The sequence below is a fragment of the Armatimonadota bacterium genome, assembly GCA_031432545.1.
GTDB lineage: Bacteria > Sysuimicrobiota > Sysuimicrobiia > Sysuimicrobiales > Sysuimicrobiaceae > Caldifonticola > Caldifonticola tengchongensis.
The window spans coordinates 1-57,671 of the sequence record JAVKGX010000004.1; the positions used below are offsets into that span (position 1 = coordinate 1).

53 protein-coding genes and 1 tRNA gene are annotated in these 57,671 nt (G+C 69.6%); 10 read left to right on the forward strand and 44 right to left on the reverse strand.

The annotated features are described in order from the left end of the window. The 3 genes from QN163_05600 to QN163_05610 all read left to right on the forward strand — a co-directional run. Positions 1-347: transposase (locus tag QN163_05600; protein MDR5683484.1), on the forward strand; the 347-nt coding region annotated here is incomplete at its 5' end. A 908-nt stretch (positions 348-1,255) separates the two neighbouring features. After that, positions 1,256-4,339 (forward strand): HD domain-containing phosphohydrolase, encoded by a 3,084-nt coding sequence (locus QN163_05605; protein ID MDR5683485.1) that lies wholly within the window; start codon positions 1,256-1,258, stop codon positions 4,337-4,339. A gap of 157 nt (positions 4,340-4,496) precedes the next feature. Further along, entirely contained in the window at positions 4,497-6,785 is a 2,289-nt protein-coding gene (locus tag QN163_05610; protein MDR5683486.1) for a xanthine dehydrogenase family protein molybdopterin-binding subunit, read from the forward strand. 30 nt (positions 6,786-6,815) lie between these two features. On the opposite strand, the gene QN163_05615 is transcribed toward QN163_05610, so the two are convergent. From QN163_05615 to lysA, 15 genes are all read right to left on the reverse strand, one after another. Beyond that, a complete protein-coding gene (locus tag QN163_05615; GenBank protein MDR5683487.1) occupies positions 6,816-7,343 on the reverse strand; it encodes a DUF402 domain-containing protein in 528 nt (175 codons plus the stop codon). A 126-nt stretch (positions 7,344-7,469) separates the two neighbouring features. Then, positions 7,470-7,546, reverse strand: a tRNA-Pro gene (locus QN163_05620). Positions 7,547-7,623: 77 nt separating this feature from the next. Beyond that, on the reverse strand, positions 7,624-8,655 hold the full coding sequence (locus tag QN163_05625) for a 2-dehydropantoate 2-reductase (GenBank protein MDR5683488.1): 1,032 nt from the start codon (positions 8,653-8,655) through the stop codon (positions 7,624-7,626). Positions 8,656-8,694: 39 nt separating this feature from the next. Continuing rightward, entirely contained in the window at positions 8,695-9,288 is a 594-nt protein-coding gene (plsY, locus tag QN163_05630; GenBank protein MDR5683489.1) for a glycerol-3-phosphate 1-O-acyltransferase PlsY, read from the reverse strand. 16 nt (positions 9,289-9,304) lie between these two features. Next, complete coding sequence (gene der / locus QN163_05635; GenBank protein MDR5683490.1) at positions 9,305-10,645, reverse strand: ribosome biogenesis GTPase Der; 1,341 nt, start codon at positions 10,643-10,645, stop codon at positions 9,305-9,307. A gap of 42 nt (positions 10,646-10,687) precedes the next feature. Then, complete coding sequence (gene ispH, locus QN163_05640; protein MDR5683491.1) at positions 10,688-11,539, reverse strand: 4-hydroxy-3-methylbut-2-enyl diphosphate reductase; 852 nt, start codon at positions 11,537-11,539, stop codon at positions 10,688-10,690. Positions 11,540-11,590: 51 nt separating this feature from the next. Beyond that, on the reverse strand, positions 11,591-12,223 hold the full coding sequence (locus tag QN163_05645; protein MDR5683492.1) for a lysophospholipid acyltransferase family protein: 633 nt from the start codon (positions 12,221-12,223) through the stop codon (positions 11,591-11,593). A 38-nt stretch (positions 12,224-12,261) separates the two neighbouring features. Beyond that, positions 12,262-12,933, reverse strand: a complete 672-nt coding sequence (gene cmk, locus QN163_05650) for a (d)CMP kinase (protein MDR5683493.1) — start codon at positions 12,931-12,933, stop codon at positions 12,262-12,264. Beyond that, positions 12,930-13,754: an ABC transporter ATP-binding protein gene (locus QN163_05655; protein ID MDR5683494.1), complete on the reverse strand. Its 825-nt coding sequence runs from the start codon at positions 13,752-13,754 to the stop codon at positions 12,930-12,932. Before QN163_05655 ends, cmk begins: the two co-directional genes overlap by 4 nt. Positions 13,755-13,762: 8 nt before the next feature. Then, positions 13,763-14,656, reverse strand: a complete 894-nt coding sequence (locus QN163_05660; protein ID MDR5683495.1) for a cobalamin-binding protein — start codon at positions 14,654-14,656, stop codon at positions 13,763-13,765. 11 nt (positions 14,657-14,667) lie between these two features. Continuing rightward, positions 14,668-15,816: a D-alanyl-D-alanine carboxypeptidase family protein gene (locus QN163_05665; GenBank protein MDR5683496.1), complete on the reverse strand. Its 1,149-nt coding sequence runs from the start codon at positions 15,814-15,816 to the stop codon at positions 14,668-14,670. Continuing rightward, a complete protein-coding gene (gene scpB / locus QN163_05670) occupies positions 15,816-16,415 on the reverse strand; it encodes an SMC-Scp complex subunit ScpB (GenBank protein ID MDR5683497.1) in 600 nt (199 codons plus the stop codon). The genes QN163_05665 and scpB overlap by 1 nt, the downstream gene beginning before the upstream one ends. Next, positions 16,412-17,176 (reverse strand): segregation/condensation protein A, encoded by a 765-nt coding sequence (locus tag QN163_05675; protein MDR5683498.1) that lies wholly within the window; start codon positions 17,174-17,176, stop codon positions 16,412-16,414. Before QN163_05675 ends, scpB begins: the two co-directional genes overlap by 4 nt. Before the next feature lie 48 nt (positions 17,177-17,224). Next, the gene (locus tag QN163_05680; protein ID MDR5683499.1) at positions 17,225-17,833 is read right to left on the reverse strand and encodes a site-2 protease family protein; all 609 of its coding nucleotides are present in this window, start codon (positions 17,831-17,833) and stop codon (positions 17,225-17,227) included. Between the two features lie 7 nt (positions 17,834-17,840). After that, entirely contained in the window at positions 17,841-19,148 is a 1,308-nt protein-coding gene (gene lysA, locus QN163_05685; GenBank protein MDR5683500.1) for a diaminopimelate decarboxylase, read from the reverse strand. Between the two features lie 122 nt (positions 19,149-19,270). Between lysA and QN163_05690 the strand changes: the two genes are divergently transcribed. Both QN163_05690 and QN163_05695 read left to right on the forward strand, forming a co-directional pair. Beyond that, the gene (locus tag QN163_05690) at positions 19,271-20,446 is read left to right on the forward strand and encodes a thiolase family protein (GenBank protein ID MDR5683501.1); all 1,176 of its coding nucleotides are present in this window, start codon (positions 19,271-19,273) and stop codon (positions 20,444-20,446) included. A gap of 6 nt (positions 20,447-20,452) precedes the next feature. Continuing rightward, positions 20,453-22,246 (forward strand): SLC13 family permease, encoded by a 1,794-nt coding sequence (locus QN163_05695; GenBank protein ID MDR5683502.1) that lies wholly within the window; start codon positions 20,453-20,455, stop codon positions 22,244-22,246. On the opposite strand, the gene QN163_05700 is transcribed toward QN163_05695, so the two are convergent. From QN163_05700 to QN163_05760, 13 genes are all read right to left on the reverse strand, one after another. After that, the gene (locus tag QN163_05700) at positions 22,247-22,954 is read right to left on the reverse strand and encodes an alanyl-tRNA editing protein (protein MDR5683503.1); all 708 of its coding nucleotides are present in this window, start codon (positions 22,952-22,954) and stop codon (positions 22,247-22,249) included. A 61-nt stretch (positions 22,955-23,015) separates the two neighbouring features. Further along, positions 23,016-24,365, reverse strand: coding sequence for a TldD/PmbA family protein (locus QN163_05705; GenBank protein MDR5683504.1), 1,350 nt, complete (start codon positions 24,363-24,365; stop codon positions 23,016-23,018). A gap of 1 nt (position 24,366) precedes the next feature. Next, on the reverse strand, positions 24,367-25,839 hold the full coding sequence (locus tag QN163_05710; protein MDR5683505.1) for a TldD/PmbA family protein: 1,473 nt from the start codon (positions 25,837-25,839) through the stop codon (positions 24,367-24,369). Positions 25,840-25,886: 47 nt separating this feature from the next. Then, entirely contained in the window at positions 25,887-26,666 is a 780-nt protein-coding gene (locus QN163_05715) for a tRNA (adenine-N1)-methyltransferase (protein ID MDR5683506.1), read from the reverse strand. Then, positions 26,666-27,655 (reverse strand): TIGR00269 family protein, encoded by a 990-nt coding sequence (locus QN163_05720; GenBank protein ID MDR5683507.1) that lies wholly within the window; start codon positions 27,653-27,655, stop codon positions 26,666-26,668. The genes QN163_05715 and QN163_05720 overlap by 1 nt, the downstream gene beginning before the upstream one ends. Further along, positions 27,655-27,927: a MoaD/ThiS family protein gene (locus QN163_05725; GenBank protein ID MDR5683508.1), complete on the reverse strand. Its 273-nt coding sequence runs from the start codon at positions 27,925-27,927 to the stop codon at positions 27,655-27,657. The genes QN163_05720 and QN163_05725 overlap by 1 nt, the downstream gene beginning before the upstream one ends. 72 nt (positions 27,928-27,999) lie before the next feature. Beyond that, complete coding sequence (locus QN163_05730; GenBank protein ID MDR5683509.1) at positions 28,000-29,757, reverse strand: nitrite reductase (NAD(P)H) small subunit; 1,758 nt, start codon at positions 29,755-29,757, stop codon at positions 28,000-28,002. A 302-nt stretch (positions 29,758-30,059) separates the two neighbouring features. Next, positions 30,060-31,394, reverse strand: coding sequence for an aspartate aminotransferase family protein (locus QN163_05735; protein MDR5683510.1), 1,335 nt, complete (start codon positions 31,392-31,394; stop codon positions 30,060-30,062). 204 nt (positions 31,395-31,598) lie between these two features. Beyond that, a complete protein-coding gene (locus QN163_05740) occupies positions 31,599-32,012 on the reverse strand; it encodes a cobalamin B12-binding domain-containing protein (GenBank protein ID MDR5683511.1) in 414 nt (137 codons plus the stop codon). Between the two features lie 98 nt (positions 32,013-32,110). Continuing rightward, complete coding sequence (locus QN163_05745) at positions 32,111-33,793, reverse strand: methylmalonyl-CoA mutase family protein (GenBank protein ID MDR5683512.1); 1,683 nt, start codon at positions 33,791-33,793, stop codon at positions 32,111-32,113. A gap of 14 nt (positions 33,794-33,807) precedes the next feature. Beyond that, complete coding sequence (locus QN163_05750) at positions 33,808-34,797, reverse strand: electron transfer flavoprotein subunit alpha/FixB family protein (GenBank protein ID MDR5683513.1); 990 nt, start codon at positions 34,795-34,797, stop codon at positions 33,808-33,810. A 21-nt stretch (positions 34,798-34,818) separates the two neighbouring features. Next, the gene (locus tag QN163_05755; GenBank protein MDR5683514.1) at positions 34,819-35,607 is read right to left on the reverse strand and encodes an electron transfer flavoprotein subunit beta/FixA family protein; all 789 of its coding nucleotides are present in this window, start codon (positions 35,605-35,607) and stop codon (positions 34,819-34,821) included. 28 nt (positions 35,608-35,635) lie between these two features. After that, positions 35,636-36,781, reverse strand: coding sequence for an acyl-CoA dehydrogenase (locus QN163_05760; GenBank protein MDR5683515.1), 1,146 nt, complete (start codon positions 36,779-36,781; stop codon positions 35,636-35,638). Between the two features lie 140 nt (positions 36,782-36,921). Here QN163_05760 and QN163_05765 point away from each other — a divergent pair, with 140 nt between their 5' ends. The 5 genes from QN163_05765 to QN163_05785 are packed head-to-tail and all read left to right on the forward strand — an operon-like array spanning position 36,922 to position 42,299. Beyond that, on the forward strand, positions 36,922-38,529 hold the full coding sequence (locus tag QN163_05765; GenBank protein MDR5683516.1) for a carboxyl transferase domain-containing protein: 1,608 nt from the start codon (positions 36,922-36,924) through the stop codon (positions 38,527-38,529). Between the two features lie 2 nt (positions 38,530-38,531). Then, positions 38,532-39,317 carry an enoyl-CoA hydratase-related protein gene (locus tag QN163_05770; protein ID MDR5683517.1) on the forward strand — a complete coding sequence of 262 codons (786 nt, stop codon included), beginning with the start codon at positions 38,532-38,534 and terminating at the stop codon, positions 39,315-39,317. Positions 39,318-39,349: 32 nt separating this feature from the next. After that, the gene (locus QN163_05775) at positions 39,350-40,834 is read left to right on the forward strand and encodes an acetyl-CoA carboxylase biotin carboxylase subunit (GenBank protein ID MDR5683518.1); all 1,485 of its coding nucleotides are present in this window, start codon (positions 39,350-39,352) and stop codon (positions 40,832-40,834) included. Next, positions 40,819-41,394, forward strand: coding sequence for a biotin/lipoyl-containing protein (locus QN163_05780; GenBank protein MDR5683519.1), 576 nt, complete (start codon positions 40,819-40,821; stop codon positions 41,392-41,394). Before QN163_05775 ends, QN163_05780 begins: the two co-directional genes overlap by 16 nt. Continuing rightward, positions 41,391-42,299, forward strand: coding sequence for a hydroxymethylglutaryl-CoA lyase (locus QN163_05785; GenBank protein ID MDR5683520.1), 909 nt, complete (start codon positions 41,391-41,393; stop codon positions 42,297-42,299). The genes QN163_05780 and QN163_05785 overlap by 4 nt, the downstream gene beginning before the upstream one ends. Here QN163_05785 and QN163_05790 read toward each other — a convergent pair. From QN163_05790 to QN163_05865, 16 genes are all read right to left on the reverse strand, one after another. Further along, entirely contained in the window at positions 42,263-42,670 is a 408-nt protein-coding gene (locus QN163_05790; GenBank protein MDR5683521.1) for a hypothetical protein, read from the reverse strand. The two genes, QN163_05785 and QN163_05790, sit on opposite strands and share 37 nt — an antisense overlap. Positions 42,671-42,672: 2 nt before the next feature. Further along, positions 42,673-43,803: an exo-alpha-sialidase gene (locus QN163_05795; GenBank protein MDR5683522.1), complete on the reverse strand. Its 1,131-nt coding sequence runs from the start codon at positions 43,801-43,803 to the stop codon at positions 42,673-42,675. A 95-nt stretch (positions 43,804-43,898) separates the two neighbouring features. Then, a complete protein-coding gene (locus QN163_05800; protein MDR5683523.1) occupies positions 43,899-44,756 on the reverse strand; it encodes a 3-hydroxybutyryl-CoA dehydrogenase in 858 nt (285 codons plus the stop codon). A 16-nt stretch (positions 44,757-44,772) separates the two neighbouring features. Then, positions 44,773-45,357 carry an AAA family ATPase gene (locus QN163_05805; GenBank protein ID MDR5683524.1) on the reverse strand — a complete coding sequence of 195 codons (585 nt, stop codon included), beginning with the start codon at positions 45,355-45,357 and terminating at the stop codon, positions 44,773-44,775. Continuing rightward, positions 45,354-46,658 carry a pyrimidine-nucleoside phosphorylase gene (locus QN163_05810; GenBank protein MDR5683525.1) on the reverse strand — a complete coding sequence of 435 codons (1,305 nt, stop codon included), beginning with the start codon at positions 46,656-46,658 and terminating at the stop codon, positions 45,354-45,356. The genes QN163_05805 and QN163_05810 overlap by 4 nt, the downstream gene beginning before the upstream one ends. Before the next feature lie 55 nt (positions 46,659-46,713). Further along, positions 46,714-47,529, reverse strand: a complete 816-nt coding sequence (locus tag QN163_05815) for a purine-nucleoside phosphorylase (GenBank protein ID MDR5683526.1) — start codon at positions 47,527-47,529, stop codon at positions 46,714-46,716. Between the two features lie 20 nt (positions 47,530-47,549). After that, positions 47,550-48,743: a phosphopentomutase gene (locus tag QN163_05820; GenBank protein ID MDR5683527.1), complete on the reverse strand. Its 1,194-nt coding sequence runs from the start codon at positions 48,741-48,743 to the stop codon at positions 47,550-47,552. Positions 48,744-48,753: 10 nt separating this feature from the next. Next, a complete protein-coding gene (gene xerD, locus QN163_05825) occupies positions 48,754-49,746 on the reverse strand; it encodes a site-specific tyrosine recombinase XerD (GenBank protein ID MDR5683528.1) in 993 nt (330 codons plus the stop codon). Then, positions 49,724-50,260, reverse strand: coding sequence for an NUDIX hydrolase (locus QN163_05830; protein MDR5683529.1), 537 nt, complete (start codon positions 50,258-50,260; stop codon positions 49,724-49,726). Before QN163_05830 ends, xerD begins: the two co-directional genes overlap by 23 nt. 10 nt (positions 50,261-50,270) lie before the next feature. Further along, a complete protein-coding gene (gene ilvE, locus QN163_05835; GenBank protein ID MDR5683530.1) occupies positions 50,271-51,182 on the reverse strand; it encodes a branched-chain-amino-acid transaminase in 912 nt (303 codons plus the stop codon). Then, entirely contained in the window at positions 51,179-52,837 is a 1,659-nt protein-coding gene (locus QN163_05840; GenBank protein MDR5683531.1) for a CTP synthase, read from the reverse strand. Before QN163_05840 ends, ilvE begins: the two co-directional genes overlap by 4 nt. A 157-nt stretch (positions 52,838-52,994) precedes the next feature. Then, positions 52,995-54,710 carry a DNA repair protein RecN gene (gene recN / locus QN163_05845; protein ID MDR5683532.1) on the reverse strand — a complete coding sequence of 572 codons (1,716 nt, stop codon included), beginning with the start codon at positions 54,708-54,710 and terminating at the stop codon, positions 52,995-52,997. Between the two features lie 29 nt (positions 54,711-54,739). Continuing rightward, the gene (locus QN163_05850; protein ID MDR5683533.1) at positions 54,740-55,618 is read right to left on the reverse strand and encodes an NAD(+)/NADH kinase; all 879 of its coding nucleotides are present in this window, start codon (positions 55,616-55,618) and stop codon (positions 54,740-54,742) included. Next, positions 55,609-56,418, reverse strand: coding sequence for a TlyA family RNA methyltransferase (locus QN163_05855; GenBank protein MDR5683534.1), 810 nt, complete (start codon positions 56,416-56,418; stop codon positions 55,609-55,611). The genes QN163_05850 and QN163_05855 overlap by 10 nt, the downstream gene beginning before the upstream one ends. 28 nt (positions 56,419-56,446) lie before the next feature. Further along, the gene (locus QN163_05860) at positions 56,447-57,337 is read right to left on the reverse strand and encodes a polyprenyl synthetase family protein (protein ID MDR5683535.1); all 891 of its coding nucleotides are present in this window, start codon (positions 57,335-57,337) and stop codon (positions 56,447-56,449) included. A gap of 34 nt (positions 57,338-57,371) precedes the next feature. Further along, the gene (locus QN163_05865; GenBank protein ID MDR5683536.1) at positions 57,372-57,653 is read right to left on the reverse strand and encodes an acylphosphatase; all 282 of its coding nucleotides are present in this window, start codon (positions 57,651-57,653) and stop codon (positions 57,372-57,374) included. Positions 57,654-57,671: the final 18 nt, after the last annotated feature.

Consider the following 57,671-nt stretch of genomic DNA (forward strand, 5'->3'; position numbering starts at 1 on the left):
AGGAGTTCGAGGGGTGGTGCCAGCAGCATGGGGACGGGAAGGCGGCGGAGACGTTGGGACGGGACTGGGACCGAATGGTGACGTTTTACCGGTACCCCCAGGAGCACTGGCGGCACCTGCGGACAGTCAACGTGGTGGAATCCCCCTTTGCGGCGCTGCGGCTACGGACGGATGCGGCCAAGCGGTTCAAGAAGGTGGAGCGGGCCACGGCGGTGATCTGGAGGATGCTGATGGTGGCCCAGACGAGGTTCCGGCGGCTGAACGCCCCGGAGCTGCTGGCCAAGGTTTACGTGGGGGTCCGGTACGAGGACGGGATCGAGGCCGCCGGGAAGGAGGTCGCCGCCTGAGTGTTTACACACTTTTGACGGAACCTCACGGAAGGGGGTTGAGCGGGCAAGGGACCGATACTCGGCCTTTGGAGGTGAGGCGGCCTCGCGAGAGCTGGCTCCGTTGGGGTGAGCTGGACGAGGGAATGGTGTTCAGCGTTCGGGACTTTCACAGGCTGGTAAGGCTCCTGGAGGAGCGGCCGGAGCGGAGGGTCGAGTCTCGGGCTTTCTGCTCCGCCAGGAGCTGCTGTGCCTCCCGCGGCTGGTACACCACCTGCCTGCGGAGGTCCCGAAGCTCCGGCAGACCACCGAGGAGCTGGTGGAAGCGCAGAGGGCGAGGGAGCAGCGCCTGGAAGAGGCTGCTGCGGGCCTGACCGGGGCGCAGGGCCATCATGGTGGGGAACCCGGTCGTAGCCGCGGGAAGTAAGTTTTGGAAGCAAACACCCGTTCGCGTTTGAAATCCGGTTGAAACTGGAGCCTGCGTCGGCAAATGGCGTAATTTAGCGGCTTCTGGCCTGCGGGTGGCGGTCTCCAAAGCCGCGCGGTGGCCCTGCCTTCCTCCTTCGTAGCCTCGGGCGAGGCCGCCCGTCGCGTTGACCACGCGATACCACGGCAGCCCGACACCGCCTGCGTGAGCAATCCACCCCACTTCCCGTGCGGCGCCCGGACGCCCCGCCAGGGAGGCCACCTGCCCGTACGTCACGACCCTACCAACGGGCACCGCCGCCACGATGGCCCTCACGCGTTCCGTAAAGACTGCGGATCGGGTGCGCTCGATCCTCATGGTAGATGTGGCGTCGAACGGATTCTACCCCGTGTAGGTCCCTCGCCGCACCTACCATTCCCTTGCCCACTCAGCATGGCACCGGTCTTGCTACCGAACCCGCACACGAAGGCTCCACACTGCGGGTCGACCGCGGGGAGCGGTGATGACCACGGACGAGACCAACCGACAGGTGTTCGTACAGGGCCGAATTCCTTCTCACTGGCTTGTCGAGCAGATGCCGGAGGCCATCTGGGCCACGGACGCTGCGTTGCGGTTCGTGGCAGCGGGAGGGCTGGCCGCGCGCGACTTGGATCTCGATCCGACGCGAGTGGTTGGTGCCACGGTATACGAGTATTTCCAGACGACCGACCCCTCCTATCCCCCCCTCGCGGCGCACCTGCGCGCCCTGCACGGTGAGACCGGCGGCTACCAGTTCGCCCGCGGCGGCCACACGTACCTCGTGCGCACGGCCCCGGTACGCCACGGGATCGGCAGGGTCGTCGGCGTCGTGGCCTGCGCGACCGACGTAACCGATCTGGTGCGCCTTGCGGGCCAGACGCCCGAGCGGACCGTGCTGAGCGAGCTGCCGCTACCGGTAGTACGCGTCGACGCCCAACTGCGCGTGAGGTTTGCGAATCCGCAGGCCCGGTCCGCACTGGGCGCCTCAGTCGCCGAAGATGCCCCGTTCGACGAGGGACCGGCTCCTGCGGTTCTCGTCGAAGCGGCCGGCAGCGCCCTGCGCAGCGGCCAGCCATCGACCGTCGATTGCGAGGGGTACCGCTGGTACGCCGCACCCGCTCCCGGCACCTCCGGCGCTCCCGACGGCGCGATCCTCGTGGGCACTGACCTCGCCCTCACGCCCAGCGCCCCCTGGGGCCCTGGCGATCCACGGTGGTGGCACGAGTGGTCGGAAGCCGTCGGCCTGCTGACGACGCGCCAGACTGTGTCGGAAATCGCCCAGACCCTGGTCGACCGTGCCTGCGCGCTCGCGGGTGCAGACTTGGGAGTCGTACGTCTGTGGGCGATGGAGGACCAGCGGTTGCTGGCCGATGTCGCCGTCGGCGGATGGGAAGGCGCTTGTTGGGATCGTCTGCGGCCCGACCTGCCGCTCCCATGGGGTGAAGCCGTATGGCTGGATGTCGACGGGCCGCATGCTCGCGAGTTGGGGCTTGCCCCCGGCGGTGTCGGCCGCGCCCTTGCCGTGACCGCCGCCGGCGCGCTCGTCCGGGGTATCGTTTGCTTGGCGTGGGAGCAAGGGGATCCCCCATCGGGTGATCAGTACGTCGCCCCTGTGATGAGGCTCGTCGGCCTCGCGCAGGCCGTGGCCTCGCTGCACGTCGGGCTGGATCGGGCGCAGGGCGAGCGGGCCGCTCTGGAGGCCGAGCGCCGCCTACTGGAGAGTTGGGTCGACTCGGACGCATCCGAGCAAGCCGCGGCTGGATGCCTGAACACCCTAGTCTCGTTGCTGCGGGCCACAGGCGGCGCCGTGTACGTACGTGAAGGGGACCTGTGGGTGCGGGCGCATCACATCGGTCCCCGCGAGCCGGCCCGTACCTTTCCCGTGCACGACGGGGCGGCCCTGGGGGCCGTGCTCGAAGGCCGCCCGCGCATGGTCCGGCCTACCGGTGCCGACCCTGCGTTCACCGGGGAAGGGCTGGAAGGGGTTCACGTTGCACTGGCCTCTGAGGGTCTGGAGGCCGTCCTCAGTGTCGAGAGCGCCACGGATCGCGCCTTCTGTGCAGCCGACCTGGACGTGGTCCAGACCGCCGCGCGCCACTTTGGCTGGATCCTAAGCCGGCGCCGGGCCGACCCCACGTCGCAGACGGAGCGGTTTCGGGCGATCGTCGACCGGCACCCACTGGGGATGGCCGTCCTGGACGGCGGGCGCATCGTGCGCTACGTGAACGCGCGCGCCACCGACCTCCTCGGCCTTCCTCTCGACGAAGTCTCAGGACGCCCGCTCGCGGAGTTCGTGCACCCCGCAGACCGCGCCACCGTCGATGCCGCGCTCGTCAGGCTGTATGCGCATCCGGACGCCACGACCGATTGGGCAGCCCGGTTGCTGCGCCCGGATGCCGAGTCCAGGTGGGTCGAGTTCGTCGGCCGCAACCAGATGCTCGACCCCGCCGTGGGAGGTGTCGTGCTCAGCCTGCGCGACGTCTCCGCCGAGCGCCAGACCTGGGAGGACCTGTTGCGGCAAGCCGCCGACCTGGAAGCCGGGCGCGAGCTGGCGGCCAGCCTCCGCCAGACCTACAACCTGCGGGAGGTCTGCGTGCGCGCCACGGAACGCGCCGCCGATCTGATGCGAGCCGACCACTCGGCCCTCGCGCTGTTGGACCCCGAAGGCGAGTCCCTCACGCTGTGCCACGTACAGGGGCCCCTGGAGGCGCTTGCGAATGCGAGTTTTCCCTTGTCGGGTGTCCTCGCGGAGGTGATCGGCAGCGGCCGACCGCGACGGATCGACTGGCCACAGGGCGATCCGATTTTCTCCGAACGCGCCGGGTTCGGCTCCACGCTCATCGTGCCCTTGGGTGGGCCGCCTTCGGCGATCGGAGCGCTGTGCGTCGCGCGCCGGTCTGCGGGCGAGGCGTTCGACGACCTCGACCTGCGGCGCCTGCAGACGTTGGCGGACCCGGTCGCAGACGCCATCGGCCGGGCGCAGGCGGCCGGCAATCTGGAACGCGCGTACATCGACGTGGTGCTCGCGCTGGCCCGCGCCATGGACGCGCACGACGCCCTGGGCTCCGGGCACGGGAGTGCCGTGGCCCATTGGGCCGAGGCCGTCGCCCGTCGGCTGGGCTGCTCCGATCAAGAGAGCCGAGATGTCCGCTGGGCGGCCCTGCTGCACAACGTCGGAAAGGTCGGTGTCCCCGAGGAAATCCTGCGCAAGACCTCCCCCCTGTCCAAGGACGAGGCTGCGCTGCTGCGTCAGTACCCCGTCATCGGTGCCGAGATGCTGCGACCCGCCCCGGGCCTGCGGAGGGTCGCCGAGCTGGTGAGACACCAGCAGGAGCGGTGGGACGGCACCGGGTATCCCGATGGCCTGCGTGGCGAGGAGATACCGTTGGGGTCGAGGATCATCGCTGTCGCCGATGCCTACAACGCGATGACCGAACACCGGCGATACAAGGTGGCTCGAGGCCACGCCGAGGCCGCCTCCGAGCTCAGGCGGGGCGCCGGAGCACAGTTCGATCCGAACGTGGTGAAGGTGTTCTTGGACCTTTTGGCAGAGTCACGGGCGGTGTAAAGCCCCGGCGCGAGTCCAGCGCGGCCCTCTCCCCAGGCCGCCCAGGCCTTCAGGCTCGTCCGCCCACGGAACGATCGACTCGAAAGCACCGTCGCTTCCTGACGTCTGCCGCACCCACCGGTACAATAAGCACCGACACCGTGCACGGGAGTCGGAGATGGCGCAGGGTCCGAGTTGGGCCGGGCGGCGGATGCCACGGATCGAGGATCCGAAGCTGATCCGCGGCCAGGGGGCGTTCCTCGACGATCTCGCCCTGCCGGGTGCGCTGCATCTGGTCGTGGTGCGCAGTCCGCACGCCCACGCGCGCGTGCTCGGTGTCGATCCCGCGAAGGCCACCCAGCAGCCGGGTGTGGTTGCGGTGCTCACCGCTGCCGATCTGGACATCGACGCCGTTCCGGCCGAAGTGCCACGGGGAGCGAACCCCGCGTTGCACCCTCCGCTGGCCCGTGACGTGGTTCGCTACGTAGGACAGCCCGTCGCCGCAGTGCTCGCGGCAAGCCGCCCCGCGGCAGAAGACGCCACCAACGCCGTCGAAGTCGCCTACGAGCCCCTCGACGCCCTCGTGGATCCGCTGGAGGCAGTCGAAGACCGCTCGCTTGTGCATCCGGACCTGGCCACGAATGTCGCCTATCGCAGGCGCATCCGCGCTGGAGACCCCGATGCGGCGTTCGCGCGCCCGCACCGGGTGATCCGGCAGCGCATCCGAAGCCAGAGGGTCGCCGGCATCCCCATGGAGACCCGGGGCACCGCCGCGGCGTGGGACGGCAGTCGCGGCACCCTCACGGTGTGGTCTTCCACCCAGGTACCGCACGACCTGCGCGACACGCTCGCGGAGGTGCTCGATCTCCCGACCACCCGGGTGCGGGTCATCGCCCCGGACGTCGGAGGTGGCTTCGGGGTCAAGCTCAACGTCTACCCCGAAGACGTGCTGGTGGCCGCGCTCGCCCAGCGGTTCGGGCGACCCGTGAAGTGGGTGGAGACGAGGCGCGAGAGCCTGGTGGCGACCGCACACGGACGCGACCAGGTCTGCGACCTCGAAGTCGCCTGCGATCGACGCGGCAAGGTGCTGGCGTTGCGTGCCCGCATCGTCGCCGACGTCGGTGCCTACCTGTTGACCACCACCGCCGAGGTCCCCACGCTGACGCTGCGGATGCTCCAGGGTCCATACTCGATCCGCAACATCGACGCTGAGGTCGTCGAGGTCTATACGCACAAGACACCGACGGGTGCCTATCGCGGCGCGGGAAGACCGGAGGCCACGTACTACCTGGAGCGCGCGATGGATTTGGTGGCGGCCGAACTCGGCTTCGATCCTGCGGAGGTCCGCGGGCGCAATCTGCTGCCCAAGAGCGCCTTTCCCTACCGCGCCGCGACCCGCCTGCGCTACGACAGCGGCGACTACCGACGAGCGCTCGACATGCTGCTCGAGCGCGCCGACTACGCTCGGCTACGCGAAGAACAACGACGCGCGCGTCAGGCCGGGCGCTACGTCGGCATCGGGTTGTCGACCTATGTGGAAGTGTGCGCGTTCGGATGGGAACGCGCCACGGTGAGGGTGGGGCCCGACGGCAGCGCCGTCGTCTACACCGGCACCTCCCCCCACGGGCAGGGAGCGGCCAGCGCCTTCGCGCAGATCGTCGCCGACCGCCTCGGCATCCCGCCCGACCGCGTGCAGATCGTGCACGGCGACACGCTGGCGGTCCCGACGGGAATGGGAACGGGGGGCAGCCGCACGCTCGTCGTCGGCGGGTCGGCCATCCTCCGCGCGGCCGACAGGGTCCGCAAGAAGATGCTGCGCATCGCCGCGCACGTGCTGGAAGCCTCCGTGCGGGACCTGGAGGTCCGCGACGGGGCGATCGCGGTGCGGGGGGTGCCCGACCGCGTGCTCTCCGTAGCCGAGGTCGCCGAGTTGGCGCACAGCACCCGCAGGTGGTTCCCAGGGTCGGAACCGGGTCTGGAGGAGAGCGCGACGTTCTCGATCGGCGACTCGACGTTTCCGTTCGGCGCACACCTGTGTGTCGTCGAAGTCGACCCCGGCACGGGCCAGGTGGGCGTACTGCGCTACGTGAGCGTCGACGACTGCGGCGTGGTCATGAATCCGCTGCTCGTAGAAGGACAGATCCACGGTGGTATCGTCCAGGCCATGGGCCAGGCCCTGTTCGAGGAGGTCGCCTACGATGCGGGCGGGCAGCCGCTGCAGCTGACCCTCGCGGAGTATCCGGTTCCGCGGGCCGCCCACGTCCCGCCCATAGAGACGCATCGCACCGTCACACCTTCCCCGACCAATCCCCTGGGCGCCAAGGGTGTGGGCGAAGCGGGGACGATCGGTGGCACCCCGGCGTTCGTCAACGCGGTCGTCGACGCGCTGGCACCTTTTGGCATCCGCCACCTGGACATGCCCCTGCGCCCGGAACGGATATGGCGTGCCCTCCGGCAGACGCAGTGAGGTCGGTGCCCGTGCCGGAGCGTCGGCCGACTATAACCGGTAGGCCTTCACCGCAGCCGGCGGGAACTCCGCCCGGTCGATCGCTGCTGTGAGGTTTCGGAGGGTCGTCCGTGCCTGGATCACCTGTACTCGGCTCAGGTGTCCCTTGCGGATCGCTTCTTCGAACTCGTCCTCGTCCAAGACCGAATAGGTTCCGTCCGGCGCCACCCAGATGTCGAGGAACAGATCGACCAGCGGCTCCAGGGTCTTCGGGTCCGCTCCTCGCCACCGCACCGGCTTGAGGACGTCGACGTAGTACCCCATCCAGCTTCCATCCGGACGGTAGACGCGGCCGACGTCGTAGGGCCGCCCTTTGAACAGGAACCACACCGCCCAGTACCCGGTGTCCAAGACCACCTCCCCGAGGTGTCGCAGCGGCCTGGAGGGCGACAACGCGTGAGCGAGGACGATCTTCTTTTCGCTCGCCTCGAGGAGTTCCGACTCGATGCGCAGGCGGTGCGACGGCGGTCGGACGAACTCGAAGGCGAGCCGGCCGATGACGCGTTCTGGGGGGATCATGGGTGGTGACTGGTTCCCCGCCCCCGAACCGGCAACCACGACTTGCCGGGGACCCCGGACCGGAGGTCGGCGGTTTCCGGGCAAGTCACGCGACCCGCCCTCGATACGATTCCTTGGCCAAGCGACTGGTCGGGCCGGGCGGACTTGAACCGCCGACCTCCTGAACCCCATTCAGGCGCGCTACCAGGCTGCGCTACGGCCCGACCGGACGGCCGCATTATAACACGCGCCCCACGCGCGCCGGCCACACGACGAGCGCGCGCGATCGGAATGCGCCACCTCAGATCGTGTCGGAGATGCCGATCCGCTGGGCGAGGGCCAAGGGGTTCCGCCAAAAGGCCTCGCGCCGCCGACCGCCAGCCAGCAACTCGAGCAAGACCGCTGTCAGGGCCTCGTTGACCGGCGCCGCCATCCCCACCTCGCGGGCGATGCGCGATACGGCGCCGTTGAGATAGACGACCTCCGACTCCCGCGCCGTCTGGTGCACGTCGTACCACAACGACGGCATCTTGCTGCCGCGGCCGGCGCCGGCCCTCGGTGCGAGCAGCGCGCGGGCCAACGGCGACGGCATGGCGATGACGGACGGGAGCAGCCGCGTTGGATAGGCGGGCAGGTTGACGACCCGCGCGCCCACCGTGCGCATCACGGAGAGCGCCTCCCGCAGCATCCGACGCTCGATCGCAAACGCCACCGGGTCCCGGTAGATCTCCGCTGCAGACATGTCGAGGATGGCGGAGGTGGCGTTTGCGACGAGGTTCAGCAAGAGTTTCGACCACTTCAGGTCCACCCCACGCCGGTAGGCGCGCGTCCGCAGACCCGAGGCGGCCAGCATCCGGGCGATGTCGCCCACCTCCGCGCCCTGCCAGGGCGCCACCCCGATGCCCCCCCGATTATGGCGGACGACCCGTCCGGGTGAGACAAGCGATGCGCCGATGGTGGCGGCGCCCGCGACCACCCGGCCAGCGCCCAGACGGCCCGCCAGCGTCTGCTCGTGACCGACGCCGTTCTGCATCGCCACCACCCGCACCGAATCCCCGACGCCATCGGCCAGGTCGGCAGCCGCCGCCTCCGTCTGATACCCCCTGACGGTCAGGAAGACGACATCGGGGGCGTAGGGGACGTCCGACAGCCGTGTGACCGGCAACGGCCGGGATCGGATTCCGCCGTAGGGGCCGACGAGCTCAAGCCCGTCCTGCCGTATCGCGTCCGCGTGCTCCCGACGGCACATGAGGGTCACGCGGTGGCCGGACGCGGCCATGTACCCGCCGATGAGCGACCCGAGTGCGCCCGCACCGTACACGAGGACGTTCATCGTGCGCCGGCTCCCCCACACCCGAGGATGGGGCCTCGCTCACTGCGCGCGGTCACCGATGCGGAGTTCGCTGCCCTCGATCAGCCGCCGGATGTTCGACCGATGGCGGTACAGGGCCAACGCCGCGGCGATTGCGCCGAAGACGACGTAGGGCACCGGTTTCCGCAGCACCAGCATCGCAACCGGCACGGACAGCATCGCGAGTATTGAACCGACCGACGCGAAGCGCGTGACGGCGACCGCCGCCACCCAGACGGCCACGGCCACCGCCCCCACACCGGCCGACAGCGCCAGCACGACGCCGAAACTCGTCGCGATCCCTTTGCCCCCGGCAAAGCGCAGGAAGACCGACCAGTTGTGGCCTACGATCGCGGCGAGCCCGGCGGCCACGGCCCACCCGGCGTCGAGGTCGGCACGCTGCGCGACCCACACAGGAACGGCCCCCTTGAGCCCGTCCGCCACCAGCACCAACGCCCCCAGCAGCGGCCCCGCCACCCGGTACACGTTCACCGTCCCAATGTTGCCGCTGCCGTGCTGGCGGATGTCGACGCCGAGGAAGGCCCGCACCGCCACCAGCCCAGTCGGAAGCGAGCCACAGACGTAACCGAGAGCGACGGCCAGGACGCCGACCATCGGGGCCACCGATTCCTCAGGCTCTGGAACCCGCCCTGCGAGCGCGCACGAACAGGCGCAGCGGCGTTCCCTCGAAGTCGAACGCCTGCCGCAGCCTGCCCTCCAAGTAACGCACGTACGCCGGGTCTGCGATCTCGGGGTGGTTGACGAACAGGACCATCGTCGGCGGGCGCGGCGCCACCTGCGTCGCGTAGTAGATCTTCAACCGCCTCCCGCGGCGGTCGGCCGGCGGCGCCACGGCGGCTTCTGCTTCCTCGATCGCCCGGTTCAACGGCCCGGTGGCGATCCGGCGGGCATGCGCGGCGTCCGCGCGCTCGACGGCGTCGAGGATCCTTGCGACGTTGCGTCCGGTTTTGGCGGACACGAAGACCACCGGAGCGAACCGGACGTGCCTCAGCTCGTGGTGCAGCCGCCTGGCATGTTCGGCCGCGTCGGCCCCGCGCATGAGGTCCCACTTGTTCGCGGCGATGACCATCGCCCGACCGGCTTCCGCCGCGTAGCGCGCGATCTGTTGATCCTGGTCTGTCACCCGCTGCGAAGCGTCGACGACCAGCACCACGACGTTGGCCCCGGCGATGGCCCGGCGGGCGCGGCTCACGCCGTAGACCTCCACCCGCTCGTGCACGCGGGACCTCCGCCGCATCCCGGCCGTGTCCACCAGGACGAACGTCCGTCCCCCCCGGCGGAGCACGGTGTCGACCGCGTCGCGCGTGGTGCCCGGACGGTCGTCGACGATCACCCTCTCCGTGCCCACCAGCGCGTTGACGAGCGACGACTTCCCCACATTGGGACGGCCGACGAACGCAACCCGTACCGCTTCCTCCGTGTCGGCCGCCTCCCCCGGAGCGGCCTGGCCGTCGGGAAGCCGCCGCACCACCTCGTCCAGCAGTTCCGCCACCCCGATCCCGTGGTGGGCGGATACCGCGATCGGCTCGCCCAGCCCCAGCCGATGGAACTCAGCCGCCGCCTCGGCCAGGCGGGGGTTGTCGGCCTTGTTGGCGACCAGCAGCACGGGCACGCGTGCCCGGCGCAGGACTTGCGCCACCTCGGCGTCGTCCGGCACCATGCCGGTCTGGACGTCGGTGACGAGGAGGACGACGTCGGCTTCGCGCACCGCGATCTCAGCCTGGCGCCGCACCTGCTCGACGATCGGGTCCTGCGCGTCGACCACGATGCCGCCGGTGTCCGTCACGACGAACCGACGGCCGTCCCAGTCCGCCTCCGCGTAGAGGCGGTCGCGGGTGATCCCCGGGGTGTCCTCCACGATCGCTAGGCGGCGGCCGACGATGCGGTTGAACAGGGCCGACTTCCCCACGTTCGGCCGGCCTACGATCGCGACCACGGGCAGCGGACGCATGGCATCGCAACCAGGCGGATGCGAGACGGCGAATCGAGAGCGTCACGCGCCCAACGAGAGGCGGATTTCGTCCAGCCGCAGCAGGACCTTCTCGATGATCCAGTCAGGCGTGGACGCGCCGGACATGACGCCCACGGTGCTGTCGGCAGCGAACCAGTCCGGACGGATCTCGTCGGGCGTTTCGATGTGGTACGTGGGCAGTGCACGGGCGCGTCCGATCTCCGCGAGCCTCGTGGTGTTCGCGCTGTGATGCCCGCCGACGACCAGCAGCACGTCCACCTCTTCGACCATCCGCTTGGCCTCCTCCTGCCGCACGGTGATCGCCGGACACAGTGTGTTGATGACCTTGGTTTCCTTCACCCGCAGGACGATCTCTCCGACGATGCGCCGGAAGTTTTCCATGGACTGTGTCGTCTGGGAGATCACGCCCACCCTGCCCCGCAGCCGCAGGGCCGACGCCTCCTCCGGCGTGTGGACGATCGCCACGCGATCCCCCAGTTTCTCCTTGAGCGTCACCATCTCCGGATGCCCATGGTCTCCGATGGCGACCAGGAAGTACCCTTCCTCGACGAGGCGGTCAGCCAGCGCATGCGCCCGTGTCACCACAGGGCACGTGGCGTCGACGACCTCCATTCCCCGTTCGCGCACCGCGTCCAGCACCCGCTGCTCGACACCGTAGGCGGAAACAACGAACGCCTCGCCCGCGAGGTCGTCCACGGCTTCGGCCACACGCACACCCGCCTCCTGCAGGCGGCCGACCACCTGCGGGTTGTGGATCAGCGGCCCCCACGTGAACACCGGCCCGGAGTGAGCCTGTGCAGTCTGACGGGCCATCTCCACGGCACGCTTGACGCCCCCGCAGAATCCCATGTGCTTGGCGACGACGATCTTCATGAGCAACCCAACGACGCCGGCTCCACCCAAGGATAGCACACCGTCGGCCGGCTACCCCTTGGTGCTCGCCGCCTTCTCGTGCACCGGTGGTTCGACGCCCAGCAACTCGGCGATGGCCCGCATGATGCGGTCGCTCACCTCCCGGATCGCATCTTCCTGTGGGATGTCGTCGAGGTGGATCGGTGGTCCGATGCGCACGCGAATCCTGCGCAGTCTCGGCATTCTTGCGCCCTTGGGCAGCACGTCCAGCGTCCCGAGGATGCCGACCGGCAGGATCGGTACGCGCGCCCGCAGCGCCAGGAAGGCTGCCCCGGGTTCGGCCGGCAGGAGGTAGCCGCGCGGATTGCGCGTGCCCTCCGGGAACATCCCGAGCACTCCGCCGCGACGGACGATCTCCAACGCGGCCCGGATCGCCGCCCGGTCGGGCTCGCCGCGGCGCACCGGAAACGTCCCAACGGCCCGCATCCAGCTCCGCAGCACCGGGATGCGGAACAGTTCCTCTTTGGCCATGAAGTGCACCTTGTTGCGCAGCGCACAGCCCAAGACCGGAGGGTCGAAAGCGCTCCAGTGGTTGGACACGACGATGAACGGACCGCGTCGGGGTTCGTGCTCGCGGCCGGTCACCCGCATGCCGAACAGCGCGCGTAGGATGAGCGTAAAGAAGAACTTGCTGATCCAGTACATACCCGTCCGTCGCGACCGACTCTTCGATAGGCAGGGGCCTACCGGCTGTTTCGCGCCAGCCCCAGGATCTCCTCGATGACCTGCTCGGGCGTCTTGCCGGTGGTGTCGATGCGGTGGGCGTCGGGCGCCCGTCGCAGCGGCGCCACCTCGCGGGCCGTGGCGACCTCGTCGTCCCGGCGCAGGATCTCCTTGACCTCGTCGAGCGGGACGTCCTCGCCCCGGTCGCGCAGCTCCTCCCAGCGTCGGCGCGCGCGTTCGTCTAGGGAAGCGTCGAGGTAGATCTTCAGGTCGGCGTGGGGGAGCACGACCGTCCCGATGTCCCGCCCCTCCATGACCAACCCACCGGACAGGGCCAACTGCCGCTGCCGCTCCGTCAGCACCGACCGCACGCCGGGGTTGGAGGCCACGGCAGACACCGCCGCGTTCACCTCCAGCGAACGGATGGCCGCCGTCACGTCCTCCCCGTCGCACATCACCCGCATCCCCCCCTCGGCGGGTTCCAGCCGGATCTGCGTGTGGCGCGCGAGCTCGGCCACCGCGTGCCGATCGTGCAGGTCGACGCCGGTCTGCAGCGCCTTCCATGCGATCGCCCGGTACATCGCCCCGGTGTCGACGTAGCGGTATCCGAGCCTCTGCGCCAGCAGGCGCGCGATCGTTCCCTTGCCGGCGCCCATCGGACCGTCGATCGCGATCGTCATCGGGCGCCTCATGGCTGCCCCTCCAACGACGGCAACACGACCGGCCCGCCGGTCTGGGGATGGGACGCCACCAGGGCCTCCGCGCCGTAGACCTTCCTGACGAGCCCCGGGGTCAAGACCTCGGCGGACGGTCCGTGCGCGACCACCCGCCCATCGCTCAACAGGGCGATCTGGTCACAGAACAGTGCCGCGAGGTTCAGCTCGTGCATCGCCGCGATCGTCGTGATGCCCTCGCCGCACAGCGAGCGCAGGAGGCGCATCGCCTGGACCTGGTGCGCGATGTCCAGGTGTGCGGTCGGCTCGTCGAGGACCAGCACCCGTGCACCCTGGGCCAGGGCGCGGCTCAAGAGCACGCGCTGCCGTTCGCCGCCGCTGGTCTGGTGGAAGGGCCGGCGGGCGAGGTGCGCGGTCCCGGTGCGCTCCATCGCACGAAAGGCCGCCTGACGGTCCGCCGCGGACCAAGCCATCCCTCCGGCGTGGGCATACCGGCCCATGGTCACTACCTCGAGGCAGGTGAACCCCACCGGCGACGCCGGGTCCTGCGGGAGGTAGGCCAGCAGCCGCGCCCGATCCCTCGGTCCCAGATCGCCGATCGCCCAGCCGCCCACGCGCACCCCACCTCCCCACGGCCTGAGCAACCCCGCCACGCAGCGAAGCAGCGTCGTCTTGCCGGCGCCGTTCGGCCCGCACACTGCGGCCAGTACGCCGTGCCCGATGGACACCGAGACGCCCCGCAGCACGTCGACGTCCCCATAGCCGGCGCGAAGGTCGTGGACTTCCACCGCCGACAGATGCCGTCCCCGTGCGGACGGGCCATCTTGGCGCGCACTCACGGGCGCCGTCACCGGAACCGGTCGGCGTGGAGCCGGCTTGCGATCTGCTCCAGGCCCAACACCAGTCGGGGGCCGGGCCGCGACACCCACGCGGGTGTCAATGCGTAGACCCGTCGGTTCCGCACCGCTGCGATCCGCCCCCACCCCTCCCGCCCCAGAATCCGCTGCGCGCTCGTACCCATCGACAGGATCACCTCGGGGTCGCGGGCAACGATCTGCTCCTCGGAGACCTGCGGCCACCCGACGAGGTCACCGAAGACGTTGGCGCCTCTCGCCAGCCGCAACAGGTCGTCCACGAAGGTATCGCGTCCGGCGGTCATGAACGGCTGATCCCACACCTCCACGAACACGCGCGGTCTGGGCAGGCCGGCAACCGCCTGCACGACGCGCGCCTCGCGCCCCCGCATGCCCTCGACGACGGCCATGGCCGCACCGGCACGCCCCGTGACCGCGCCCAGGGTCAGGATCGCCTGGTACGTCTGCCGCAGCGTTCGGGGGTCGATCGCCATCACACGGTGTCCCAGCGCCCGGAGCCGCTCCAGCGCCGGACGCTGCAGGCCGGCCACACCCACGACCAGATCCGGGCGGAGGGAGGCGATCCGTTCGTAATCCAGGTGCACACCGCCCACGCGCGGTTTGTGCCGCACATCTGGAGGATGGTCGTCCGCCGAAGACACCCCCACGACCTGTGAGGACGCACCGATCGCAAACAGGATCTCGGTGACGCTCGGCGCGATCGAGACGATCCGTCTCGGCGGCGCGGAAAACACGAGCCGCTGTCCGAGGGCGTCGGTGACGACCAGGGGAGATGCGCCGACCGCCGGTGCGGCCAGCGCCGCCCCAAGTGCCACCAGACAGCCCACGCAGCGCAGGCGACGCGCGCGCCGTCGCACGGACCGCACGCCGCGTCTCCCTACCGCCCCAACAACCCCAGCAGCCACCGCCACATCATGACGAACACCGAAGGCCTGCCGAGGGTTTCCGCGGCAACGAGGTCGACCGATCCGATCCGCCTGCCGTCGGCCAGGAACTCCACGTACCCCACGGTTTGCCCCGCGTCGATCGGCGCGCGCAGGTCCGCGCGGAAGACGACGTGCGTGCGCACTTGCGCGTCGCGATGGATGGACCGAACGACGTCGGACGCCGCCGCCCCGCGGACAACTGAGCCGAACCGGTCCACGCGGTGCTCGCCGAAGACCTGGCCCCGCGAGGCGAGCCGCCGCAACGCGAAGCCCCCGAACCCGTGGTCGAGGAGCCGCGCGGTGTCGCGGTACATGTGCGGCGCGTTGAGCACGACGGCGATGAGGCGCCTGCCTTCCCGCGAGGCCGAGCCGACCAGGCACGGGCCCGAGGGCCCCACCCACCCCGTCTTGACGCCGTCCGCGCCCGCGTACTGCCGGAGGAGGCGGTTGCTGTTGACGATGCGCTGGGCCCCGGCGGATCCCACGTACTCGTACACCTCGGACCGCACGATGCGGACGAAAAGCTCGTGACGCATCGCCTCCCGTGCGAACAGCGCCAGGTCGTACGCCGAGCTACGGTGCGCGGGATCGTGCAGCCCGTGCGGATTGACGAAGTGCGTGGCGCGCGCACCCAGCTGGCGGGCGCGCAGGTTCATCCGCGCGACGAACGCCTCCACCGATCCGGCCACAGCTTCCGCCAGCGCCACCGCCGCGTCGTTGGCGGACTTCATCAGCATTGCGTGCAGCAGCTCTGCGACCCGGCGTCGCTCCCCAACCTCCAGCCCGATCGTCGCCCCTGAGCGCTCCACGCTTGCGCGGACGCCCACGACGACCTCGGCGTCGGGCGCAAGCGACTCCAGGACTAAGATCGCGGTCATGATCTTCGTGGTGCTGGCCGGAGGAAGCGCCAGGTGCGGGTTGTGCGCCGCCAGCACCTGTCCGGTCGCTTCCTCCATCAACAGGTAGGCGGCCGCCTCGATCCTCGGAGCGGGCGCAGCCTCGGATGGGCGCGCGGTCGCCGAGACCATGCAGCTCACGAGCGCCCACGCGCCGGCGGCGAACGCGCGCACCCCCCACGCGGTCACCTCTCGTCCGCCCATCACCCGGAGCGCATCGCTTCCGACGGATCGCCGAGCATCTCCTTCAGGTGTTGCTCGCTGCCCACGGGTGGCAGGTCGCTCAATGCCCGCAGCCCGAAGTGGCGCAAGAACAGTTCGGTGGTTCCGTACAGGATGGGCGATCGGGGCCCCGGCCGTCGGCCAACCTCACGGATCAGGTTGCGATCGGCGAGCTTGCGCAGGTGGTGGTCCGAGCGCGCGCCCCGCACCGCCTCGATCTCCGCCCGGGTGACCGGCTGCTTATACGCCACGATGGCAAGCGTCTCGAGCGTCGCCCGCGTCAGCGGCTCCGCCTGCGCCGCGACGAGGCGTCCGACGAAGTCCGCATACTCCGGTCGCGTGCAGAGTTGATAGCCGCCTGCGACCGCCTGGATCATCAGACCACGCCCTTCGTAGTCCCGCCGGAGCCTTGCGAGGAGGTCGGCCGTCTGCTCCGGCGTTCGCTCGATCGTCTCCGCCAGCCGCTCCAGAGAGACCGGCCCGCCGCCGACCAACAGCAGGCATTCCAACGCCGCCAGCAGCGTCCGCTCGTTCGGAGCGTCGCGTTCATGCACGGACCGCGCGTCCCAGTCGGCGCTCATCTCCCGTCCTCTTTGTGGCGCCCCTCCCGCCCATCGTCGGGCGAACCCACTGGATACAGGAGGATCGGGGCGAGGGGGCCGTCCTGACGGACACCTACGCGGCGCCGCCGGATGAGTTCCAGCAGGGCGAGGAACGTCACGATCACGACGATCCTCGGCGTGCCCTGCCCGAACAGACCGTCGAACGCAAGCCCGTCGGCTGCCGACGCGAGCGCGCGCAGGATGCGTCGCATGCACTCGGCAACTGTTACCCCTTCGGCAGGGATCTCGGTCACGACGTCCCGGGACCGTTCGAGCACGCGCCGGAAGGCAGCGAACAGGTCAAAGACGGTCACGCCGACTAGGGGCAGATCGCCCGGCCGCACATCGGCCGCAGGACGCGTGAAGATAGCGCGTTGGACCGCCTCGAGCTCGGCGAGCGCCGCCGCAGCCTCCTTGAATGTCCGGTATTCCTCCATCTGAGCTTCGAGGCTGGCAGCCAGGTCACCCTCTTCCTCGGGTTGGGGTACCGGTTCGGATTCCGGCTTGGGCGGCAGCAACAGCTTGCTCTTCATCTCGACCAGCTGCGCCGCGTGCCGCAGGAACTCCGTCGCCTCGTCGAGGTCGATCCCGTCCCGGATCGCCTCCAGGTAGCCACGCACGATGTCGCCGACGGACACCTCGCGGAGATCCACCTCACCTTGGTGCGCGCGCTGCACGAGGTCTTCGATCGGCCCCGCGAAGCTCGGTAAGTGCACCACGTAAGCCGCTCGCCCGCCCACTCGCTTCACCTCAAGCGACAGTTCGCCCTGCGCAACACGTGCCCTGCCTCACAGCGGCAGGCCCGTCCCCCAGCGGATCAGCCACAGGACCGGGGGCGTCAGGATGCGTCCCAAAGACCCTGTGAACAGCAGCACGACCAGGACCACGATCCCGATCGGCTGCAGGCGCGCGTACCAGACGGCATACGGACCCGGGAGCAGCGACGCCAGGATCCTCGATCCGTCCAGGGGCGGGATCGGCAGCAGGTTGAACACCGCCAGCACCGCGTTGATGCGGATCATCGCCGACCACAGGTCCACGGCCCATTCCGCCGGCGGGACGCTCCCCAGCCGGACGGGCAGCCCGAGCAGGGCCACGGCGGCGACGTTGGCGAGGGGGCCCGCGACAGCGACCAACAGAACGCCGCGCCTCCAGTCGGAGAAGTTGGCCGGCTGGATCTCCACGGGCCGTGCCCACCCGAAGCCCACCAAGAAGATCATCAGCGACCCGATGGGATCCAGGTGCGCCAGCGGATTCAACGTGAGCCTGCCCTGCTGTTGGGGCGTGGGATCGCCCAACCGCACCGCGGCGTAGGCGTGCGCGAACTCGTGGATCGTGGCCGCCACGATCAGGGCGACCGCGGTGTACGCAAGCGTCTCCGGACTGAGGCCGATCACGACGCCCCTACGCGCCCCGCTCGATCGGGGCGTCCAGCCGCACCAAGTCGGCGTACGTCTCTGCCCTCACGACGACCCGCGCGCGTCCGTCCTCCGCCAGCACGACCGCGGGCCGCGGGAACCGGTTGTAGTTGCTCGCCATCGAATACGTGTACGCGCCGGTCGCAAAGACCGCCACCACATCCCCACGCCGCACCTCGGGGAGTTGCGCCTCCCAGATCAGCACATCCCCGGACTCGCAGCACCGCCCCGCCAGCGCCACGGTCTGCGTGGCGTCGGCATCCGGGCAAGATGCGAGGGCGGCCTCGTACCGCGCGCCGTACAGAGCCGGGCGCGGGTTCTCGTACATGCCGCCGTCGACGGAGACATACGTCCGGACGCCCGGAATGCGCTTGACGGCGCCCACGGTGTAGAGCGTCACGCCCGCGGGGCCGACGACCGATCGGCCCGGCTCCAAAAACAGCCGCGGCGGTGGCAGGTCCATCCGCACGCAGGTCTGGCGGACAGCATCGGCCACCGATCGCACGAACGCCTCGATGGGAGGTGGGCTTTCCTCGCGTCGATAGCGGATGCCCAGACCTCCCCCCAGGTTGAGCTCTTCGGCCGCATACCCGAACTCGTCGCGTACGCGCGCGGCGTACTTTACCATCGTGCGCGCGTTCAAGACGAACGGTTCGAGTTCGAGAATCTGCGAGCCGATGTGGCTGTGGAAGCCGCGCAGCCGCAATCCCCGGCTCTTTAGGGCACGGCGCACCGCGCGGTCGGCCGTCCCATCGGCGATCCCGAATCCGAACTTCGTGTCCACGCCGCCGGTCACGATCGCCCTGTGCGTGTGCGGCTCGATCCCCGGCGTCAGCCGCAGCCAGACGTCCACCGCGCCGTCACCGTCGGCCGCGAGTTCCTCGAGCAGGTCGATCTCGTCGAAGTTGTCGACGACGATGCGGCCGACGCCGGCTTCGAGCGCGTACCGCAGTTCCTCGGGCGTCTTGTTGTTGCCGTGGAAGACGAGGTCCCGAGCCGGGACGCCCGCCACCAGCGCCGTGTGGATCTCTCCCCCTGATGCCACGTCGAGTCCGAACCCGGCGTCGTGGGCCAGCCGGCACGTCGCGATCACACAAAGGGCCTTGGACGCGAACACGGGACGGCCGTCGGGGACGTGGCGCGCGAACGCTTCACGGTACGCTTTGAGGTTCGCGCGGAGTCTGCCGCCGTCGAGGACGTGCAGCGGGGTGCCGAACCGATGCGCCAGATCGACGGCTGCGCAGCCGCCGATCTCCAACCCTCCTGATCCAGTGCGCCCGAACTCATCGTGCAACCCGAATCCCTCCCGTCGATGGTCCCTGCCAGGATACCAGAACCGATCCGGCCTGTTCACCGGCGTTACAATGGTATTCGGCGCACGCGGCGCGCCGCACCCCCGATTTCAGGAGGACCATGATGGCCGAAGCCCTGATTCTGAGCGCCGTCCGCACCCCCATCGGGAGGTTCATGGGCGGCTTGAGCGAAGTCCCTGCACCGCGCCTGGGCGCGATTGTCGTGCGCGAGGCCGTACAGCGTGCCGGCATCGATTCGGTGTCGGTCGACGAGGTGATCATGGGAAACGTATTGCCGGCCGGGCTCGGTCAGGCGCCCGCGCGACAGGCCGCGATCGGCGCGGGGCTGCCCGACACCGTGGGTGCGCTGACGATCAACAAGATGTGCGGATCCGGGTTGAAGGCGGTCATGCTGGCCGCGCAGGGGATCCGTGCCGGGGACGGCGAGGTCTACGTCGCGGGCGGCATGGAGAACATGAGCCTCGCACCCTACCTGCTGCCCAAGGCGCGGGCCGGATACCGCCTGGGACACGGCGAGATCACGGACTCGATGATCCGAGACGGGCTGTGGGACGCCTACCGGGACTGCCACATGGGCTCGTGCGCCGAGCTGCTGGCGGCCGAATACCGGATCAGCCGCGCGGACCAGGACGAGTACGCGGTGCGTTCGTACCGGCTGGCGATCGAAGCGCTCGACCGCGGCTGTTTCGCCTCGCAGACGGTACCCGTCCCCGTCTCAGACGGCAAGACTCCCACGGTCGTCACCGAAGACGAGGAACCGCGCCGCGTCAACTTCGAGAAGATCCCCACGCTGCGCCCCGTGTTCGAGCGCGACGGGACGGTGACGGCCGCCAACGCCAGCAGCATCAGCGACGGTGCCGCGGCTCTCGTCGTGGTTTCCGATGCCGTCGCGGAACGGGCAGGGCGCCCGCCAATGGCCCGCATCGTGGGCTACGCGACCGCCGCGACGGCGCCGGAGTGGTTCACGATCGCGCCGGCGTACGCCATTGAGCGGCTGTTGGGACGCGTGGGCTGGTCGAAGGACGACGTCGACCTGTACGAGATCAACGAAGCGTTTGCCGCCGTGGTGTTGGGCGTGTGCCGGAAGATCGGGCTGCCGCTGGACAAAGTGAACGTCCACGGCGGCGCGGTCGCCCTCGGACACCCCTTGGGGGCCAGTGGGGCGCGCATCCTCACGACGCTGTTGTATGCGATGGCTGAGCGGGATGTCCGACGGGGGGTCGCCGGGATCTGCCTGGGCGGGGGCGAGGCGGTCGCGGTCGCGGTCGAACGCGTCTGACCCGACGTGACCCCGGCCGCGGTCACGACGCTCATCATCCTCGCCGCCGCGGCGTTGCTCCTCTCGTGGGGACGCTGGCGGGCGGACTTCGTGGCCCTGTGCGTTCCGCTGGCGCTCGCGGCGAGCGGCGTGCTCGCGGTGGAGCGCGCCTTCTCTGGATTCGGAAGCCCCGTACTCATCACGGTCGCCGCCATCTTCATCATCAGTGCCGCGCTGGAGCGAACCGGGGCCGCGGCGTTGCTCGGCCGCCGCCTGATGGGCCTCAGCACGCACTCCGACCTGCAGCTGGCGGCGCTGCTCATGACCACCGTGGCCGTCCTGTCGGGTTTCATGAACAACCTCGGGGCGCTGGCGGTGCTGCTCCCGGTCGCGGTCGCCGTCTGCGTCGAGCGCGGCATCGTTCCGTCGCGCCTGCTCCTGCCGCTGGCGCTCAGTGCGCGGCTGGGGGGTGTGCTGACGCTGGTGGCGGGTCCGAGCAACCTCATAGCGTCCGCGATGCTCGCGGACCGGCGCGGATGGGGGTTCGGGTTGTTCGAATTCCTGCCCCTGGGCGTCGCCTTCGTCGCGGTCGGAATCCTGTTCTTCCTGATCGTCGGGCGCCGACTGCTGCCGGATCGTCCCACGGAAGCGTTCTTGCGCATGCGGCGTACCCGCGACCAGTCCCTGGTCGGCGTCTACCGCATGCACGAGCGGTTGCGCGAGTGCCGCATCCAGGCCGCCTCGCCCCTCGTCGGCCGCACCGTTGCCGCCACCGAGCTGGGCCGGCTGCACGGCGCGGTGATCCTGGGCATCCTGCGCAGGGACCGGACCATCCTCAATCCGTCGGCCTCCGAGACGCTGCAGCGGGGGGATCGTCTGCTCGTGGGCGGCGTCCGCGACCCGGCGCTGGTCGACCGCCTCCGCGAACTGGGGCTGGACGTCCACGAACCCACCGACGTCACGCTGGAGTCGTTCGACGTGGGCCTCGCCGAGGTCGTGGTGTCTCCGCGTTCGGCGCTGGCTGGCAAGACCCTGCGGGATCTGGACTTCCGCAAGCGCTACGGCGTGTCGGTCCTCGCGATCTGGCGCAGGGGGCAGCCGCGGCGCAGCGGGATCGCCGACATCCCCCTCGAAGTCGGGGACGCCCTGCTCGTGCAGGGTCTGCGGTCGCAGCTGCGCGTGCTGGCCGGCGACCCCGACTTCCTGCTTTTGGAACAGCACCTGCACGTACCGCCTCGGACCCATCGAATTCCGGCCGCGCTCGCGGCGGTTGCGGGCATGTCGGTAGCGATCGCCACCGGCTTTGCCGATGTCGCGGTCGCCACGCTGGGTGCCGCTCTGTTCGTCCTGGCGTCGGGTTGCCTGCCCGGTGAAGAGGCCTACCGCACGGTCGACTGGCGGAGCTTGGTCTTCATCGGCGGGATGCTGCCGCTGGGCCTGGCTCTGGCCGACACCGGAGCGGCCCCCCGCATCGGCGAGGCCGCGCTCGCGCTGATCCACAGCCCGTTTGGGTCCTTCGCGGCGCTGTACGCGGTCGCGATCGCCCTCAACCAGGTCGTACCCAGCGTGGCGGCCACCGTGGTGCTCGGGCCGGTCGCGCTGGAAGCCGCATCCCGCCTGGGCGCAAGCCCGGCCGCCTTCATGATGGCGGTCGTCGCCGCCACCGGCACGACCTTCACCCCCGTCAGCAACCCGGTAAACCTGCTCGTCATGGGCCCTGGCGGTTACACCCTGCGCGACTACTTCCGCGTGGGCGCCCCGCTGGCGGTGCTGCTGTACGCCGTCGGCCTGCTCGTGATCCCCCTGGCATGGCCGCTGTAGTCACGGAGCCAGCGCGATTTCGATCCGGCGGTTGACGCGACCCTTGTTGTCGGTCCGCACCACGCGCAGGGCGCCGATCTCCCCCGTCCGCGCGACGTGCGTTCCGCCGTCGGCCTGCGCGTCGTAGCCCTCGATCTCCACCACGCGGACCGGGTCCAGGCCCTGTGGGATCCGGTTGCGTGCCAGACGCAGCAGATCCGACCGCTCGAACTCCTCCCGTGAGACGAACCGCACGCGGATGGGCAGATCGGCTGCGATCACCCGGTTCGCCTCCTCCTCGATGGCCGCAACGCGTTGGGGGTTGAGGTCTTCCAGCGAGAAGTCCATGCGTGCGCGGTCCGGATGGATCGCGCCACCGGTCACCAACGCGCCGAACAGACGATACACCGCTCCGACCAGCACGTGCAGCGCCGAGTGGTGCCGCATGATGGCGTACCGGCGCTCCCAGTCCAGCGCGCCCCGCACCCTCTCCCCAATTGCCGGTGGCAACCCCTCCAGGCGGTGCCAGACGACCTGCCCGTCCGTGCGCGAACCCACTACGGTCCGCTCCGCCGTCCCCCAACGCAGCCACCCGGTATCCGCCGGTTGGCCCCCACCACCGGGGAAGAACGCGGTCCGATCCAGCGCCACCTCCGCGTCGCCGGTCGCTGCGACGACCGCGTCGAACTCCCACACGTAGCCGCCGCGCAGATACAGCCGGTCGGTCATCGTCGGCCTCCCAGCCGCAAGGTCACGAGGGGGGCAATCGAAGGGCCCACGGGCGTGACCTTCAGAACTCTGTCACCCCGGTGAACGTGAACTCGCTCACAGACAGCGCAGGCACGCGGACGCTGCCGAAACCCCCGGACAGCAGCCAGGTGTCGGCGCCGACCCGGTTGACCGCCGCCAGGGCCTGGACATAGCCCTGGGTGAACCGTAGGTTGCGTACCGGGTAGGCGATCTCCCCGTCCTCGATCCAAAAGACGCCGTCGCGCGTCATGCCGGTGACGACACAGTCCCGGGGGTGCACCAGCCGCGTGTACCAGAACCGGGTCACATACAGTCCGCGCGACACCTGCTGGACCATCTCCTCGATCGCGGCATCCCCGGCCGCCACGAACAGGTGCACCGGAAGCGGACCGAAGGCGGCGAACTCTGGCCACGCGCGCGGTACGGCGTGTCCCGTCGACCGCCGGCCTTCTTTGGCCGCCGTCGTCGTGTCGTAGACGGGCCCGACGGGTACACCGCGGTCCACGATCGTGACCCGCTCCTTGGGCACGCCCTCGTGGTCAAACGGCATCGGCAGCCCGGCGGTGTCGCAGCCGTCGTCGATGATCGTAATCCGCTCGGACATCGCCCGATCGCCCAACCGCCCGTTCATCCAGCTGCGGCCTTCCTGTACCGCCAGCGCGCCCATCCCGGAGAAGGCCAGGTGGCCGACGATATCCTGCACCGCGTACGGCTCCAGCACGACCGGGTAGGTCCCGGGCTCCACCGGTCGTGGCTGGCGGGCGCGCAGCGCCCTCTGTACCGCGGTGCGCGCCAGCCCCTCGAAGTCGAGGTCGTCGAGGCGCCACGCCGCACGCTGTGCGTGCCCCGACGCACCGTCCTTCGAGATCACCAGGTTGAACCGCGCCCGCGTTCCGGCGTGGTAGCAGAACACACCGCGGGAGTTCGCGACCGCGACCTCGGCAATCCCTGCGCAGAGCGCGCCGGCAGCCATCGCACCGCTCGATTGGGCCAGGCGCAACACCTCGCGAACTCGCTCCGCGCGCCACCGGGCAGACGCGCCCGCTACGGCGTCGTCGAAGGCGCGGACCGGCTTTGGCGTCTGCGGTTCCGGCAGACCGGGAAAGTCCGCCGTCTCCGGCGCCAGGCGGGCCACCGATGTCGCCCGGTCGATCGCCCGGCCCAGCGCGTCGGCCATCGGCCGGTTGGTGATCGCAGACCCCAGGTGCCTGCCGACCGCGACGCGCACGGCGATGCTCACGTCGGTCTCCGCGACGTTCTGGTGGATCGTGTTGTTCGCAAAGCGCGTGAGCGCCTGGTCACCCGACAGGAGCACGACCTCGGTCTCGTCCGCCGGAGAACGGGCGATCGCGCTCGACAACAGCTCTCGGATCTTCGCCTCGCCCAGCATGTCAGCGCTTCCCGAACACCCGCACGTTGCGGAACCGCGCAGGCGCCGCGCCATGTCCTGTGTGGCCCACTTGCATGGGCTCGCCCTTCCCGCAGTTCGGCGTGCCCCACAGGACCCAATGGTCCGCGTTGCAGACCGCATCGCACGAGCTCCAAAACTGCGGCGTCATCCCGGTGTAGATCGGGTTGCGCAGCATTCGGGTACGTCTTCCCCCCTTGATCTCCCAGGCGATCTCGCAACCGAACTGGAAGTTCAGCCGCCGGTCGTCGATGCTCCAGGACCGATTCGTGTCCATGAGGATCCCCTCGTCCGTATCCGCGATCAGGTCCTCCAGCCGCCACGTCCCCGCAAGCAAGTTGACGTTCGTCATGCGGATCATCGGGATCCGGTTCCACCCCGACGCCCGCGACGTCCCGTTGGATCGGCCGGTCGCCAGATCGCTGCGACCCACCGTACGGGCCAGTCGGCGGGCGCTCTCCCGATCCGTCAAGTAGCCGACGAACCGACCCTCCTTCACGATGTCGGTCCGCTGGGCCGGCACGCCCTCGTCGTCCCAGCCAAAGGTCCCCAGACCCCCCGGCAGCGTGGCGTCCGCGGTGATGTTGACGAACTCCGATCCGTAGCGGAACGTCCCCAGCTTGTCGGGTGTCAGAAAGGACGTGCCGGCAAACGCCGCTTCGTTCCCGAACACGCGGTCGAGCTCGATGGCGTGCCCGCACGACTCGTGGATCTGCAGCGCCACCTGGTTCCCGCTCAGGATCACCGTGGTCACGCCCTCTGGACACGGATCGGCGAACAGCAGTGCTACGGCCTCCTCGGCGATGCGCTCGGCGTTGCCCGGCAGGTCCCACTCCTCCACGAACTCCCACCCGCGCGTCTGCTGGTGGCGTCCGACCGAGTTCGGATAGGAGCGCCGCTGGACCTCGCCGTCTCCGACCGCCGTCGCCTGGATCCCGCACCCGGACTCCACGATCTCCTGCTCGATCAGGCTGCCCTCCGTGCTGGCAAAGATTTTCCGCTGGCGGACAAACACCATGCTCGCCTCGGTCGTCCGGACGCCGGCCACGCCACGCATCCCCGCGTCGGCACGCAGCAACACGTCGACTTTGCGCTCGACGGGAACCGAGAAAGGATCGACCTCGAACGGCGTACGATAGGTGCCGCGTTGGACGACCGGAGGGCCGATGTCGACGTCCTCGGTCTTGGTCAGCGCACTAGCCCTCGCGATCTGCACTGCGAGGTCGGCGACGCGTTCGGCCTCGTCTGGCTCGAGGCGGAAACTGGAGGCAAAACCCCAGGCACCGTCGGCGATCACGCGGACGCCGAAGCCGGTGTCCTCGGTCTGGCTGATCCCCTGGACGGCCCCGTTGCGGACGACGATGGTCTGCTCGGCGGTCTCGACCAGCCGAGCATCCGCATACGTCGCACCCTTGAGTTGCGCGATGTTTAGAGCCCTTGCCAGCAAGTCGTCCATCGCATCCTCCCGTTCGTGGCCTCACTCGCTGCGGCCACCGGCGACCTTCATCCGGCCACACGCCGGGCGACCGTGACGAACCCGGTATGGGCGACCATCCGGTGGACCGGCCGCACGCTCTGGCCTTCGAGATTCCAGGGCCGGACGAGCGTCTCGGTCGTCTCGATCAGCGCGAACGCACCCGAGGCCCGCAACGCCTCGGATGTCCGATGCGCCTGGAGCACGGTCGGCACGTACGACGCGAAGATCCCGCCCGCCGGCAAGGTCGCCGCGGCGTGCTCCACCACCCGCCAGGGCTCGGGCAGATCCAGGATGATGCGTTCCGCAGGCGCGTCCGGGATCCCTTCGTAGACGTCGTGGATGCGCGCCACCAGACGATCCTGGGGCCCCAAGAACGCCTCGACGTTGCGCAAAGCGCGGCGTTGGAAGTCAGCCCGCACGTCGTACGTGAAGACCTTCCCCTGTGGTCCCACGGCCCGCAGCAACGCCATCGTCAGCGATCCGGATCCGGTTCCCGCCTCCACCACGGTCGCTCCGGGGTACACGTCGGCTGCCATCAGGATCTGCGCCAGGTCCTTGGGATAGACGATCGTGGCCCCGCGGGGCATCTCCAGCACGTAGTCTGCGAGTGTAGGCCGCACGGCCAGGAAACGCTCGCCCGCCGATGTGCGCACGAACGTCCCCTCGTCGCGCCCGATCAGGTCGTCGTGCGCCAGGCGGCCCCGCAGGTCTTGGACCTTGCCGGCTTGGAGCGTGATCGGATAGCTACGCCGGCGGCGGTCGATGAGCAGGACGAGGTCGCCGGCCTGCAGGGGGCCCGTGCGCATCAACGCTCGGCGGCCGACCGCGCGGGACCGACCGCAAAGACGTCCACCGCGTCTTCGCGGTCTTGGCCTGCGGCCGTGCGCACACGCATCCGCCGGGCCGCGCGCTCGGTCATCCGGCAGAAGGCGCACACCTCGGCGGTCGTCGGCTGGCCGCAGTGGACACACGAGCGCACCTCGGCGGGCTCCCGCTGGGCTCGAAGCAGTGGCCGCACCCGATCGAGGAAGTTCCAGTAGAGGTTCTGCTTGGTGCCGGGTGCCTGATGCTCCAGGAGGTTCAACGCTTCCTTCAAGAGCAGCGAACGCGCCCCGACGCTGTTGGGGCACTCTTCGAGGATGTAGTCGATGCCGCGCAGCACCGCGTAGGCGGCGGTCTCGCGTTCGGCGATCCGGTACAGGGGCTTCACCTTCTTGACCAGCGCCGGGTGCGTGCTCTCCAGCACCGGCGACTGCCGCACGAGCGCGTCGACGTTGCCCGAGATCAGGTTGCCCAGCAGAACCGCAGCCTCGTCATCGAGGTTGTGGGCGGTGGCCACGACGTCGAATCCCCGATCCAGGGCGAGCTTGTTGAACAGGTAGCGTTTGCTGAGCCCGCACGCAGAGCAAGACACGCGGCCCGTCGCCTCCGCCAGACCCTCCACGCCCACGCCGTACTCGGTGGGGATGTCGACGACGATCAGTTCTGCGCCGCGCACCGCCGCAAACGACGCCGCCTTCTCTTCCGACTCCCGCGAATACTCGTGGATGCCCAGATTCAGGTGCAGTCCGGTCGCCTGGTAGCCGAACCGCAACAGGACGTCCCACAAAACCAGGCTGTCCTTGCCTCCCGACACCGCGACCAGCACACGGTCGGCCCGGGTGAACATGCGTTCCCGCTCGATGGCGCGCCGGACCTGACTCTCGAACCACTCAAGAAAGTGGGGGCCGCAGAACGCCGCGTGATGTCGGCGCACCTCGACGGAAGCGGTCGCCCTGCAGGTGGTGCAGCGCATCAAACCCTCCGCCGGCGAGTCGGCATCCGGACGCGGGGCCGCGATGTCATCCCCCCACCGCCCGGGGTCCGATCCCGCCCGCCACCCGACACCACCGGCCGGATCTCGACCTCGTCGTCCGGGCTGAGCACCGCGTCTGCGGTCAGCAACTCGCCGCCGCGAATGACGATCACCGTCTCCGGGTTGAGGTCGAGTTCACGCAACATCTCCCGGACCGAGCGCGGCCCCTGTAGGGCGACGTACCGGCGCTGGTGGCCAATGTGGACCTTCACGCGGTCATGATAACAGCGACGGGCGCGGTGCGGGTAGCCGCCACGCCCGACCACCGCCGACGGGTGAACCATTCACGGGTCGGCGTAGAGCCGTTCACCGCGGTGCAGTCGGTGCGCGATCTGGAACGTCTGTCCCTGCGAACGCATCGTCGGCGCGTGGGCCGCCAGGTAGCGCGCCGCGGCGATCAGGACGTGCGCACCCGCGGGTGTGTTGCCCAGGTGGCGGAACTGGCGGAAGGCTGCCTCGATCATCTGCACCGTGTGAAAGTCGCGGTCCTCTCGCAGGAGCAACGCGCCTAGGGCGGCCAGCAGTCGGCCCGGCGCCCCGCCGCTGGCGAGGTAGTCCGCGACCAGCGCGCCCGCCTCGTCCACCTGTTGCTGGCGGTCCAGCACATCCGCCAGCTCGCGCAGGAGGCCTTCGGGGTCCTGCACCCGCGCCGGTTCGGGCAGCCGCGCCGGCGGCACGTTGAGGAAACGGTCCAGGTAGACGCTCATCGCCGCATCGAACACGCCCCGCAGCAACGCCGGCGGATCCTCGGTCGAATCTCCGTCCAGGCGGCGCAGTCCCTGCTCGACCGCGTTGGCGAACGTGAAGGTGTGAAGCGCCGTATCCCAGTCGCTGAATTCGTTGCTTCTGGCGAAGTGCGCGACCCGCAGCGCCGCGGCATAGCTCACCGCGGCGGCGAGCTCGACGGCGGTCGCTCCCTGCCGAAGTCCGTCCACCAGCGCGTCTGCGATGGCCTGCGGATCGTGACCAAGGAGGATCGGGACGAGCGCTTCGCGGCCCGACCAAGAACCCCGCTTGGACCTGCCGGCGGGCGCGGCGTCGGGGATCACCTCGAAGGCCGCCTCGACGACCTCGACCAGGTCGATCGGGTGACGCCAAGCGTTGGATTCCTCCATCCTCTCAGCCTGCGCGTAGCCGGGCGCGAGGCTGCCCAGAACGGGTTCCGCAAACTCCCACCCGGCCAGGTCCAACGCCTCGAGGGCCTTGTTCGTGAAGTCCAGCAAGTGCCCGCCTGCGGCGTACCGGTGGTCGGTCGCGGCCGCGAACAGCATGTCCGCGATCTGCCGCGCGCCCGCCCCCGCCCGCACCGCCGACACGATGCACCGTTCCGCGCCCTCCGCGTCCCGCACCTCCACGAACCGCCGAAACCACCGCCGCAGCGCCGCAACATCGGCCGGCTGACCGGGGAGCGGACGGACGCCGTGGCGCGGCGGGCTGCCCGCGCAGTCCACGGCCACGTGCGACAGGCCGTGGTACAATGCCCGCGCCCGGTCCTCGGGGTAGAGGCAGAAGATCAGGTTCATCAAACAGGCGAGCGTCGTCAGCCCACGACCCCATCCGGTTTCCCGATGCCGCGCGCCGAACTCCAGCCCGATGCGGAAGGGCTCGGCCGCGTCCTCGCCTGCGGCCAGCAGGCCGATCACCGCCTTAGCGATCACCAGGTTCAGTCCCCGCTCCAGTCCGTCCCGCAGTCTGGTCCGCTGATGGGTGACTGCGTCCTGGCGTGGCGAGACGTCCACCCACACCTCGCCATCCCGGACTTCCACCGGAAAGGTACGCACGTCATCGGCCCACAGGTCGAAGGTACCGCCGGTGGCGAGGTCAAACCGGGCGTGGTGCCAGTGGCACGTCAGGATCCCGTCGTGCACCGAGCCGCGATGCAATGGAAAGCCCATGTGCGGGCAACGGTTGTCCACCGCGTAGATGCGGCCCTGGTGCGCGAACAGGGCGACGGTGTGCCCGGCCACCGCGACCGCCAGACAACCGGCGCGCTGCACCTCCTCCAGCCGCGCCGCCCGTGTGAACCCTCCTGCCGAACCCATCCTGCGCCCTCCCCGGCTCGTGTCGAGACGGCGATCCGCCGCTCCCGCGGAGAGCGGAGCCTTTCGTTACAAAGTATCAGGCGGAGATCGCCGAACCTCCTGCCACGGTGCCTGGATCCAGCGCCGCGCGCTAGGCGTCGCGCCGATGTTACGTCCCTCCGCCCGGCTCACGGCTGCCCTCCTGCGCCGTAGGCCACCTGGCCTGTACCTCACAGGCGTCTGGGGACGGTCCCCACCGGGCCCCGGCAACGGGGTTCCCGCGCGATCCTCCAAGGGGGTTCCGGGGTGAGGGGCACAGGCGGCTAGCCGGCGGTGCGGATGGACTCGCGGAGGATGTCGACGATGCGATCCACCTGGGACTCGGAGACCACAAAGGGAGGCGCCACGCAGACGACGTCGCCGATCGGGTGGTCGCCCCGCTGCCCTGCCCTCATGCGGGTCAGCAGCCCGCGCCGGCGCGCCTGCGCAAGCACCCGTGCGCCCGATCCCAGCGCCGGTTCCTTCGTGTCCTGATCTTCGACCAGCTCGATCCCGCACATCAGTCCCAGCCCGCGGACGTCGCCGACACGGGGAAGATCACCGAGGGTTCGGAGGCCGTCGAGGAGTCGGCGCCCCAACACCGCGGCGCGCTCCACCAGGCCCTCTCCCTCGAGGATGTCGAGATTCCGCAGCGCCACCGCGCAGCACGTGGGGTGGGCGGAGTAGGTGGCCGCGTGCATGAACCGCTCCGCCGCCGGCGCGTCGAGGATCGTCCGGTGGATCTGCTCCGAGACCATGATGCCTCCCAGCGGCAGGTATGCACTCGTCACCCCCTTGGCGAAGGTGACGATGTCGGGGCGGACGCCCCAGTGTTCGAGTGCGAACCAGCGCCCGGTCCGGCCAAAGCCCGTGATGACCTCGTCGGCGATCAGCAGGACGCCGTGGCGGTCGCAGATCTCGCGAACCCTGGGAAAGTAGTCTCCATCCGGCGGGATCACGCCGCCGGCGCCGATCACCGGCTCGGCGATGAACGCCGCCACGGTCTGCGGGTCCTCCCGGACGATCGCCTCCTCGAGGGCTTCCGCCGCAGACCCCTCCTCGCGGTAGGGATAGGGTGGTGGGACGTGGACGAAGCCGGGAACCGTCGGCGCGAACATGCGGTGGTACGCCGGAATCCCCGTGGCGCTCATGGCGGCTAGCGTCACGCCGTGGTACGCGTGGTGGCGGCTGACGATCTTCGTCTTGTCCGGTAGACCGCGCCGCTTCCAGTAGTAGCGGGCGATCTTGAACGCGGTCTCGTTGGATTCGGCCCCTCCGGTCGTGAAGTAGACACCCGACAGGCCTCGATAGGAGAGGGAGAGCAGCCGTTCGGCCAGGCGGGCGGCTGGTTCGTTCGTGAGCCCTGCATACGCCGAGGCGTACGCCAGCTGCGCCATCTGCCGGGCGGCCGCGTCAGCTAGCTCCTCCCTGCCGTGTCCCACGTTGACGTTCCACAGCGAGGAAAGACCGTCGATGTACTCCCGGCCATCCGCGTCGCGCAGCACCGCGCCCTGGCCTTGGACGGTGACTACGGCGTCCGCCTGCTCCGCGGGGTCATGCAGCGGGTGGATGAGAAACCTGCGATCCAGCTCGAGAATCCTCTCGCGGTCACCGGGCATTCGCTCCCCCGTCTCTTGGAAACACGCCGCGCCACGCAAACGATCCCGTCTGCGTGTGGATGCCCTGGCCCAACCTGTTCAGAATCGAGCTCGTGTGGGTCTGGGCGGCGTACGCCGTGACCGGCCCGCCTGCGGTCCGTACGTAGGGACGGCGCGCCGTCACCCTGCGGCGGGAGGTGGGGACGCTCCGGTCGGGCTCACCGCTCAGGCGGCCACTCCCCGCGGCCTCACGTTCTCCCGTACCCACCTCACGACCTCGGCCAAGGAGGTGCCGGGCGTGAAGATCTGCCTGATGCCGGCCGCCCGCAGGCCGGGGATGTCGTCTTCGGGGATGATGCCGCCGCCGAAGACCACGATGTCGTCGGCCCGCCGCTCGCGCAGCAGCTCCATGACGCGCGGGAACAGGACGTTGTGCGCGCCCGACAGAATCGACAGACCGATCGCGTCGACGTCCTCCTGGATCGCCGCGCTGACGATCATCTCCGGGGTCTGGTGCAGACCCGTGTAGATGACCTCGAACCCCGCGTCGCGCAGCGCGCGCGCCACGACCTTCGCCCCCCGGTCGTGCCCGTCCAGCCCGGGCTTGGCGATCAGGATCCGGATGCGCGGTTCGGCCATCTGCGTTCGCACCCCGCACCATGATAGGTCACCCCCGCGCCCGTGCGGAAGGGATGGCGCATGCCATCGGACGCGGGGGCCGAGCACGCCCGAGACGTTCAGATGACCGCCTGTTCGCGGTACTCACCCCAGACGGCCCGAAAGACGTCACAGATCTCCCCCAGCGTGGCGTAGGCCTTCACAGCCTCGACGATCGGGTACATCGTGTTCCCACCGGATTCGGCGGTCCGCCGCAGTTCGGCCAGGCAGGCCTGCACCTTCGCATTGTCGCGCTCGGCGCGGATCCGCTGGACGCGGTACACCTGCCGCCGTTCGACCTCCGGATCGATCTTGAGGATCGGGATCGGTTGGGGCTGGTCGGAGACGAACTCGTTGACCCCGACGATGATCTTCTCCTTGCGCTCGATCTGCTGCTGGTAGTGGTAGCTCGCTTCGGCGATCTCCCGCATCGGGTAGGCCAGTTCGATCGCGTTCACCATGCCGCCGAGTTCGTCGATCCTGCGGATGTACCGCCAGGCCTCTTCTTCCATCCGGTCGGTGAGCGCCTCCACGAAGTACGACCCGCCCAGTGGGTCCACGGTGTTGGCCACCCCGCTCTCGTAGGCGAGAATCTGCTGTGTGCGCAGCGCCACAGTGACCGCCTCCTCGGTCGGCAGGGCATAGGTCTCGTCCAGGGAGTTGGTGTGCAGCGACTGCGCACCGCCCAGGATGGCCGCCAGCGCCTGGATCGCGGTGCGGACAACGTTGTTCAGCGGCTGCTGGGCGGTCAGCGACACGCCGGCCGTCTGGCAGTGCGTGCGCAGCATCCACGACCGTGGGTTCTGCGCACCGAACCGCTCCCTCATGATCCTGGCCCACATGCGACGGGCGGCCCTCAGTTTTGCGATCTCTTCGAAGAAGTCGTTGTGCACGTCGAAGAAGAAGCTCAGCCGGGGTGCGAACGTATCCACGTCCAGACCCCGATCGATGCCGCCCTGGACGTAGGCGATACCGTCGGCGAGGGTGAAGGCCAGTTCCTGAACCGCCGTCGCTCCTGCCTCGCGGATGTGATATCCGCTGATCGAGATCGGATTCCACTGAGGGGTCTCACGCACGGAGAACTCGAAGGTATCGATGGCCAGCTTCATGCTGGGCCGTGGCGGGACGATCCACTCCTTCTGCGCGATGAACTCCTTCAGGCAGTCGTTCTGGATGGTGCCGCGCAACCGGGACCGCGGAACCCCGCGCTGGTCCGCCAGCGCCACGTACATCGCGTACAGCACCGCCGCCGGTGCGTTGATCGTCATCGACGTACTGACCTCGGCGAGCGGGATGCCGTCGAACAGCACGTCCATGTCGGCGAGCGTGTCGATCGCCACGCCCTCTCGCCCAACCTCACCGAGCGATCGCGGATGGTCGGAGTCGTAGCCCATCAGCGTCGGCATGTCGAACGCCACGCTGAGCCCGGTCTGCCCCTGCCGCAGGAGGTAGTGAAAACGCTCGTTGGTGTCCTCTGCGGTCCCGAAACCCGCGAACTGGCGCATCGTCCACAGGCGGCCCCGATACATCGTCGCGTGGATGCCGCGCGTGTACGGGTATTCGCCCGGCAGGCCGATGTCATCCAGCGGATCGATGTCCGCGATGTCTTCCGGACCGTACAGCCGCTCGATCGGCATGTCGGAGATCGTCGTGAACCGCCAGGGCCGCTCCGGCTGGCGCTCCAGGGTACGGCGCAGGGTGGTCTGTTCCCAGTGCCTGCGCGCCTCGCGCAATTCCTCGATGCGGTCGCGCGTGATGCTCACGTGCCTCCCTCCCCTCACCCAGCCCGGGCCTTGCGCACCTGCTCGGTCAGTTTCGGCACGATCTGGAACAAGTCCCCCACCACGCCCAGCGATGCGATCTGGAAGATAGGGGCGTTTGGATCCTTGTTGATCGCCACGATGTACTTCGAGCCGGACATCCCAGCCAGGTGCTGCGGCGCCCCAGAGATCCCCACCGCGATGTAGACCTGCGGGCTGACTGTCTTGCCGGTCTGTCCGATTTCGTAGTCGTGCGGCACCCAGCCGGAGTCGACCGGCGGTCGGGAGGACCCCACTGCGGCGCCGAGGGCCTCGGCCAGTTCGTCTAGCATCGCGAAGTTCTCCGGCCCCCGCAGCCCGCGGCCCCCCGAGACCACCACGTCGGCCTCGGCCAGCGACACCCGCTCGCGCTGCAGCTGCCTGGTCTTTAGGAACTTCGTGCGGATCTGCGCGGCATCGAGGTCGACGGGAAGCGCCTGCACGTCCGCCGAACGCCCCTCCTGCCGTGGCGCGGCCGAGAACACCTTCGGCAGGACGACGGCGATCTGGGTGCCCTCGCCGACGAACGCGGCCGCGCCGACGACCTTGCGTGTGTACATCGGGCGGGTGGCCACCAGCCAGCCGTCTTCGATCCGCAGATCCTCGACGTCGGTGACGATCCCACCCGACGCCCGCACGGCCACCCGCGGTGCGAAGTCCCTTCCTGCCGCCGTCGACGGGACCATCACCAGCCACGGTCTTTGTTCGGCGATCGCTGACGCCAGGACCTCGGTGTAGCCATCGGTCGTGTAGGTTTCCAGTAGCGGGTGGTCGGCGACCAACACCCGGTCGGCCCCGCATTCGCCCAGGGGCACGGCCAGCCCGCCCACCCGGTGCCCCAGGAGGATGCCCACCACCTGCCCGCCGCGGGCATCGGCCAGTTCCCTCGCCTTGCCCAGCAGTTCAAACGTGATGCGGCGCAGACTGCCCTCGGCGTGATCGGCCACCACCCAGACGTCGTCGCCCATGCGCAGTTCCTCCCGGCGTCGTCAGATGACCTTTGCGGTCTGCCGCAAGAACTCGACGATGCGCCGCGCCCCCTCTTCGGGGCTGTCCGGCGTGACCACCTCACCGGCCTGTCGCTTCGGTGGCGGCGAGAACCGGACCCAGCGCGTGCGCGCCGCCGGCATCCCGACCTCTTTCGGGTTCAGTCCGAGGTCTGCCACGGTAAGCATCTTGATCTCCTTCCGTTTGGCCTTCATGATGCCCGGAAGGGTCGGGTAGCGCGGCTCGTTGATCGTCCGCTCGACAGTGAAGACCGCGGGCAGCGGGACTTCGAGCGTCTGGGCTCCGCCCTCCACCTCGCGCTCCACCGTGGCGGTACCCTCGTGCAGTTCGAGCTTGGAGATCGCCGTCGCCTGAGCCACACCCAAGAACTCGGCCAGCGCCGCCCCGACCACCGACGCGTTGTCGTCGGTCGCCAGGCGTCCGCAGAGCACGAGGTCCCACTCGAGCGAGCCGACGACCCTGCTCAGCACCCGGGCGACCGTGAGGTGGTCGGAGCCGTCCAGCGCCGGATCCCGGACGAGGATGCCCTCGTCGGCGCCCATCGCTAGCGCGGTTCGGACCGCCTCCGTCGCCCTCTCCGCGCCCAGGCAGACCACCGTTACGCTGCCGCCCACCTTCTCCTTGATGCGCAGCGCCTCCTCGACCGCGTGCTCGTCGTAGTAGTTGAGGATCCAGTTGATCCCCTGTTCCTCGATGCCGCTGCCGTCCGGCTTCACCCGGATCGGCTGCTCGGTGTCCGGCACCTGCTTGACGCAGACGACGACGTTCACGATCCACCTCGCATCGGCGGGCTCTCGGCTATCTGCTGCCCACCAGGTTCCTGGCGATCACCAGGCGCTGGATCTCCGAAGTCCCCTCGTAGATCTCCGTGATCTTCGCGTCTCGGAAGTGCCTCTCTGCCGGGTAGTCCTTGACATAGCCGTAACCGCCGAAAATCTGGATCCCCTGGGTCGCCGCCCACATGGCGGTCTCCGACGCGAACAGCTTGGCCATCGATGCCTCCTGGGTGTGCCGGCGGCCCCGGTCTCGCAGCCAGGCCGCCCGGTAGGTGAGCAGCCGGGCCGCGTCGATCCGCGTCGCCATGTCGGCGATCTTCCACTGGATGGCCTGAAACTCCGCGATCGGCCGGCCGAACTGCCTTCGCTCCCTCGCGTAGGCCGCGCTTTCTTCCAGCGTGGCCCGCGCGATGCCGATCGCCTGCGCCGCGATGCCGATCCGGCCGCCATCGAGCGTCGCCAGGGCGATCTTGAAACCCTGCCCGCGCTCGCCGAGCAGGTTGTCCTTGGGGATGCGGCAGTCCTCGAGCAGAATCTCGCACGTCGACGACGCGTTGATCCCCAGCTTGCGTTCCACCTTGCCCACGCGGATGCCCGGTCGGTCCTTCTCCACGATGAATGCCGAGATGCCGTGCGCCCCTTCTTCGGGTTCGCTGCGCGCGTAGACGATGCAGATCGAAGCCTCCACGCCGTTCGTGACGAAGATCTTGGTGCCGTTGAGCACCCATGTGTCGCCATCGTCGCGCGCCGTCGCCCGAAGCGACGCCGCGTCGGAACCGGCGGCTGGCTCGGTCAGGCAGTAGCACCCCACCTCGCGTCCTGAGGCCAGCGCCGGGAGGAAGTGCCGCTTTTGGGCCTCCGTCCCGTTCCGGAGGATGGGGTCACAGACCAGGGAGTTGTTGACCGACATGATGACCGCCGTGCCGGCGCACGCGCGCGCGATCTCCTCGAGCGCCACGACATAGGACACGCAGTCCATACCCGCGCCCCCGTACGCTTCCGGTACGATCATGCCCATCATCCCCAGCTCGCCGAGCTGGCGTATGATCTCCGTTGGGAAGCGGTGCTCGGCGTCGAGCTGGGCGGCTACCGGAAGGATCTCTCGGGTTGCGAAGTCTCGGGCGGTCTGCTGAACGAGGCGCTGTTCTTCGGTGAGCGCGAAGTCCATTCTGTTCCTCTGGCAGGAAAGCCGTCCCCGGCGGCTCGCAGCCCCCGGTCCCTGCAAATCGTAGCCTTGGACATTCGCCCAGCGCAATACGGCTGCCGACGCGGAGGAGAAGGCGTGACGGGTGGTGTATCCCATGGAGGATGAAGCGCATCGAGTCGGCGGTGGATCCCCGCAGCCGCGAGTTCGAGGCGAACCGGTCCTACCACCGGGAGCTGGCCGAGCAACTCCATCAGCGCCTGGCGGTCGTCCGCGCCGGCGGCGGCGAGCGCGCCCAGCGGCGTCAGCGGGAGCTGGGCAAGATGACGGTCCGCGAACGGATCGATCGTCTCCTCGACCCGGGCTCGCCGTTTCTGGAACTGTCGCCCCTGGCCGCCTGGGAGATGTACGACGGCGAAGCCCCGGCCGCCGGCATCGTCACGGGGATCGGTCGCGTGTCCGGACAGGAAGTGATGATCGTCGCCAACGATGCGACCGTCAAGGGCGGCACGTACTTTCCGATCACCGTCAAGAAGCATCTGCGGGCGCAGGAGATCGCCTTGCAGAACCGGCTGCCGTGCGTCTACCTGGTGGACTCCGGGGGCGCCTTCTTGCCGTTGCAGGCCGAAGTCTTCCCCGACCGCGACCACTTTGGCCGGATCTTCTACAACCAGGCGCGGCTGTCTGCCGAGGGGATCCCCCAGATCGCGGCGGTGATGGGGTCGTGTACCGCCGGGGGAGCCTACGTGCCGGCGATGAGCGACGAGGCGGTCATCGTCCGAGGCACCGGGACGATCTTCTTGGGCGGGCCACCGCTGGTGAAGGCCGCCACCGGTGAGGACGTCTCGGCCGAAGAACTCGGCGGTGCCGACGTGCACGCCCGCCGGTCCGGGGTGGTGGATCACTACGCTCACGACGACGCCCACGCCATCGAGGTCGTGCGCGACATCGTGGGGACGCTGAATCGCCGCAAGACCGTCGATGTGGACGTCGCCGATCCGGAAGAGCCGTACTATGATCCGGAGGAGATCTACGGGGTCCTGCCGACCGACCTGCGGAAGGGCTACGACGTGCGGGAGGTGATCGCCCGCATCACGGACGGCAGCCGCTTCCACGAGTTCAAGGCCCTGTACGGGACCACGCTCGTGTGTGGGTTCGCGCGCATTCACGGCATCCTCGTGGGCATCCTCGCGAACAACGGCGTCCTGTTCGTCGAGAGCGCAGAGAAGGGAGCCCACTTCATCGAGCTGTGCGGGCAGCGCCGGATCCCGGTGGTGTTCTTGCAGAACATCACAGGGTTCATCGTGGGCCGACAGTACGAAGCCGCCGGTATCGCCCGCGCCGGGGCGAAGATGGTGCATGCCGTCGCCACCTGCGGCGTGCCACGGTTCACGGTGATCATCGGCGGCTCGTACGGGGCCGGCAACTACGCGATGTGCGGGCGCGCCTACGAGCCGCGTTTCCTGTGGATGTGGCCGAACGCGCGGATCAACGTCATGGGCCCCGAGCAGGCCGCCGGCGTCCTCGTAACCGTCAAGCGCGACCAGCTGGCTCGCGAGGGCAGGGTTCTCTCCAATGAGGAAGCCGAGGCGATCGCGCGCCCGATCCTCGACAAGTACGAGCACGAGGGGAACGCCTACTACAGTACGGCACGGCTGTGGGACGACGGCATCATCGACCCGCCGGCCACGCGCGACGTCCTCGGCCTGGCGCTGTCGGCGGCGCTGAACGCGCCGATCCAGCCGATGAAGCCGGGCGTGTTTCGCATGTGAGGGTGAACGTGCTCCGCGTGGAGGTCGACGGATCGAGCCTGTCGATCACGCTGTCGCGGCCTGAGGTGCACAACGCCCTCAGCGCCGACCTGATCGATGCGCTCGGCGCGGCGTTCCGGGACGCCGCCCGGCGGCCTGGCATCCGCTACGTCGTGCTGTCCGGGGAAGGTCCGTCGTTCTGCGCCGGCGCGGACCTGCACTGGATGCGCTCGACGGTTCACGCCTCGCTGGAGGACAACCGTCGCGACGCGGCGCGACTGGCCGAGATGCTCGACGCCGTGGTCGGCTGCCCGCGGCCGGTCGTGGCCCGCGTCCACGGCGCGGTGCTGGGCGGTGGCATGGGGTTGGTGGCCGCCTGCGACCTCGCGGTGGCCGAACCGGGCGCGGTCTTCGGACTCACCGAGGTGCGGCTGGGGTTGGTCCCGGCGATGATTTTCCCCTTTCTGCTCCGGAAGGTGTCGCGCTCCCACCTGCTGTGGGCCGCGCTGACCGGTGAGCGTTTCCCGGCCCATCGCGCCCTGGAAATGGGGCTGGTGAACGCGGTCGCCGACGACCCCGACGACGTCGTCGCCGGATGGGCGCGCAGCCTGCAGGCGGGGGGACCCGAAGCGCTGGCCCAGGTGAAGCACCTGTTCGACCAGGTGCACCGCCTCAGTCCCCAGGAGGCGAGGGAGTTCACCGTCGACCTGATCGCCCGGCTCCGCACCGGACCCGAAGGTCAGGAGGGCATGCGGGCATTTCTCGAAAGACGCAGACCCAGCTGGATGGCAACGCACGACTCGGAGTGAGCTCACGTGCTCGGCCGGCACCCGACTCCGACATGACCCTCTCGAAGATCCTGATCGCCAACCGCGGGGAGATCGCCGTCCGGGTCATCCGGGCATGCCGCGATCTGGGTGTCGCCGCCGTCGCCGTCTACTCGGACGTCGACCGTACCTCGGCCCACGTCCTGCTGGCGGACGAGGCGGTTTCGATCGGGCCCCCCGAGCCGGCCGCGTCCTACCTCAACATCGACCGCATCCTCGAAGCCGCCCGACGGGTGGGCGCAGACGCCATCCACCCCGGGTACGGATTTTTGGCGGAGAACGCTGCCTTCGCGGAGGCCTGCCGCCAAGCGGATGTCACGTTCATCGGTCCGCCCCCGGAGGTCATCTCCGCCCTGGGGGACAAGGCCAGGGCCCGCCGCCTCGCCGCGACAGCCGGCGTGCCGGTCGTGCCAGGCCACGACGGACCCTCCGGCGACGAGGATCTGGCCCGCGCAGCAGCGCGGCTGGGTTACCCGGTGTTGGTCAAGGCGGCGGCGGGTGGGGGTGGCAAGGGGATGCGCGTCGTGCGCACCGCCGCCGAACTGGCCCCCGCCCTCGCATCCGCGCGGCGCGAGGCGCGCTCGGCTTTCGGGGACGACGCCTTGATCCTCGAGAAGTACATCGAGGGAGCCCGCCACATCGAAGTCCAGATCCTCGCCGACGGATACGGCAACGCCGTCCACCTCGGTGAGCGCGAGTGCAGCGTACAGCGGCGCCACCAGAAGATCGTGGAGGAGGCGCCGTCGGTCGTCGTCGATGCCCAGTTGCGGGCGCACCTGGGAGACGCCGCGCTGCGCGTGGTGCGGGAGGCGGGCTACGTCAACGCGGGCACCGTCGAGTTCCTCGTCGACCGGGACCGTTGCTTCTACTTCCTGGAGGTCAACACACGTCTCCAGGTCGAGCATCCCGTCACCGAAGCGGTCACGGGGATCGACATGGTGTGCGAGCAGATCCGCATCGCCGCCGGGCAGCGCCTCGACCTGACGCAGGACGACGTCGTCCTGCGCGGGCACGCCGTCGAGTGCCGCATCTACGCGGAAGACCCCCAAGCCGACTTTGCGCCGTCGCCCGGTACCGTGCTGCGCCTGGTCGAGCCCCACATCCCCGGCGTGCGGATCGACTCCGGCATCCGCGCCGGTCAGGTCGTGCCCGTGCACTACGACCCAATCCTCGCGAAGGCGATCGCATGGGCACCGCACCGCGACGCCGCCCTGCGGCGCATGGTCCAGGCCCTCGAGGAGTACGTGATCCTGGGCATCCAGACCAACATCCCGCACCTGCGCGCCATCGTCACGCACCCCTCCTTCCTCGCGGGTGAACTGTCGACGGACTTCCTGTCCGAGCACCTGGCTGGTTGGCGGCGTTCGCCCCCGCCCGCAGAAGCACTCGCGATCGCGGCCACGCTCGCCGCCCGGCAACGCCCCTCGACCGCCCGCCCCGCCACGCCGGCCGCTTTCCCTGATCCGTGGGACCGGCTGTCGGGATGGAGGATGCCGTGACCTTCAACGCCGGGCATCACCCGCCGCGCGTCGCGCCGCAGCGATTCGTACTGCGGACGGGTGGAGCGGAGTTTCCGGTGGAGGTTTTCGGCGACGGCCAGCAGCTGGTCGTGAGGGTCGACGGCCACCAGTGTCGGGTGGCGCTGGAAGAGATCGACGGGGGTCTGTTCGCCGCGACCTGTGACGGCCGGCGGCTCATCGTCCACCACGCCGAACGGTCGGGCGTCCATCACCTCCACGTCCGGGGCGAGGCTTATGCCTTCGAGACGGGCCGGGCGGATCGGCCGGCTGCGCATCAGGTCGCCCACCACGACCTGCGGGCACCCATGCCGGGCGTCGTGACCCGGCTGTTCGTGCGGCCGGGCGAGGTCGTGGACGCCGGGGCGCCGTTGTTCGCCCTCGAGGCGATGAAGATGGAGACCGTCGTCCGGGCCGGCGCCCGCGCGCGCGTTAGGCAGGTCCACGTCTCCGCCGGTGGGCAGGTGGACGCAGGCGCCATCGTCGTAGAGGTGGAGGACCTCTCCGATTCCGCACCCGGGCAGGGGGAGGACGGCGCGTGAAGGTCCCCGATCGGGTCCGAATCGTCGAGGTCGGCCCGCGCGACGGGCTCCAGAACGAACCCGACATCGTGCCGACCGAAACCAAGGTCGCGTTCATCGAGATGCTGGCCGACGCCGGGGCACCGATCATCGAGGTCGGCTCGTTCGTCCGGCCCGACCGCGTCCCACAGATGGCCGACACCGAGCAGGTCGTACGCCGTCTGCGGGCCCGGGAGGACACGACGTACGTGGCGCTGGTGCCCAACCGCCGGGGTCTGGAGCGCGCGCTGGACTGTGGGCTTCGCACCGTCGCGGTGTTCACCGCAGCCACCGACGACTTCGCCCGCGCCAACATCGGGATGACGGTCGACGGTTCCCTGGCACACTTCCGCGAGGTCGTCCGCGAAGCCTCCGCCGCCGGCGTCCGTGTGCGCGGGTACGTCTCGGTCTGTTGGTGGTGCCCCTACTCCGGGAGGGTGCCGCCGGAAGCGACGCGGCGGGTGGCGGTGGAACTGGTGGAGATGGGCTGCACGGAGGTGGGGATTGGGGACACGGTCGGCGCCGCCACCCCCACCGAGGTTCAAACGCTCCTCGCGCTGCTGCTGCGGGAGATCCCGGCCGACCGCATGGGCGTTCACTTCCACGACACCCGGGGCACGGGACTCGCCAACGTCCTGGCCTCCCTCGAGCTGGGGATCGCCACGGTGGACGCCTCAGCCGGCGGGCTGGGCGGCTGCCCGTTCGCCCCCGGGGCGTTGGGCAACGTCGCCACGGAGGACGTGCTCTACATGCTCCACGGCATGGGGATCCACACCGGAGTGGACCTCGAGGCCGTCACAGCCGCCTCGCGCTACATGGAGTCGGTGCTCGGGCACGGGCTGCCCTCGCGCTACCTCCAGGCAGGACCCCCGTCGGGCGCCCGCTGAGCCGACCTCCTCCCTCTGGTCCGGGTCGGCTGCGCGCCGCCGGCGATCGCGCCCAGGATCCGCAGGGGCTCGAGGCCATCGCGGACGGCCGGGGGCAGGACGGCGGACAGTCCGGACGTGGTCAGGTCCTCGGACCCGGCGAAGACGCGGATGTGTGGCCTCACCCGCCGCACACCCGACCCCGCATCCCGCAGCGTGCCCCGCAGTGCTGGGTACACCCGCTCGAGCGCGGCCACGACGTCGCCCACGGTCACCACGCCCCCGATCGGCAGCGGAACGTCGACGGTCACGACGGTCGAGGCCAGGCCGACGAGCCGCCGCAGGTGGCCGGGCAGGTGGACGTGAATGCGCGCGCTGTGCCTCGGTGGCATGTCTACCCGAGCGTCTGAGCCTCCACCGAGAGCACCGCGGGGAGGTAGCCGACGATCAGGTTCCACGTCTCGCCGCCGTCGCTCGATCCGTAGACCTGCCCGCCCGTCGTGCCGAAGTACACCCCGCACGGGTCGAGTCGGTCGGTCGCCATCGCGTCGCGCAGCACGTTCACGTAGCAGTGTTGGTCCGGAAGGCCCCGGGTCAACGGCTCCCAGTTCCCTCCGCCATCGCGGCTGCGGTAGACGCGCAACGCCCCCTCCGGCGGGTAGTGTTCTTCGTCGCTGGCGATCGGCACGACGTAGACCGTATCCGGCTCGTGCGGGTGGACCGCGATCGGAAACCCAAAGTTCGAGGGCAGGTCACCGCTGACGTCCCGCCAAGACTCGCCGGCGTCGTCGCTCCGGTACACACCGTAGTGTTTCTGCATGAACAGTACGTTCGGCCGATCTGGGTGCATCGTCACCTTGTGCACGCAGTAGCCGACCTCTGGCTGCTCTTCGGGCAGGTACTTCGCGCTGAGTCCACGGTTCATCGGCCGCCAGCTGGCCCCCGCGTCGTCGGACCGGAAGACGCCCGCGGCGGAGATCGCCACGTACAACCGCTGCGGGCGCATCGGATCGAACAGGATCGTGTGCAGGCACAGACCACCCGCTCCCGGCATCCACCGCAGGTGGGAGGGATGCTTGCGCAGGGCCGACAGCTCGGTCCACGACGTGCCGCCGTCGCCGGATACGAACAGCGCGGCGTCCTCCGCCCCGGCCACGACCGCCTCGCCGCCGCCCGGCACCGGCCAGTCGTCCGGAGCCGGCTCGATGTGCCACACCCGCCTGAACTTCCAGGGCTGCTGCTCACCGGAGAAGTCCTGGTGGGTGGTGCTGCCGTCGGCGTAGGCGAACTCGTTGCCCACCGGATGCCACGAGCGTCCGCCGTCGCCGCTGCGCTGGATCACGACGCCTGACCACGAGGAGCAGATCGCGGCGTACACGCGGTCGGGGTCCGAAGACGACCCCTGCATGTGGTACACCTCTGCGCCGAACAGCGGGCCGCGCACGTCCCACCGACCCCGGGTCTCGTCCGATGTCAGGACGAACCCGCCCTTGCGGGTCCCGACGAGCAACCTCACGCCCTGCATGGTCTGCCTCCCAAAGCAGTCTGGCGTCGGCGGTGGGCGGCTGGCACGCGCCGGGGTCCGCTTGTCTGGAGATCTCGATGGGCTGCCGACTGCCGCTACGCCTTCGAGTAGTCGTAGAATCCCCTGCCGGACTTGCGCCCGTGATGGCCGCTGAGGACCATCTGCTTCAACAGCGGCGGGGGCGCGTACCGAGGATCCTTGAACTCCTCGTACATCGCCTCGGCGATGTAGTACGTCGTGTCAACCCCCACGAAGTCCAGGAGCACGAATGGGCCCATGGGGTGGTTGAGCCCGAGTTGGACCGCGGTGTCGATCTCCTCCTTCGTAGCCACACCCTTTTCCAGCGCGCGCACCGCGTCCAGCAGGTAGGGCACCAGCAGGAGGTTCACGATGAACCCCGGATAGTCCTTCGTGACGACCACGGTCTTGCCCAGCGACTCCACGAACGTCCGTGCGGTCTGCAGCGTCTGGTCGCTCGTGAGGTACCCACGGACGATCTCGACCAGCTTCATCACCGGCACGGGGTTGAAGAAGTGCATTCCGCACACACGGTCCGCTCGCTTCGTCACCGAAGCCTGCTCGGTGATCGACAGGGACGAGGTGTTGCTCGCGAACACCACGTGGTCCGGGCAGACCGCGTCCAGCTCCCGCCAGATCTCCTTCTTGACCTCCATCCTCTCCACGGCCGCCTCGATCACAACGTCGCAGTCCCGCAGGTCGGCCAAGGTGACCGTGCCCCGGATGCGGGATCGTGCGGCGTCGCGCTGCTCGGCTGTCATCTTCTGTCGGTCCACCGCGCGGGCCATGGACGCCTCCACGCGCTCCAGCCCCTTGCGCAACAGCGCGTCGTCCACCTCCCGCACCACCACCTCGTAGCCGGCTCGAGCACACGTCTCCACGATGCCCGAGCCCATCAACCCACACCCGACCACGCCTACCCGCCGGATCTCCATGCGCGCCCTCCTCAGCTCACCTTCTGTCCCCACGCCACGCCTCGCGCCAGTAGTCCAGCTTGATCTGTTCTGTGTTGGGTTCGGGCGGCCGCCGTCCGACGACCTCGACCGCAGCCTCCTCCTGCGCTGCCTCGTCGAGGACCCACCACCCGTCGTAACCTTCCTTGGGAATCGCCCGCAGCGCCTCCTGCATCATCTGGTGCTGCCTCTCGATCACCTCGCGGCCCACCCTTCGGTCGCGGCCAGCGTCCCGCATCACGCAGACTTCAAGCGGTGTGTCGAACGCGATCACGTATACCGGCGCGCCGCAGCGCCCTGCCAGCGCACGCAGGTCGGCCCGCGCACGCGGCGACACCGCAGTGCTGTCGGCGACAGCCAGGCGGCCGAGTTCCAGGCGATGCCGGAGGATCTCGTGAAACAGCGCGAACGCCCTCCCGCTCACCGCCAGGGACGACTCGTCGTCCGCGATCATGGCCCGGCACCGGTCCGAGGAGACGACCTCCGTCGGGCGGAAGTGGCGATGGGCGAACGTGCTCTTGCCGCTCCCTGCCGGCCCCACCAGGACCACGAGCGCATGTCCGGGAATTTCGATCGGCGTCAATCGACGATCCGGTGTATGAGGGGGCGGACTTCCGGCCGCTCGGGGCCGATCAGGTACGCCCCCCGCACGCGCTCGGATGCCTCGGGCACGCTCTTTTCGCTTCGAGCATGCAACCGTGCCAGCGGGGTGCCCCGCTCGACGCGGGCTCCGACCTTCTCCAGCACCACGACGCCGACCGCGGGGTCGATCGGATCGTCCTTCCTGGCGCGGCCCGCACCCAGGGTCATCGCGGCCCGCCCGATGGCCTCTGCGTCGATGGCCTGGACGTAGCCGCCGGATTCCGAGGTCACGTCCGCGACCACCGGCGCCGCTGGAAGGCGGCCGGCTTCTTCCACCACCGACGGGTCTCCGCCCTGCGCCTCGATCATCTGACCCAGCTTGCGCAGCGCCTCACCAGAGCGGATCCGACTGCGCAGCTCGTCCCTGCCGGCTTTCGCGTCGGGTACACGCCCCCCAAGCCGCAGCATCTGGGCCCCCAGTTCCAGACACAGCTCCGTCAGGTCCCCCGGTCCCTCGCCGCGCAGGGTCTGGATGGCCTCGGAGACCTCGAGCGCGTTGCCCACGGCGTGCCCCAGGGGTTGGTCCATATCGCTGATCACCGCCACGGTGCGCCGCCCCAGCGCGGTCCCGATGTCGACCATGGCGCGCGCCAGCGCTTCGGCCTCCGGGACGGTCTTCATGAACGCGCCGCTGCCGGTCTTGACGTCGAGCACGATCGCATCCGCTCCTCCTGCGATCTTCTTGCTCATGATGCTGCTGGCAATCAGCGGCACACTGTCGACCGTGGCCGTCACATCCCGCAGCGCGTAGAGCTTCTTGTCCGCGGGCACCAAGTTCGCGGTCTGACCCACGATCGCGCATCCGATGCGCGCGACCTGCTCGCAGAAGGCTTCCAGGGTGAGCTCGGTGCGCAATCCGGGGACGGACTCCAGCTTGTCGAGCGTGCCCCCGGTGTGCCCCAGCCCGCGCCCGGACATCTTCGGGACCGCCACACCCGCCGACGCCACGAGCGGGACCAGCACGATCGACGTCTTGTCGCCCACCCCACCGCTGCTGTGCTTGTCGACCTTCGTGCCGGGGATCCGCCTCAGGTCGACCCTCTCCCCGGACTCCGCCATGGCCAGCGTCAGGTCGGCGGTCTCCCGACTGCTCATCCCGCGGAAGTAGATCGCCATCAGCAGGGCGCTGATCTGGTAGTCTGGGATCTCGTCGCGGACAAACCCGTCGATCAGGAAGCGAATCTCGTCGCCTCTCAGCTCGCCGCCATTGCGCTTCTTGAGCAGCAGATCGTAGACGCGCACTCCCTCACCGCCCTGGGTGCGGTCTGACCACCAGACCGCGTGCCTGGCACCGCCGTCAGCGCATCTCGCGGAGGATCCGCCGCACCAGGCGCACGAACCTGGGTTCCAGCTCCCGGGCCACCGCCAGGACCTCCTCGTGTGTCACCGGCACCACCACCTCTCCCGTTGCCATGTCGGTGATCGCGGTGATGCCCAGTACCCGCATGCCCAAGTGGCGGGCGGCGATCACCTCCGGCACCGTCGACATCCCCACCGCGTCCGCTCCCAGTCCGCGCAGCATCCGCAACTCCGCGGCGGTCTCGTACGAGGGCCCCGTCACCGCCACGTACACGCCCTTGCGGATCGCAATCCGCTCGTCGACCGCGCACCGCTCCGCGAGGGCCACCAACTCCGGGTCGTACGGCCGCGACATGTCCGGAAACCGCGGGCCCAGCGACTCGTCGTTCGGTCCGATCAGCGGATTGGTGCCCTGGAAGTTGATGTGGTCGGAGATGATCATGAGGTCGCCGGCCTTCCACTCCCGGTTGAGGCCGCCGGCGGCGTTGCTCACCAACAGCGTCCGGCATCCCAGCGCGAACAGTACCCGGATCGGAAAGACGACGTCCTGGATCGCGTATCCTTCGTAGAAGTGAATGCGCCCCTGCATCGCGCCGACGCGCTTGCCCTCCAGGGTTCCCAGAACCAGGCGCCCCGCGTGGCCTTCAACGGTGGACCGCGGGAAGTGCGGGATCTCGTCGTAGGACACCGCGCCGGCCAGTTCGATCGCGTCGGCGAGCGCACCCAGCCCCGATCCGAGAACGATTCCCACTTCCGGATCGAATGGCACACGCTTGCGGACCGCAGCGGCGGCCTCTTCCATTCGCCTGCGGATTCCCAAGGATCCCTCCTGGCTTAACCGCGACCTCCGGCCCCAAGGACGCTGACTTCGGAAAAGAAACTCTTCCCGGGCCCCGACCACGGGACGCCGAGGGCCTGGGCCACAGTGGCGCCGACGTCGGAGAAGGTTTCGCGCGTCCCCAGGTCGACACCTGCGCGAACGGCGGGTCCGCAGACCAGCACAGGGACGTATTCCCGGGAATGGTCGGTGCTCGGGGTGGTCGGGTCGTTTCCGTGGTCGGCCGTAAGCACCAAGATGTCATCGGCGGACAACGCGTCCACCACACCGACCAAAGCCGCGTCGATCCGCTCGAGGTTCTCCGCGTAACCCTTGGGGTCGTTGCGGTGACCGTACCGCGTGTCGAGGTCTACCAGATTGCCGAAAACCAGTCCCCGACCCATCCTCCCCATCGCGGCGATTGTCTGGGCCACGCCGTCGAGGTCGTCACGCGTGTGGACCGCCTCCGTAATCCCCCTGCCGGCAAACAAATCCTCGACCTTGCCCACCGCACAGACGTTCAACCCCGCCTGTCGGATCGCGTCCAGCACCGTGGGGGCGACCGGTTCCAACGAGAAGTCCTTCCTCCGGTCGGTGCGCTGGAAACTGCCGGCAGCCCCGACGAACGGCCTGGCGATCACCCGACTGACGGCGTGCTCGCCCACCAGGAGAGCCCGCGCGACCCGGCACATCTCGTACAGGCGCTCCGGTGGGATGACGTCTTCGTGCGCGGCGATCTGGAAGACGCTGTCGGCAGAGGTGTACACGATCGGGCAGCCGGTCCGCATGTGCTCTGGGCCGAGCCTGTGGATGATCTCCGTCCCCGATGCCGCCACGTTGCCCAGCGTGCGCATGCCGATCGCCGCCTCGAACGCCTCGATGACCTCGGCGGGGAAGCCGTTCGGGTACGTCGGAAACGGCCGCTCCAGACGTACCCCCATCAACTCCCAGTGACCGGTCGTGCTGTCCTTGCCCGCCGACACCTGTGCCATGCGGCCGAACGACGCCCGCGGCGCGCGTGCCGGCGGCACGCCCTCGACGGGCACGATGTTGCCCAGACCCAGCGATCCCAGCAGGGGCAGATGCAGCCCGCCGACGGCGCGGGCCGTGTTCTGGAGCGTCGCGCTGCCGGTGTCCCCGTACCGGTCGGCGTCGGGCAGCTCCCCGATCCCCAGACCGTCCAGCACCAGGACGACGGAGCGCGCGTACATGGGGCGGCGGTCAACGATAGGCGGCGCCCCGACGGCGTCTTGGGGGCCGACCGGTGCCGGCAACGCCCATCCGGTCGCGCGGGTGGGCACGGTCGAACACCTCCCGGATGCGTTGGCGCGCCACGTGGGTGTAGACCTGTGTCGTCGAGATGCTCGCATGTCCCAGCATCTCCTGGACCGCTCGGAGGTCGGCTTCCCCCTCCAACAGGTGGGTCGCGAAGGAGTGCCGGAGGACGTGCGGGGTCACCGCCAGGCGCAGCCCGGCCTGCCGCCCGTACTTCCGCACGACCGCCCACGCCGACTGGCGGCTCAGGCGCTGTCCGCCGCGACCGACGAACAACGCCCCCGTCGCGCGCCCCCGGACAAGCAGCGGTCTGGCGCGTTCGAGATAGGCGCGAACCGCCCGCACCGCACACACCCCCACCGGCACCAAGCGTTCCTTGTTCCCCTTTCCCACCATGCGAACGGTCTCCGCAGCCAGGTCCACGTCCCCCACGTCCAGCCCGACGAGCTCGGAAACGCGCAGCCCGCTCGCGTACAGCAACTCCAGCATCGCCCGGTCCCGTGCGCCCTCGGGCGTCGTGGGATCCGGTCGGGTCAGGAGGGCCGCCACCTCCTCGACCGAGAGGACCTTTGGCAGACGACGGCCCATCTTGGGTCCGACCACGTCCTCTGTAGGATCCCGCGTCGCGACCCCCTCGCGCACGAGGAACCGGTAGAAGGACTTCAGAGCGGCCAACCGGCGGCCTACGGTGGCCGGCGCGGCCCCGCGGCGGCGCAGGGCGAACAGGTAGAGGGTCACGACCGACCTCGGGACGTCGCGCGGGTCGCGGACGCCGCGGGGTGCGGCAAACCGAGCGAAGTCCGCCAGGTCGTTCCGGTACGCCAGACACGTGTGCCGGCTCAGGCCCAGTTCCACGAGGGCGTGGTCGATGAACGCATCCACCAGACGCAGGAACGCTGCGGTCTGTCCTGGGGAATCAGCGGGGGGCAGACCGGCCATGGCCCTCGGCGACCAGCAGGATCCCGATCACGCTCTTGGCGTCCTGGATCTCGCCGCTGTCCACCCGGCTGCGGGCCTCGGCCAGCGGTAGAGGCACGACCTCCAGCCCTTCTTCCTCCGCCGCCAGGCGATGCGGACGCAGGTCGGTGCAGGCGTAGACGTGAACGCGCTCGGTGAGGAATCCCGGAGAGGGGAAGAACGTGATCAGGTGCTCGATGCGCCCGGCCTGCATGCCGACTTCTTCGGCGAGCTCGCGCTGCAGGCACTCGGTGACGTCCTCACCGGGTTCGATCGTGCCGGCCGGCAACTCGAGCAGCCACGCGTCCAGCGCCCGCCGATACTGGCGCACCATGAGGACCTCGCCGGCAGGCGTCAGCGGTACCATCGCGACGGCGCCGCGGTGCTCGACGATCTCGCGGGTCGCCGTGCGACCGCTGGGGAGTGCCACTTCCTCCACGCGGACGCGCACGACCCGCCCCTCGAAGACCGTACGCGACCGGATCGGACGCTCCACCGCCGCCGGCCTACTCTCCGTCTCCGACCAGACCGGCCTCGGCGCCCTCGTAGACCGGCGTCCCCTCCCTGCTGGCCAGGTCCCGGTAGGCCGCGATCAACCGTTGCGTGACCGGTCCAGGCTTGCCGTCCCCGATCGTGCGCCCGTCCAGCCACACCACGGGCCCGACCTCCGCCCCGGTGCCGGTGAGGAAGACCTCATCAGCGGTGTAGGTCTCGTGCAGCGTGAACACCTTCTCGTAGCCGGGGATGCCCAGGTCTTGGGCCAGTTTCAGGACCGTGTCACGGGTCACACCCTTGAGGATGCCCAGGTGCGCGGGCGGCGTCCACACCTCCCCGTCGCGCACGACGAAGATGTTGTCGGCGCTGCACTCACAGACGTACCCGTCGCTGGAGAGCATCAGGGCCTCGTCGACGCCCGCCAGGTTCGCCTCGATGCGCGCCATGATCTGGTTCATGTAGTTCAGCGACTTGATGCGTGGGTTGATCGCGTCGGCGCGGTTCTTGCGATGCGTAGCGGTGATCATCCGCAGGCCCTCCCGGTACGCCCGTTCCGGGTAGAGCTGGATGTGGTCGACGATGATGACGACCGTCGGCCGCGGGCACTTGCGCGGATCAATGCCCAGGTCCCCTTTCCCTCGGGAGACCACCGGCCGGATGTACGCGTCGCGCAGCCCGTTGCGCCGGACCGTCTCGACGATCGTCCGTTTCATCTCCTCGGGCGTCATCGGGATCTCGAGCATGATGGACTTCGCCGAATCGTACAGGCGCCGGACGTGCTCGTCCAGTTTGAACACCCGTCCGTTGTACGCACGGATCCCCTCGAAGACCCCGTCCCCGTACAAAAACCCGTGGTCGTACACCGACACCTTCGCCTCGTCCTTGCTCACAAACTCTCCGTTGACGTAGGTGATCAGGCTCACGACCTCACCTCCGTACCCACGACTCCGGCGCGCGAGGACGCGTGCCGCAGGGCTGCTGCGACGAACTCGCGGTACAGCGGGTGCGGCCTGGTCGGCCGCGAACGGTACTCCGCGTGGAACTGCGTCCCCAAGAACCACGGGTGGTCCGGCAGCTCCACGATCTCCACCAGGTTCTTGGCGGGATAGACGCCGGTCACGCGCAACCCGTTGTCCACCAGCCGCCCGAGCAACGCGTTGTTGACCTCGTAGCGGTGCCGGTGGCGTTCTCCGACCTCCTCCACGCCGTAGGCGGCCCGCGCCAGCGATCCAGGCTCCAGCCGGCACACGTACCGCCCCAGCCGCATCGTCCCACCCTTGTCCTCCACACCCTTCTGTTCGGGCAGCAGATCGATGACCGGATATGGCGTCTGGGGGTCCACCTCGGTCGTGTTCGCGCCCTCCATGCCACACACGTGCCGCGCGAACTCCACGACCGCCCACTGCATCCCGTAGCAGACACCGAAGAACGGGATCCGCTTCTCGCGCGCGTAGCGGATCGCGCGCACCTTGCCCTCCACACCGCGGCTGCCGAAACCCGGGCACACCAAAATGCCGTCGAACGCCCGCAGGCGCGCGGCGAGTTCGCCCTCGGACAAGGATTCCAGGTCCTCCGAGTCGATCTTCGTGATCTCGACGCGGGCGTCGGCGGCGATCCCGCCGTGGCGGAGTGCTTCGACGATGCTGACGTACGAGTCCTCCACACCCATGTACTTTCCGACCAGCCCGATGTGCACGGTATGGGTCGGCTCCTTGATCCTGCGCACGATCCACCGCCACCCATCCAGGTCCGGCTCGCGGTCCGGCAGCCCCAGGCGCCGGCAGCACAGGCGGCCCAGCCCCTCCCGCTCCAGGATCAGCGGGACCTCGTAGATCGTCTCGGCGTCCATCGCCTCGATCACCGCTCCGGTCGGCACATCGCAGAACAGCGCGATCTTCTCCCGGACCGCGGCGGTCAGCGGCAGGCTGGTGCGGCAGACGATGACGTCGGGCTGGATCCCGATGCTGCGCAGTTCCTTCACCGAATGCTGGGTGGGTTTCGTCTTCAACTCGCCGGCCGCCGGCAGGTAGGGGATCAGCGACACGTGGACGTACATGCAGTTCGCCTCGCCGACCTGATGGCGGAACTGACGGATCGCCTCCAGAAACGGCAACCCCTCGATGTCCCCGACCGTACCGCCGACCTCGACGATCACCACCTGCGCCCGGGCGACCTCGCCCACCCGCCGGATCTCGTCCTTGATCTCGTTGGTTACGTGGGGGATCACCTGGACCGTGCCGCCTAGGTACTCGCCCCGCCGCTCGCGCGCGATCACCGTCCCGTAGATGCGGCCGGTCGTCGTGTTGTTCTCGCGGCCCAGGTCGACATCCAGGAAGCGCTCGTAGTGACCCAGGTCCATGTCGGTCTCGGCGCCGTCCTCGGTGACGAACACCTCACCGTGCTGATGGGGATTCATCGTCCCCGCGTCCACGTTGACGTAGGGATCGAACTTCAACATCGTGACCCGCAGGCCCCGCGCCACGAACAGCCGGCCCAGCGACGCCGCGGTGATGCCCTTGCCCAGGGCCGAGGCCACGCCGCCGGTCACGAAGATGTATTTCGTCGCTACACCGTCCACGCGTTCCTCCGCTGCCCGGTTCGCCGTGCGACGTCGGGCAAACGTACTGAGAGGGGGAGATGTCTCCCCCTCTCACCGCTCGTGATGACCGCACCGTCGAGTTGTGTCCGCCGTCCCATGTCGCTGTGTGATTCTACCACGCGCTGCGGCCTCCCTGTCACCTCGGTGCCGAAGGCGCCGGACGCCTCAGCATCTCGCGTGCGTGGCGGCGCGCCATCTCCGTCGGCTGTGGGCCGGCCAGCATCCGCGCGACCTCTTCGACGCGCGCCTCGCGCTCCAGCCGCTCGACGACCGCCCGCGTACGGCCGCGCTCGGTGACCTTCCCGACCGCGTAGTGGTGGTCGGCGAAGACGGCGATCTGCGCCAGATGCGTCACGCACAGGACCTGCGACCGGGTCGCGAGCGCCGCCAGCTTCTGCCCGATGACGTGGCCGGTGCGCCCTCCTACGCCGGCGTCGATCTCGTCGAAGACCATGATCGGCGGCGGGTCGCCGCCGATCAGCGCCGAGCGCAGGGCCAGCAGGACCCTGGACAGCTCGCCGCCTGAGGCGACGCGGTGCAACGGCCTGGGCGGCTCGCCCGGGTTGGCGGAAAACAGAAATTCCACCCGGTCGGCGCCCCGCTCACCGACCGCCACGATCTCTCCGCCGACGGGGACCCCCTGCGCATCCTCCCGCCGCCCGAACGCCACCTCGAACCGCGCAGCGGGCATCGCCAGTTCCCGCAGGTGCACCAGGACGGCCTTCTCCATGCGCCCGGCCGCCTCCCTACGCAGCCTTGACAGCCGCGAGGCCTCTTCGGCCAGCTCCGACTGCAGGGCGGTCAGCTCGGACGCGATCTCCTCACGCCGGGCATCCGCCGCGCTCAGAGTCTCGATCTCCGTGGCGGCCTGCTCCCGGTAGGCCATGACGTCTTCGAGGGAGTCGCCGTACTTGCGCATCAGCGCCTGCAGCGAGGCCAAGCGCGCTTCCACCCGCTCGAGCTGCGCGGGGTCCGCCTCCACCCGATCGAGCGCGCGGCGGGCCTCCCTGGCCGCCTCCACGGCGCCCTCACGCAACGCCTGCACGGTCGCCGCGAGTTCGCCCAGCTCGGCGGCCCACGTCGCGGCCTGCGCCAGCGACGCCGCCGCGCGCCCCAGCGCGTCCGACGTCGAACCGTCGGCGCCGTACAGCGCGTCGTACGCGCGTCCCAACGCCTCGCGCAGGCGTTCCGCGTTCGCCAGCCGCGTCCTCGCCTCCTGCAGCGCGTCGAGTTCGCCGGGCCGCAACCGCGCGGCGTCGATCTCGGCGACCTGGAACCGGAGCAGATCCAGACGCTGCGCTCGCTCTCGCTCGTTCGTCTCCACTGCCCGCAGCGCCGCGCGTCGCTCCGACCACCGCCGCACGAGTTCGGCCACCCGCCGTCGTTGCGCGAGCACCCCTTCGCCGCCAAACGCGTCCAGCAGGTCGAGGTGACTGGACAGTTCGAGCAGGCGCTGTCCTTCGTGCTGCCCGTGGATCTCCAGCACGATCTCGCCGATCCGCCGCAGGGTCGAGACCGAGACGGGTGCACCGTTGGCGTACGCCCGCCCGCGGCCGCCCACCTCACGCGCCAGCACGAGGAGGCCCTCTTCTACCCCGACACCCAGCGCGTCCACCCGCGCCGCCAGCTCCGGCACTCTGGACAGGTCGAATACAGCCGTCACACGCGCCTCCTCGGCCCCGGCCCGCACCAGGTCGGAGCTCGCGCGCTGACCCACGGCGACGCCGAGCGCATCGACGAGGATGGACTTGCCGGCGCCGGTCTCGCCGGTAAGGACGTTCAGACCCGGTCCGAACTCGACGCGGACCGCCTCCAGCAGCGCGAAGTCGCGGACGTGGAGTTCACGCAGCATGGACCGTCAGCGGGCGGGCTGAGACGACCTCACCGCTCTCCCCAGGCGAACTTGCGGCGCAGCAACTCGTAGAACATCGGTCTGCGCAGCCGCACCAAGCGGGCGCGCTGCTCGGCCCTGCGGATGCGCACGACGTCGCCTCCTTCCAGGGGACACCCGACCTGGCCGTCCACCGTCAGCAGCACGCCCTCGGTGTCGGAGGCGACCTCCACGGAGGCCACGTCGTCCGCGTCCACGATCACTGTCCTGGCGTTCAGCGTGTGGGGGCAGATCGGTGTGATCACGATCGCCTGGACCCCGGGACTGACGATGGGGCCGCCCGCGGAGAGGTTGTATGCGGTCGAGCCGGTCGGCGTGGCGACGATGAGGCCGTCGGCGAGGTAGGTCGCAAGGTGTTCGTCGTTGATCCGCGCCCGGATGGGCATCAGCCGCGCGTACCCGCTCTTGGTGACCACCATGTCGTTTAGGGCCGTAAAACGCTGAGCCGCCTCGCCCTCACGGACCACCTCGGCGGCCAGCATCATGCGCTCCTCGATGTCGTACTCGCCATCGAGCAGACGCTCGACCGCTTTCGGCAATTCCGCCGGTCCGACCTCGGCGAGAAACCCGAACCCACCCAGGTTGACGCCCAGGATCGGGATGCCGCGCACGGCGGCTGCGCGGGAGGCGTGCAGGATCGTGCCGTCGCCGCCAACCACGATCAGCGCGTCCGAACGCGAGACGATCTCCTGCTCGTCCGCGGCCCAGTCGGCCATCCCCAGCAGAGCGGCGCTGGCGGCGTTCACGGCGATCCGCACCCCGCGCTCGCGCACCCGCCGCCCGACGGCGGCCAGCACGGCCGCACCCTCAGGGTAGGCTTCGGCCTTCTCCGCGTTGACGAGCATCCCTACGGTCTTCGTCAGCGGCAACCTCCTCCCCGAACTATTTCCCTCGCTTCTTCGACGGCGCGTGCAATCCTCTCGTCGGTCAACTCCGGTGCCGCGTCCCTGCGGAGCAGCAGGAAGAACTCGACGTTTCCCCGCTCGCCGCGGATCGGCGAGGGCGTCACCGCTACCGCGCCCAGCCCGTGTGGGGCCAGCGCGTCGGCGACGGTCCGGATCACGTGCCGGTGGACCTCGGGGTCGCGGACGACCCCTCTCTTGGCGACGCCGCGGCCCGCCTCGAACGGCGGCTTGACGAGCGCAACCACCGGCGCCCGCGGACGCAGCAGCGGCACGACAGGCGGGAGGGCGCGCGTCAGCGAGATGAACGAGACGTCGGCACAGGCCACATCCAGCGGATCGGGGACGATGTTGCGCTTGAGGTCTCGGGCGTGAGTCCGCTCCAGGACGACGACGCGCGGATCCGCGCGCAGTCGCAGGTCCAGCTGTCCGTACCCGACGTCCACCGCGTAGACCTTCCGCGCTCCGTGTTGCAGCAGACAGTCGGTGAACCCTCCGGTGCCGGCCCCGAGGTCGAGGCAGACGGCACCACGGACGTCCAGACCGAACGCCCGCAGCGCGTGTTCCAGCTTTAGACCGCCCCGTCCGACATAGGAGTGATCCGGGCCACGGACCTCGATCCGGCTGGTCGGTGTGACCGCCACGCCGGACTTGTCCACACGTCGGCCGTCCACGAAGACGCGCCCGGCCAGGACCAAAGCCTGGGCACGCTCGCGCGATGGCGCCAACCCGCGCTCCACCAGGGCGAGGTCCAGCCGACGCCTCACCCGTGACGCCCTGCCTCGGGCCCCACGGTCAGCGGTCGCGCTCCACGACGAACCTCGCCAGGCCACGCAGGACTTCTGCGCGCGCTCCCAGCGCCGCCAGGGCATCGATCGCCATGTGCATCTGCTCGACGGCCATCGCCCGGGAGCGGTCCAGGCCAAAGACAGCCGGGTAGGTGGCCTTCGCTGCGGCGGAATCGCCGCCCGGAGGTTTGCCCATCTTTTCGGCTTCGCCGACGACGTCGAGGATGTCGTCGGTGATCTGGAACGCCAGCCCCAGGTGCTCGCCGTAGCGTCCGAGCGCACGTGCGTCGGCTTCCGAACCACTCAGCAGCGCCCCGCAACGCGCGCAGGCACGCACCAGTGCTCCCGTCTTCCGCCTGTGGATCTCCGTGACCGCATCGGCCGGCAACTGCCTGCGCTCTGCGAGTAGGTCCAGGACCTGACCGCCGACCATGCCCCCCGTGCCGATGGCCGCGGCGACCTCCCGGATCACCGCCAGCACGCGATCTGCCGGAAAGGACGCACGCAGGTCTGTTATCCACTCGAAGGCGCAGTCGTGGAGCGCATCGCCCGCAAGCACCGCGACGGCCTGCCCATACTTGACGTGACAAGTCGGCTTTCCGCGCCGGGTGTCCGAGTCGTCCATGCTGGGCAGGTCGTCGTGGATCAGCGAGTAGGTGTGCACCGCCTCGACGGCACACGCCAAGGGCATCGCCGTCGCGGGGTCCACACCGCAGGCGTCGGCCGACGCCAGGACCAGTATCGGCCGGAACCGCTTGCCGCCCGCGAAGACGCTATAGCGCATGGCTTCGTGGATGACCGAGGGGTCGGCGTGGGCCGGAGGCAGCAGGGCGTCGAGCGCAGCCTCGACCCTGGGCGTCCAGGCCGTGAAGAATGCGTCCAACGGGTCGGGCATCACGAGGATCAATCCACCGCCGCAGGCCGGCCACGACCTACATTCGAATGCGAAACCCGTCCTCACCCCGAGGCGTCTCCCACGCGACGTGCATGCCCATCACGGTGGCGCCCTCCGGGCCGGAGCGCATCGTCTCCAGGAAGTCCTCGACGGCCCGGCGGGGTCCCTCGGCGACGACCTCCAGCGTTCCGTCGTGCAGGTTTCGCGCGTACCCCGCCACGCCCAGACGCGAGGCCCAGCGCTCGGCGAAGAAGCGAAACCCCACACCCTGGACCCGTCCTCGCAGGATCGCCCGGGCACGTACGGTTGGTTCGTTCATCTGCGGTCGAGGGTGAAC

Excerpts from the sequence above, each read along its gene's own strand:
- QN163_05605 (MDR5683485.1), top strand. The coding sequence starts at position 1,256 with ATGACCACGGACGAGACCAACCGACAGGTGTTCGTACAGGGCCGAATT.
- QN163_05610 (MDR5683486.1), top strand. The coding sequence starts at position 4,497 with ATGGCGCAGGGTCCGAGTTGGGCCGGGCGGCGGATGCCACGGATCGAG.
- QN163_05615 (MDR5683487.1), bottom strand. The coding sequence starts at position 7,343 with ATGATCCCCCCAGAACGCGTCATCGGCCGGCTCGCCTTCGAGTTCGTC.
- QN163_05625 (MDR5683488.1), bottom strand. The coding sequence starts at position 8,655 with ATGAACGTCCTCGTGTACGGTGCGGGCGCACTCGGGTCGCTCATCGGC.
- plsY (MDR5683489.1), bottom strand. The coding sequence starts at position 9,288 with ATGGTCGGCGTCCTGGCCGTCGCTCTCGGTTACGTCTGTGGCTCGCTT.
- der (MDR5683490.1), bottom strand. The coding sequence starts at position 10,645 with ATGCGTCCGCTGCCCGTGGTCGCGATCGTAGGCCGGCCGAACGTGGGG.
- ispH (MDR5683491.1), bottom strand. The coding sequence starts at position 11,539 with ATGAAGATCGTCGTCGCCAAGCACATGGGATTCTGCGGGGGCGTCAAG.
- QN163_05645 (MDR5683492.1), bottom strand. The coding sequence starts at position 12,223 with ATGTACTGGATCAGCAAGTTCTTCTTTACGCTCATCCTACGCGCGCTG.
- cmk (MDR5683493.1), bottom strand. The coding sequence starts at position 12,933 with ATGAGGCGCCCGATGACGATCGCGATCGACGGTCCGATGGGCGCCGGC.
- QN163_05665 (MDR5683496.1), bottom strand. The coding sequence starts at position 15,816 with ATGGGCGGACGAGAGGTGACCGCGTGGGGGGTGCGCGCGTTCGCCGCC.
- scpB (MDR5683497.1), bottom strand. The coding sequence starts at position 16,415 with ATGAGCGCCGACTGGGACGCGCGGTCCGTGCATGAACGCGACGCTCCG.
- QN163_05690 (MDR5683501.1), top strand. The coding sequence starts at position 19,271 with ATGGCCGAAGCCCTGATTCTGAGCGCCGTCCGCACCCCCATCGGGAGG.
- QN163_05700 (MDR5683503.1), bottom strand. The coding sequence starts at position 22,954 with ATGACCGACCGGCTGTATCTGCGCGGCGGCTACGTGTGGGAGTTCGAC.
- QN163_05705 (MDR5683504.1), bottom strand. The coding sequence starts at position 24,365 with ATGCTGGGCGAGGCGAAGATCCGAGAGCTGTTGTCGAGCGCGATCGCC.
- QN163_05710 (MDR5683505.1), bottom strand. The coding sequence starts at position 25,839 with ATGGACGACTTGCTGGCAAGGGCTCTAAACATCGCGCAACTCAAGGGT.
- QN163_05715 (MDR5683506.1), bottom strand. The coding sequence starts at position 26,666 with ATGCGCACGGGCCCCCTGCAGGCCGGCGACCTCGTCCTGCTCATCGAC.
- QN163_05720 (MDR5683507.1), bottom strand. The coding sequence starts at position 27,655 with ATGCGCTGCACCACCTGCAGGGCGACCGCTTCCGTCGAGGTGCGCCGA.
- QN163_05730 (MDR5683509.1), bottom strand. The coding sequence starts at position 29,757 with ATGGGTTCGGCAGGAGGGTTCACACGGGCGGCGCGGCTGGAGGAGGTG.
- QN163_05735 (MDR5683510.1), bottom strand. The coding sequence starts at position 31,394 with ATGCCCGGTGACCGCGAGAGGATTCTCGAGCTGGATCGCAGGTTTCTC.
- QN163_05740 (MDR5683511.1), bottom strand. The coding sequence starts at position 32,012 with ATGGCCGAACCGCGCATCCGGATCCTGATCGCCAAGCCCGGGCTGGAC.
- QN163_05750 (MDR5683513.1), bottom strand. The coding sequence starts at position 34,797 with ATGGGCGACGACGTCTGGGTGGTGGCCGATCACGCCGAGGGCAGTCTG.
- QN163_05760 (MDR5683515.1), bottom strand. The coding sequence starts at position 36,781 with ATGGACTTCGCGCTCACCGAAGAACAGCGCCTCGTTCAGCAGACCGCC.
- QN163_05765 (MDR5683516.1), top strand. The coding sequence starts at position 36,922 with ATGAAGCGCATCGAGTCGGCGGTGGATCCCCGCAGCCGCGAGTTCGAG.
- QN163_05775 (MDR5683518.1), top strand. The coding sequence starts at position 39,350 with ATGACCCTCTCGAAGATCCTGATCGCCAACCGCGGGGAGATCGCCGTC.
- QN163_05780 (MDR5683519.1), top strand. The coding sequence starts at position 40,819 with ATGGAGGATGCCGTGACCTTCAACGCCGGGCATCACCCGCCGCGCGTC.
- QN163_05790 (MDR5683521.1), bottom strand. The coding sequence starts at position 42,670 with ATGCCACCGAGGCACAGCGCGCGCATTCACGTCCACCTGCCCGGCCAC.
- QN163_05795 (MDR5683522.1), bottom strand. The coding sequence starts at position 43,803 with ATGCAGGGCGTGAGGTTGCTCGTCGGGACCCGCAAGGGCGGGTTCGTC.
- QN163_05800 (MDR5683523.1), bottom strand. The coding sequence starts at position 44,756 with ATGGAGATCCGGCGGGTAGGCGTGGTCGGGTGTGGGTTGATGGGCTCG.
- QN163_05820 (MDR5683527.1), bottom strand. The coding sequence starts at position 48,743 with ATGTACGCGCGCTCCGTCGTCCTGGTGCTGGACGGTCTGGGGATCGGG.
- xerD (MDR5683528.1), bottom strand. The coding sequence starts at position 49,746 with ATGGCCGGTCTGCCCCCCGCTGATTCCCCAGGACAGACCGCAGCGTTC.
- recN (MDR5683532.1), bottom strand. The coding sequence starts at position 54,710 with ATGCTGCGTGAACTCCACGTCCGCGACTTCGCGCTGCTGGAGGCGGTC.
- QN163_05865 (MDR5683536.1), bottom strand. The coding sequence starts at position 57,653 with ATGAACGAACCAACCGTACGTGCCCGGGCGATCCTGCGAGGACGGGTC.